The following is a 40,503-nucleotide window of genomic DNA, read 5'->3' as shown; positions in this document are numbered from 1 at the left end:
CCGCCCGCCTGCCCCCCGGCCCCGAATGCGTGTGTCTTGGATGACAGCGAGCGACCTGGGGCTTATCCAAAGAGGTCCAGGCAGCGCGCACCCACACCACCGAAAGCGTCCATCGCATGAAGCTGTTGCTGGCAGGCCGACGAGGAGCAAGACAGCCACTGTTCGCCCCCCCGGAGGCGTCCCTGCCCTGGCTGCAGCGCGTGGAGACGTGGGTCCAGCAGGTGGCCGAAGGCGTGCTGGAGGGCAGCCTCATCGAGGACGGTCCCCAGGGCGCGCCCATGCTGCGCCTGCGCCTGCACCCGGCCGCGGCGGAGGTGCTGTTCCTGGCGGCGACGCAGGAGCGCATCGTCGTGTCCGCGGACACCAGCGCCGCGGGCCCCGGCTACCACCGCTACCTGGTGGACCTGCTCAAGGCCCTGGGCGACCACCACGGCATCGACTGGGCTCCGCCCGATGAAGACGTGGGCGTGGGCGACGCCACGGGCTACTTCCACTCCGGCGACGCGGGGCCGGTGGAGGAGCACTTCCTGGGCTGGCTCCAGCACTCGGTGGGGCAGGTGCTGCGCATGCGCAGCCTGGGCAGCTCCGGCTTCGCGCTGTCCATGCGCTTTGGCCACACCTTCCAGCACCCGGGCGCGCTGCTCACGCCGCTGGGGCCTCGCGACGAGCACTGGCTGCGCACCGTGCATGAGGAGCCGCGCCAGGGCATGGACGTGTTCCCCTGGTGGAACCCCGGCGTGGACGCGCGCGAGCGCTTCACGCGCGCCCTGTGCCGCCTGTGGACGGACGTCGTGTGGCGCCCGCCGCTCCTGGAAGAGGAGCGCCAGCGCCTGCGCGACGTGGCGCGGCTCCTGGAGCAGGCGTGGCGCCAGGACCCCTCGCTCCCCTATCCGTGGCGCGAGTGGCAGGAGGTGCTCGGCTACCTGGGCATGGGCGGGACGGTGGCGGAGGAGGTGCACCGCCGCGCGCTGGAGTCGCCCGGCGTGGGGCCGTCCATCGGCTACCGGCGCGGCTCCGTGCAGGTGGTGCTGCCTGAAGGCTGGGAGATTCGCATCCCCGGCTCCCTGGCGGAGGCGCGCCTGCAGGACGGCAGCTGGGTGGCCCGCGACCATCGGCGCACCGTGCGCGTGGTGCCCCTGGAGGACTCCGCGGAGGAGCAGCTGGCGCCCACCAGCCCGGAGCGCAAGGCCCTGGAGCTGGAGCATCACGGCGCCCGCGTCAGCGGCCGCGCGTCCCTGCACGTGGGCCCCGGCGAGTGCCGGCTGACGGCCCTGTGCCGCTCCGGCAACCGCCGCGCCCTCTGCGTCGTCAGCTTCGATGATCCGGACGAGCAGGACTGGGCCCTGGGCACCTGGCGTTCGCTGGATCACGCCGTCGCCGCCTGACGCAGGAGATTGTTTCAGCACCAACCCCTTGCCAAAGCGCTGCCCGGTGGACAGTCAGCGCACCCGGACGTCTTGCCGCACAGCGCAGTCGCACCCACCTTCCGCGGGCACCTTCCCCACGGAATCGAGTGAGACGCATGAGCAGCAAGCGGGAGATCTGGCCGGGCAAGCCCTGGCCGCGTGGCGCGACGTTCGACGGTTCAGGCACCAACTTCGCGGTCTACTCACAGGTGGCCACGCGCGTGGAGGTGTGTCTCTTCGACCGGGCGGACCCCACGAAGGAGATTGAGCGCTTCGACCTGCCGATGAGCACCGAGTTCGTCTGGCACGGCTACGTGCCGGACCTGGAGCCCGGGACGCTGTACGGCCTGCGCGTGCACGGGCCCTACGAGCCGGAGAAGGGGCACCGCTGCAACCCGCACAAGCTGCTGGTCGACCCCTACGCCAAGGCGCTGTACGGCGAGGTGGACTGGAAGCAGCCGGTGTTCGGCTACCCCCTGGACCATCCGAAGAAGGACCTGATGCGCGACGAGCGCGACAGCGCGGCCGGCATGCCCAAGGGCGTGGTGGTGAGCGACTTCTTCGACTGGGGCAATGACCGGCGCCTGGACATCCCCTGGCGCAAGACGGTCATCTACGAAGCGCACGTGCGCGGCCTCACCATGCGCCACCCGGGCGTGCCGGAGCACCAGCGCGGCACGTACGCGGGCCTGGGCTCGCCGGCCATCATCGAGCACCTGCAGAAGCTGGGCGTCACCGCGGTGGAGCTGTTGCCGGTGCAGGCGTTCGCGGACGACTCGTTCCTCAACGACAAGGGCCTGTCGAACTACTGGGGCTACAGCACGCTGAACTACTTCTCCCCGGAGCAGCGCTACGCCAGCCGCAAGACGCCGGGCGGCGCGGTGGCGGAATTCAAGGCCATGGTGAAGGCGCTGCACGCGGCGGGCATCGAGGTGCTCCTCGACGTCGTGTACAACCACACGTGCGAGGGCAACCACCTGGGGCCCACGCTGTCGTTCAAGGGCATCGACAACGCGTCGTACTACTGGACCATGCCGGAGGCGCGGCACTACCTGGACTTCACCGGGTGCGGCAACAGCCTCAACGCCTCCAACCCGCAGACGGCGCGCTTCATCGTGGACTCCTTGCGCTACTGGGTGGAGGAGATGCACGTGGACGGGTTCCGCTTCGACCTGGCCACGGTGCTGGGACGCAGCGGCAAGGGCGGCTACGACCCGAACGCGCCCATCTTCCAGATCATCAACCAGGACCCGGTGCTCTCCCGCGTGAAGCTCATCGCGGAGCCGTGGGACGTGGGGCTGGGCGGCTACCAGGTGGGCGGCTTCCCGTCGCCGTGGCACGAGTGGAACGGCAAGTACCGGGACGCGCTGCGCAAGTACTGGAAGGGCGACGAGAACCAGGCCGCGGAGGTGGGCTACCGGCTCACGGGCAGCGCGGACCTGTTCGCGGCGGCGCGCCGGCGTCCGCAGGCGTCCATCAACTTCGTCACCGCGCACGACGGCTTCACGCTGCACGACCTGGTCACGTACAGCAGCAAGCACAACGAGGCCAACGGCGAGCACAACCGCGACGGCGCGGATGACAACCAGGCGTGGAACTGCGGCGTGGAGGGAGAGACGGACGACACCGACATCATCTCCCTGCGCGAGCGGCAGAAGCGCAACCTCCTGGCGTCGCTCTTCCTGTCCACCGGCGTGCCCATGATTGTCGCGGGCGACGAGATGGGCCGGACGCAGAAGGGCAACAACAACGCCTACTGCCAGGACAACGAGCTGTCGTGGGTGGACTGGAACCTGGACACGACGCGCCTGGACCTCCTGGAGTTCACGCGCAAGCTCATCCACTTCCGCCACGGGCAGCCGGTGCTGCAGCGCCGCCGCTTCTTCCAGGGCGAGCACCTGTGGGAGTCCGAGCACAAGGACCTGGCGTGGTTCCGGCCGGACGGCTCGGAGATGGGGCCGGAGGACTGGCAGAAGCCCTTCGTGCGCTCGCTGGCGTTCCTCTTGGGGGGCGACGCCATCCCCACGCCGGACGAGCGCGGCCAGCGCGTCAGCGGCGACTCGCTGCTGGTGCTGCTCAACGCGCACCACGACACGGTGACCTTCACGGTGCCGCCGCCGGGTGAAGGCGGCGCGTGGCGGCTGGAGCTGTACACGGCGGACGACCAGCGCGGCGACGAGGAGATGAAGCCCGGGAAGTTCGAGATGGCCGGGCGGTCGCTGGCGGTGTTCCGCAAGCCTGGACCGGGGTCCAACGGCGTCGCGTGATATTGCGTGCGCACCTTGTGTTCGAGGAGCGCACGACATGACGGAGGCAGGGGACAGCGGCAGGAGTGAAGAGGCCGCTGTCGCGCGGGTGTACGGGGAGATCGCCTCCGCCTACGAGGTGCTCTACCCGTCCCTGCACCGCTACGGCGACCGGGTGGAGCGCTTCCTCGCGGACGCGCTGAAGCCCGGGATGCGCGTGCTGGACGTGGGCTGCGGCCCGGCGCTGCACACGCGCGGGCTGGACGCGTCCGTGGACGTGGTGGGCCTGGACCTGGCGCCGGAGATGCTGGAGCTGGCGAAGCGCGCGAGGCCGTCCGGCGCGTGGCGCGTGCACAGCTACATGGATCCGGTGCCGGAGGACCTGGGCACGTTCGACGTCGCGCTGGCCATTGGCTGCCTGGACTTCTGTGACGACCTGCCGCGCGTGCTGGGGCACGTGGGCCGGGTGCTGAAGCCGGGCGGGCGGATGTTGTTCACGGTGCTGGAGCGCAGGCCCGGGCTGGAGGCGCACGAGGAGCGCATGCGCCGGGTGCGCACGGCGGACACGGACGTGACGCTGCACCTGTGGAGCGCGGAGGAGACAGCGCGCGCGGTGGAGGCCGCGGGCCTGCGGGTGCGCGACTACGCGCACGGGCCCGGCTGGGAGCTGATGGCCGAGGAGCGCGTGATGTGGTTCGGCTGGTGGGACGTGACGCGCGGCTGAAGGCGCATCCGCTAGGGGCAATGCGGCCAGAGGCACCCGACCTCGATGTCCACGCGCGTCACCCGTCCCTCATACACGGTCATGAACGGGTCCTGCCCCCAGCACACGTTGACGCCGTTGCTGTCATAGGCATGGACCTGCACCCACCAGGCCTGCGACGCATAGACGTCGATGAAGGTCGTCCCCTGGATGACGCCATCCCGCACGTTGAGCGGCAGGGGCCCGATACTCGGGACCGGCCGGCTCGGATCTCCCGCATTCATGGTCACCGTCGCCGTCGCCACCGGGCAGGGGTCCTCTCCCATGGAGATATTCAGCTCCACGGACCCCATGGGCCAGCCGGCGTCTTCGACTCCGGCGTCCATGCCCACGGCGCCTTCCTCCCCACAGGCCCCGAACAGCGCACAGCACATGCCCAGCAACACGGCCCGCTTCATGGGTCCTCCCAGGTGGCGCATCTAACGCGCGGTCCTTGGACACATGAGCCCAAGCACTTGAGACATGCGCCGTCAGGATTCGCGCCCGCTCGCGTCCAGAGGCCCCGTCGGCAGCTTCAGGGGGCGCACGGGGTTGTCCCGAGGCGTCCGGTTCCATGCGGGGGCGCTCTGCGCCGGGGCATGGGATTCGGACGTTCCTCACGGCCATCACTTCCGGGTGTTCCCGCCGCAATCGAAGGCCGCACCGGTCGCACGCCATACCGTGAGGCGCGCATGGCTGCCCTTTGCTGGGCAAAAACCCGAACTAGCTCAACGGTAGAGCACGAGATTCATAATCTCGGTGTCGAAGGTTCGAATCCTTCGTTCGCCTGGGACCCCGTCGTTTTTCGCTGGTGCCAACGCGAGTCCACCGCGTCCACCTCCCCACGCCGCACACGGGCCGGTCGCCAGGGCCTCCGGAGGAAGTCTCTCCGGCCGCCGTCCGTGACCGGCATCCGGTGCGGAGGTTCGGGAGGCTGAACGCGGATCCGGACGGTCTGTTCGCGCGACGCGCCCGTGGGGCGGCGGGGTCCTTTTCTCCAGCAGCCGGGCCGCTCTCCTTTTCTTGTCGTCGAGGTGAAGTGTCATGGGCATCGGTCGGGTGGAAGTGGCGCAGAACGAGCGGCTGTTCGTCGTGGTGAACGGGAAGGCGGAGCAGTACCTGGGGCCGGGCCGGCACTGGGTGGTGCGGCCGTTCCAGAACGTCCGCTTCGAGCGCGTGCCGCTGGAGCCGCCCGTCACCCGGCTGGATGAAGCGAAGCTCGCGCTGGTGCCGGAGAAGGACCTCCAGGTGGTGGAGCTGGGCGCGGACGAGCGCGCGGTGGTGTTCCATCACGGCCAGCCGGTGCGGTGGCTGGGCCGGGGTCAGCACCAGGTGTGGACGGCGCAGCGGCTGCCCGGTCGTACCGGTCGGCCCGAGTCGCCCACGGTACGAGTCGAGCGCGTGGACGTGTCCGGAGTGGCGACGGAGCCCCCGCGGGACGAGGTGCGCGCGCTGATTCCGCCCAGTGACTACGTGGAGACCACGGCCACGGAGGGCACGGTGGCGCTGCGCTACGTGGACGGCGTGCTGGATGCAGTGCTGCCTCCGGGCCGGCACGCGGCGTGGACGGTCGCGCACAAGGTGCAGTTCGCGGTCATCGACCTGCGCGAGAAGCTGCTCCACGTCACCGGCCAGGAGGTGATGACCAAGGACCGCGTGACGCTGCGCCTCAACCTGTCCGCGGCATACCGGGTGGTGGACGCGCGGCGGCTGGCGGTGGTGGCGCGAGCGCCGGATGAAATCCTCTACCTGGCCATGCAGCTCGCTGCGCGCGAGGCCGTGTCCACGCGCACGCTGGATGAACTGCTGGCGGCGCGAGAGGCCGTGTCCACGGAGCTGTACGCGCAGGTGAAGTCGGGGGCGGAGGGCGTGGGCCTGGAGCTGCTGCGCTTCGGCATCAAGGACGTGGTGCTGCCGAAGGAGATGAAGGACCTGCTCAACCGGGTCATCCAGGCGCAGAAGGAGGCGGAGGCGAACGTCATCCTGCGGAGAGAGGAGACGGCGGCGACGCGCTCCATGGCGCAGACGGCGAAGGTGCTCGCGGAGAACCCGCTGCTCGTGCGCCTCAAGGAGCTGGAGGCGTACAAGGACCTGGCCGCGAAGGTGGGTCAGGTGCACCTCGTGCTCGGCGAGGGCGCGGTGCCCACGCTGCAGCTCAAGGGCGGCTGACACACGGCTGTGTGGCTTCACGGCCACACGACCTGCCTTCCCAGAGGGGAACCAGGGTTGGCCCGGGGGCTGCAATGTCCCCGGGCACACCCTGAAACCAAGGTTCCCGACCATGCGAGTCCTGCTCGCCGCGCTCTTCGTCTGTCTTCTGGCCACCCCGGCCGCTGCCCAGCAACCCTGTCCCCCGGCTGCTTCGCCCACCGCGGGCGTCGCCCAGGGCACCCTCGTGGCGCGCTTCCGCGCGCAGCCCGACACCGCGTGCCCGGACACCGAGCCGCGCACCTTCAGCCTCAAGCACACGCAAGTCGACGCGGAGATCAGCGGCTTCCTCGCGTCCGTCACCGTGACGCAGGTGTTCGAGAACCCCTACGCCTCGCCCCTCGAAGCGCTCTACGTCTTCCCGCTGCCGGAGCTGGCCGCCGTGGACGGCATGGAGATGCACATCGGCGAGCGCGTCATCACCGGCGTCATCCAGACCCGTGAGCAGGCCCGCGATACCTACGAGCGCGCCAAGGCCGAGGGCAAGACGGCCGCGCTGCTCGACCAGGAGCGCCCCAACATCTTCACCCAGTCCGTCGCCAACATCCTCCCCGGTGAGACCATCCGCGTGCGCATCCACTACGTGGAGCGCCTCACCTACGACGCCGGCACCTACCGCTTCAGCTTCCCCATGGTCGTCGGCCCCCGCTTCATCGGCGGCGAGCCGCTGCCCACGCGCCAGGGCGAAGGCGTGGAGCCCGACACCACCCGCGTCCCCGACGCGAGCCGCATCTCGCCCCCGGTGAACCTCGACACGCGCAGCGGCCATGACATCCAGCTCACCGTGCGCCTGGACGCGGGCGTCCCCGTCCACTCGCTGCGCTCCACCACCCACCGCGTGGACGTGAAGCGCGACGGCCCCTCCCGCGCCACCGTCAGCCTGGGCCGCGATGACCGCATCCCCAACAAGGACTTCATCCTGGAGTACGTCGTCGCCGACGCGCTCATCCGCCCCGCCGTCCTCATGCACCGCGACCCCGGCGCGGACCACGGCTACTTCCTGGTGATGCTCAACCCGCAGCTGTCCCCCACCCAGCGCGAAATCGTCCCGCGCGAGCTCTACATGGTGCTCGACACGTCCTGCTCGCAGTCCGGCCTGGCGATTGAAAAGTCCAAGGCCATCACGAAGGAAGTCCTCACCCACCTGATGCCGGAGGACACCTTCCAGGTCCTCAACTTCGACACGCAGGTGACCAAGTTCGCGCCCACCGCCGTCCCCGCCTCGCCGGAGAACATCCAGAGCGCCCTGCCCTACGTCGCCAACTTCTGGGGCGGTGGCGGCACCGACGTGCGCATCGCCGCCCAGGAGGCCATGGTCCCCCCGAACGACCCTGCCCGCCTGCGCATGGTGCTCTTCATGACGGACGGCTTCATCGGCAGTGACGACAGCGTGCTCGCCACCATCCAGTCCCACCTGCGCGAGGAGACGCGCATCTTCTCCGCCGGCGTGGGCTCCAGCACCAACCGCTACCTCGTCACCAAGATGGGCGAAGTGGGCCGCGGCGCCTCCACCCTCGTCAACCTCAACCGCCCCGAGGAAGACGTCGCCCGCGAGTTCGAGCGGCGCATGCGCGGCCCCGTCCTCACCTCCGTCAACGTGGACACCGACGGCCTGCCCGTCAGCGACGTGTACCCGAAGTCCGTGCCGGACCTCTTCGCCGGCCAGCCGCTGTTCCTTGTTGGCAAGTTCACCGGCACCGGTGACGGCGTCCTGCGCATCTCCGGCCGCGTTCGTGGCCAGGTCCGCCACTTCGACGTGCCCGTGCACTTCCCCGAGGTCGCCCCGGAGCACGACTCGCTCAAGAGCCTCTGGGCCCGCCAGCGCATCGAGGAGCTCACCGTGGAGGGCTACCGCGGCGAGACGCCCGAAATCATCCAGGGCATCACCGACACCGCGCTCCAGTACCACCTGATGAGCCGCTACACGTCCTTCGTCGCGGTGGAGCAGGTGGCCCGCACGAACCCCGACGGCCAGACGGTCCGCGAGATGGTCCCCGTGCAGCTGCCCGATGGCATGGTCGCGGGCGCCCTCAGCCGCGAGGAGATTCCGCCCGGCGACCCCATCATCTCCGTGCGCGCCCCGCGCAACGCCCGCCGCGTCACCGCGTACTTCCCCTTCGGCCTGGTGAAGCCGCTCACGTTCGACAACCTCACCCGTTCCTGGCGCGGCCGGTTCCTCGTGCCGCTGGGCGTCGCGGATGGCTACTACACCGTGTTCATCATCGCGGAGCTGGCGGACGGCCGCGTGGAGCGCAACGAGGTTCGCTACCGACTGGACTCCAAGGGCAACGACTTCGACGTCGTCCTCTCACAGAAGGAGCTCGCTCCCGGTGACACGCTGACGCTGGACGTGGACGCGGTGGAGGCCACGCAGGAGGTCAGCGTGTACGGCGACCTCTTCGGCGAGGATCAGCAGCTGCTCGATTCGACGGACGGCCTGCGCTTCACCCAGAAGCTGGTCATCCCGGAGGGCACGCCCGCCGGTTCCTACGAGCTGGTGTTCGTCGCCCGCGACGCCGCCGGCAACCGCTTCGAACGCCGGGAGACGCTGCGCGTCATCCACGCCCGGCAGGACTGACCCGCGAATCAATCTCGGGTACCCTGGCGGTCCGCTTTGGCCCCGCGCCTTCACTGGCGCGGGGCTGTTTCATTTCGCACCCGGCCGCGAGGAGTCCTTCGATGTCGTCGTCCCTGCACTACACGCCCAACCTCCGCGATATTGAGTTCAACCTCTTCGAGTTCCTGGACATCGGCCACACGTCGCTGGGCAAGGCGCCCTTCGGGGACCTGGACGAGACGGCGGCCCGGCAGACGCTGCAGACGTTCGCGCAGCTGTGCACGCAGGAGCTGGCGAAGAGCTTCGACGAGTCCGAGCACAACCCGCCGAAGCTGGAGAACGGCGAGGTGAAGCTGCCCCCCGGCCTCAAGGCCGCGATGGGCGCGTACTACGACGCGGGCATGCACCTGTTGGAGACGCCCCCGCACCTGGGCGGCCTGGGCGCGCCGCCGTCGCTGGGCTGGGCCGCGTTCGAGCTGCTGCTGGGGAGCAACCCCGCGCTGGCGTTCTTCACGCTGGGCAACCTGCTGGCGCGCGTCATCGACAAGCTGGGCACGGACTCGCAGAAGAAGCGCTTCCTGCCGCACATCCTGGACAAGCGCTGGAGCGGGTCCATGGTGCTGACGGAGCCGGACGCGGGCAGCGACGTGGGCGCCGCGCGCACCAAGGCCCGTCACGTGGACGGCGACGTCTGGGAGATTGAAGGCGTCAAGCGCTTCATCACCAACGGCGAGTCGGACATCGCGGAGAACATCATCCACATGGTGCTCGCGCGTCCGGAAGGCGCGGCGCCGGGCACCAAGGGCCTGTCGCTGTTCGTGGTGCCCAAGTACTGGGTGAACGAGGACGGCAGCCTGGGTGAGCACAACAACGTCGTGTGCACCAAGCTGGAGAAGAAGATGGGCCTGAAGGGGTCCGTCACGTGCGAGCTGACGTTCGGCGACGGCAAGCCCACGCGCGGCCTGCTGCTGGGTGAGGTCCACGACGGCATCCGGCAGATGTTCCACATCATCGAGAACGCGCGCATGGCGGTGGGCCTCAAGTCCATGGCCGCGCTGTCCGCGGGCTACTTCCGCGCGCTGTCGTTCGCGAAGGACCGCGTGCAGGGCAGCGACCTGGGCAAGGCGCGCGACAAGACGGCGCCGCGCGTGAACATCCTCCAGCACCCGGACGTGCGCCGCATGCTGATGGCGCAGAAGGCCCACGCGGAGGGCCTGCGCGCGCTGGCCCTGTTCACCGCGTCCGTGCAGGACCAGGTGGAGCTGCAGGGCGGCCATCGCTCCACCGCGGCGGGCGAGGCGGACGTGCTCAACGACATGCTGCTGCCGCTGGTGAAGGGGTACAGCTCGGAGAAGGCGTATGAGCTGTTGTCCCTGTCGCTGCAGGTGCACGGCGGCTCGGGCTTCCTGACGGACTACCCCGTCGAGCAGTACATCCGGGACCAGAAGATCGACTCGCTCTACGAGGGCACCACGCACATCCAGGCGCTGGACCTGCTGATGCGCAAGGTGGCGCGCGATGGCGGCGCGACGCTGATGGGCCTCCTGGAGCGCGTGCGCGCGACGGCGGACGGCGACGAGGGCGGCCCGGAGCTGAAGACGGAGCGCGCCGCGCTGGGCGAGGCGGTGGGTCAGTTGCAGACGCTGCTCGGCACGCTGATGGGCAAGCTGGGCGAGTCCGTCTACCACGTGGGCTTCCAGGGCAACCGCGTGCTGTTCGCGGTGGCGGAGGTCATCATCGGCTGGCTGCTGGTGCGTCACGCGGCCGTGGCGCTGGAGCGGATGAAGTCGAACCCCGGTGACAAGGCGTTCTACGGCGGCAAGGTGGCCAGCGCCCGCTGGTACTGCCACGAGGTGCTGCCCGGCATCGCGCACGCCGCGCGCATGGTGGAGAACGGCAACCTGGACCTGATGGACGTGCCGGAAGAGTCGTTCTAGCGGAGCGTCCGAGCCCATGGGCGGCGCGCTTTCCGGAGCGCGCCGCGTTGGCGCTCAGGGCGTCAGGTCGGTGGAGGAGAAGGTGTAGGGTCCCACGCACAAGGAGAAGCGGGGCCCCGTGATGAAGAACAGCTCGACCGTGTGACGGCCGCTCTGCATCACCTGGAGGTTGAAGAGGTCGCCCGCCTGGAACAGCACCTCGCCCCCGGGGCCGCGCACTCGCATGCCGCAGTTGTTGTAGTCGTCAGCCCTGCAAAGCAATTGGTAGGTGTGGCCCGCGACGAGGTCCAGCGCGATGACGTCGACATCGCCGTAGGGCTCGATGTTCCCCGAGACTCTGTTGCCGACGGACCACCGGGCGGCTTCCGCGAGGGTGTCCCCGAAGTCGTCCGGTCCCCGGTCCACCAGCGAGTAATCGTAGGAGCGGTGAATCGTGGGGGCGAACAAGCCCTTCACGCGGGCGTACGCGGTGCCATCCTGCGTGGCGAGCACGGACGCCCGGTAGTACCCGGGCGACCCTGAGCCCGCCGAGCCCGGCAACGTGCGCCCGTCCGCGTCCAGGAGTTCGACCACGCAGGTCGGGTCGGTGCCTTCGTAGCCTTCATCCAGGAAGCGACGGCAGCTGAACCGGTAGATGCGACCAGCCGTGACGCGGAACGAGAACACGTCCACGTCGTCCACGGTGTCCAGCACCGCGCTCTTCACCTCGTTGAGCGCCATGAACTCCAAGGGGGTCGCGGCATCGATGGAGTCCCCATGGTCATCCCCGTGGCGCAGGTTCCGCTTGCAGGTCATGTCCGCCTGGACGTAGCCGTAGGGACATTCGCACACGGCCTCTCCGGAGGATGCATCGCAGCGGCCCGGACCGCAGTAGACGGCATCGCACGGGTCAACCGGTGCGCAGGCACAGAGGACGAGGGCGAGCCCCATCGCCAGGGAAGAAGCAGAACGCAGCATGACCCCTCCGCGCGCCCATTCTTCGTGAAAGGGCGACCAGGTCAACAGGTGCGGCTCGGGAGACACACACCGGCTGGCCCGGGGTTCGCAATAGGGGTGGCGCATGATGCTCTCCACCCTCACCGCGCTGACCCTGGCCGCCACCGTCACCAACACCGAGACCGTGCATGACCTGGAGCCCTTTGGCGGCCACGTCGTCGCGTGCACCGAAGGCGGCCTGGAGCTGTTCACGCCCACGGGCCGTCCGGTGCGCGTGCTCACGGTGGAGGACGGGCTGCCCAGCCACTTCTGCCGCGCGCTGGAGTCCACGGGCGACCGGCTCTTCGTCGCCACGGATGAAGGGCTGGTGTCGCTGGACGCCCGCTTCCACGTGACGCCCGTGCTGGACGTGCGCTGGCAGGCCCTGCCTCCCGCCGAAGACGCGAGCACGCCGGACTACGTGAGCCGGCTGGAGTCACTGGCCGCGGTGCTGACGCCGGGCGCGACGTACACGGCGTTCTCACCGCGCTTCGCGGGCACGGCGGAGGGGCGCCTGTTCGAGCTGGGCACCCAGCGCGCGTGGTCCCTGCCGGGGCCGGTGCGCTTCATCTCCGACACTCGCGACGGCGTGGACGTGGGCACCACCGAGGGCGCGTTCTCCATCAGCGCCAGCGGCCGGCTCTCCGCGCTGCGCGACGTGCCCACCGGGCCGCTGTCGTTCGCGGTGACGGAGCAGGGCGTGCGCATCGTGGGCAGCCACGGCGAGGTGCACGCGTGGGAGACGGAGTCCGTGCCGCTCCAGGCCGCGAGCGTCCCCAAGGACGCCACCGTGTTGCGCGAGGGCTGGGCGGGCACTCGGACCTCCGGCGTGTTCTTCCAGGGGAAGAAGGGGTGGCAACGGGCCACGCCCACCGGGCAGATCTGCGGCAATCACATCACCGCGCTGGCCCGGCATCAGGGGCGGCTCGTGGTGGGCACGTTCGACCGGGGCGCGTGCTGGCAGCGCGAGGACGGCCGGTGGCAGACCGTCCGCACGCCCTCGCTCCCCAGCAACCAGGTGCTGGGCATCACCAGTGACGGTGCGAACCTCTACGTCGCGACCACGTATGGCCTGGGCTTCCACGACGGGAAGGCGTGGACGCAGGTGGCGTATGGGGCTCGCAACCCGGTGGCGCTGGGCAAGCTGTCCGTGCTCAACGTGTCCCGGATGGATGACGGCGTCGCGCTGGTGGACGGCCGGGGCGTGTCCCTGGTCACTCCCGGCACCGCGCCCCTGTCCCTCGTGAAGCGGGTGCCGCTGCCCACGGAGTGGAGCAAGCATCCTTCCGTCGGTGAGGCCTCGGGCCACTTCCTGTGGATGGGCAGCGAGGACCGGGGCCTGCTGCGCTGGGACGGCGCGAAGTGGCAGCGCTTCCACGACGGCCGCGACCTCACCGACAACTGGATCACCGCGCTGTCCACCGACTCGGAGGGACGCGCCGTCGCGGGCACCTGCCAGGATGGCTTCAACTACTTCGACGGCGCGAAGTGGACGCGCGTGCGCACCGCGTCTGGCCTGCCCTCCCCGGCCATCGTCTCCGCCGCGCTCGTGCCCGGCGGAGCGCTGGTGGGCACGCTGCTCGGAGCGTCGTACTTCGACGCGAGCACCGGAGCCGTGCATGCCCTGCCCCGGCTGGCGGATCCGCGCGTCTACGCCGTGCTCCCGGAGGGCGACTCCGCCCTCTTCGGCACCGAGGGCGGACTGTCGAGCGCTCCGTGGAAGCCCGTCTCCGTCCCGGCCCTCAGCCAGCGCTAGGACTTCGGCGCCTTGCCTCGCGCGGCCAGCTCGCGCTCCACGTACAGCCGCAGGATGTGCATGAAGTCCTGCGCGTTCGTCACCACGCCGAAGGCCTGGTGCGTGCCCCGGTCCTTCAGCTTGCTCACCACGAACTCGGACGAGTCCACGCAGATGGTGGGCAGCTCCCTCAAGGAGCCGTCCTTCTCCGTCACGAACGCGGGCAGCATGTTCCCCGTCGCGATGGCATGCAGCGCCGTGGCCACCAGCACCGCCATCGTCGCCTTCACCGCATGCCTGCGCATCGCGTCCTGCGCCGCCAGGTTGTCCGTCACCACGTCCGGCAGCGGCCCGTCATCCCGGATGGAGCCCGTCAGCACGAACGGCACCCCGTGCTTCACGCACGCGTGCATGATGCCGTTGGTGATGATGCCCGCCTCCACCGCCTTCGCGATGGAGCCCGCCTGCCGCACCTTGTTGATGGCGCGCATGTGCAGCCCGTGCCCGCCCGACGTCGCCTCGCCCGCGCCGCTCATGCCCAGCGTCGTGCCGTAGATGGACGCCTCGATGTCGTGCACCGCCACCGCGTTGCCCGCGAGCAGCGCCCCCACGAAGCCGTTCTCCACGAACCACGTCATGTCCGCGCGCGCCCGCGAGTGCACCAGCGCCGGCCCCGTCACCCAGATGGGATAGCCCCCGCGCTCGCGCTCCTCCACCAGCAGCCGCGCCATGTGCGCGTAGTCGATGGGCTTCTCGCGAGACACCTCGCTCGTCATGAACTTGAACTCGCCCTCCCCGCCCTCCGCCAGGTAGGCCATGTTCACGTAGACGCCCTCGCTGCCGTCCTCCGCCTTGCCCACCACCACGCGCTCGCCCGCGCGCACCCGGCGGCCCTCGCGCACCCAGAGCTCCCCCTGCGCGTCCTGCACCAGCGCGCCGTCCATGCGCGGCTCGCGCGGCATCCGCCACCGCCCGTCCACCCGCACGTACGTGGGCAGGTTCGTCGTCGTGAAGAAGCCCTCCGGCAGCACGCCGTCCGCCGGTGCCGGGGTGAAGCGCGCGTCCGGGAAGCTGGCGAACCGCGCCGCCGTGAAGTCGGGATGAGCAATGGTCGTCACCCCGCCACCATGCGCGGCCCCTCCCACCCGTTCAAGCACCACGCCCCGGGCCGCTAAATCCCTGAAAATTGCGCACCGCGCCAAGAGGCCCCGGGCGGGCCCTGCCGCCGGTGCGACGCTCCCGGGCACCGGGATTCCGCTCCGGGTGTGTCCTCTCGCCTCCATGTGCGCGCTTGAAGTGAAAAGCGGGCGAGGGACGCAACACCCGTTCTTGAACGGCGAGAATGGAAACAATCGCAGCCGGTGACCTCGGTCACTGCTCCCCTCTAGGAGCCCCCCATGAGCTACCGCATCCAGTCTGGTGACACCCTCTCCGCCCTGGCCCAGCGCTACGGAACGTCCGTGGACTCGCTGATGAAGGCCAACCCGCAGATCACCAACAAGGACCTCATCTACGCGGGCAAGACGCTGAACATCCCCGGCTCGCGCGACAGCTTCGAGTCCGGCAGCCAGGGCGTGCGCGGCGGCGGCAGCAGCGCCGGCGCCAACAACAGCGGCGCGGGCGACGTGTCGGCGCCTCCGGGTGGCGCGGGCCCGGCCACGCGCGGCCCCGGTGGCAGCCCGTTCGACATCGCGGTGGCGCAGCTGGGCAAGAACGCCGGCTCGCTGAAGCTCGAGGGCAGCGGCGTGGGCGCGGACATGGAGGACTGGGTCCCCAACAACGTCAACTGCGCCAACTTCGTCTCCGCGTGCCTGGAGCAGGCCGGGCAGATCAAGGACAGCCAGCACAGCGCCTCCGTGATGACGCTCCAGGCGAACCTGGACCGCGACCCGAACTTCCAGCGCGTCAGCCTGAAGGACGCCAAGCCCGGCGACGTCGTCTCCATGAAGGTGGGCAGCGGCCAGCACGTGGTGATGTTCGCGGGCTGGAAGGACGGCAAGGCCCAGTTCATCGGCTCCAACAACATCAACTCGGACGGCTCGCAGCGCATCAGCTACACGTCCATGAACTACCCCATCATGTCCGTGCACCAGTACCGGGGCTGAACAGACCCTGGAGCCGGAGCCCCGACGGGGCCTCGCCCTTCCCACGCCGGGAAGGGGGAGGCCCCTTCTGTTTTTCCGGGGGCATGGGCCTGGCCGCCTGCCCTCGAAGGCACCCGGAGTGGCGCGGGCTGCACATTGCCAATGGCCTACCGTCCAGGGTTGGACGTTCCCTGGACACAGGGCCTTTGCGGACGGGGGCGGACGGGGGGAGGCTCCCGGTTGCCATGCGAAGCCTCATCCTCCTCGTGGAAGACCATGTCGACAGCCGTGAGATGCTGGAGGAGTTCCTCACGCTGGAAGGGTTCGCCGTGGAGGTCGCCGGCAACGGCCTGCACGCCTGGGAGCGCCTGCGCAAGGGCCCCACGCCGGACGTGATGCTGCTGGATTTGATGATGCCGGTGATGAGCGGCTGGGAGCTGATGGAGCGCGTGCAGAAGGAGCCGCGCCTGAAGAACCTGCCCGTCATCGTCGTGTCGGGCGCGGGCGCCACCCGCCCCGTGCCGCAGGGCATCCGGGCGTCCATCCCCAAGCCGTTGGACCTGGACGACCTGATGCGCGCGCTGGAGCCGTTCCGCTCCTCCGCGCAGTCGCAGTTAGCCGCCGGTTACTGAGCCGCGCCCGAAGCCGGGGCAGGCCGCGCCGGCTCGCGCGGCAGCGTCACGCGGAAGACGGTGCCCTCGGACGCGCGCGAGCGCACCTCGATGCGGCCCCCGTGGCCCTTCACCACCTGTTCGACGATGTAGAGCCCCAGCCCCAGGCCGCCGTGCGTGTTGCCGCCCGCGCCTCGCCGGAAGGGGTCGAACAGGCGCGGCAGCAGGTCCGGCGGGATGGGGTCTCCGCCGTTCTGCACCTCCAGCACCACGTGCTGGTCCGCGTCCGACAGCGTGAAGCGCACCGGTGAGTCCAGCGGGCTGTACTGGAGCGCGTTGCCGCCCAGGTTGCTCACCACCTGGAGCAGCCGGTCCGCGTCCCAGGAGCCGTCGTAGCGGCCCGGGCCCACCGTCAGGGTCAGCGTGCGCTCCGGCCACGCCGCCTCCAGCTCCTCCACCGCCTGGCGCACCACCATGCGCACGTCGCCGGGCACCCGCTCAATGGGGATGCCGCCGCCCAGCCGGCTGCGGGTGAAGTCGAGCAGCTCCGAAATCATCCGCGCCATGCGCTCGCTGGAGCGCGCGATGCGGGACACCGCCTTGCGGTCGCGCTCCTGGAGCGCGTCGCCGTGCAAGAGCTTGGTGACGGACAGCTGGATGGCGTTGAGGGGGTTTCTCAGGTCGTGGCTGACGATGGCGATGAGCCGCTCGCCGAACTGCGCCGCCTCCCGGGCCGCCTCTTCCGCGCGGCGGCGCTCGGTGACGTCCACCAGCGTGACGACGCCCGCGACAATCTGGTCGTCCCGGTCGCGCACGGGCGCGCTGGAGCCCAACAGGTGCGCGGTGGTGCCGTCCGGCCGGCGCACCTGCAGCGGCTCCGCCTGGCGCGTCTCACCGGTGCGCAGCGCGCGCGCCATGGGCCACGCGTCGTCCGACAGCGGCTCGTTGTCCGCGGTGAACATCTGGTGGGCCGCTTCATAGTCCGCGAGGCTGGCCGAGGGCCGGAACGGCTGGCCCAACAGCGACTCCAGCGCGCGGTTGCCCAGCAGCAGCCGGCCGCTGGGCGCTTCCGCGATGAGCACGCCCGCGGGCAGCTGGTCCAGCACCGCCGCCAGCCGCGCGCGCTCCGCTTCAATGGTGGCCAGCAGGCGCTGCCGCTCGGCCTCCGCCTGACGGCGCTGGGTGATGTCCAGCACCGTGGCGGCGCGGCCCACGCGGCGGCCCGTCGCGTCCCGCAGGGACGTCACGTGCACGAACGCGGGGAAGCGGCTGCCGTCGCGGCGCAGGTGCAGCGCTTCGTATTCGTGGAACGGCTTGGAGCTGGCGGCGGCCATGTGCCGGGGCAGCGCGCCCCGGGACTCGGGGGCCACCAGGTCCTCCAGCCGCAGGCCCTTGAGCGACTCCACGGGCTGGCCGTGCATGCGCGCGAGCGCGGGGTTCGCGGCCACGAACGCGCTGTCATCCGCGCCCATCACCGCCACGCCCACGCCCAGGTGCGTGAAGATGTCCTCCCAGCGCCGGGGGCCGGCCGCGTCCGGGGCCCCGCCCTGCTCACGCGCCGCCTCCGCCGCCTCGCGCGACGCGAGCATCCGCGCCTGCACGTGCGCCTCCAGCGCCGCGGCCTCCACCGCGTCCACGGCGTCGTGGAAGCGCTCCACCTGGGCGGGGTCCTCGCCGCCCTGCTCGCGCCACATCCGCAGCACCGTGTCGCGCAGGCGCCGGAAGTTCGTCGTCGTGGGGTGCCCGTTGGAGCCCTGCACCAGCAGCGACAGCTCGCGCGCCACGGCGTCGGAGACGCGCGCGTCCGGGTTCGTCATCCGGGCCGCCACCGCGGACAAACCATGGGAGAAGGTGTCGCCGGTGCCGGGGGCTTCGTGGAGCCATGCGTCCTGCAGGACGTCGCGGGACTGGAAGAGGAAGTCGGCCAGGGGCAGGGACACGGTGCGCGGCTCGTGGGGCAAGGGGACCCGGAGGGTCGGCCAGGACGGAAGCGTTCCTCCGCTTTAGGCCCCCGCTCCCGATGCGACAAGGACCGTCTGGTGGCCTGTCAGGAGGAAGGCGAACGGACCAGCACCAGCGGTGACAGGGCCGTCCACCGCAGGAGCCCCGCGCCCGGCTCCACCCGGTAGCGGACCTGGAAGCCGCAGGCGAGCACCACGGCCCCCTCCCGCCTCGTCCCCGGAAGGGACAGCATCCTGCTCGCGAGGGCCCCCAGCTCCGATTGCAGGGCCTGACGCACCGCGGGCGTACACGCCGTGAGCGCTCGCACCACCGGCGGTTCCAGCTGGCAGCGGTAGGCCATGTGCGCCGCCCAGGGTGTTCATCTACAGCCCAACTGCAAGATGACAGTGGGGCGGTGATTGGAGGGGTCAGCGGCCGGGCGTTGAGGGAAGACAGTCCCCGGGACGCACTGTCGGGCAGGCGACGCTGTGGAGCCCGACAGCCCCAGGGCCGCTTCAAGACCCCGAGGGAAAGCGGGTCGAATCGGGGAATGGCCCTGGGAGTCCATCACCTGTTGCTCGTCGAGGACGACCGGTCCTGGCGGGAGGGTGTGGACCGGGCGGCGCGGGAAGCGGGCTTCGTGGTGTCGTCCGTGGCGGACGGCGCGGAGGCGCTGGACTGGCTGCGTCATCGCCCGCGCGCGCAGCACCCGGACCTCATCCTGTTGGATCTGGTGTTGCCCCGGGTGGATGGCTGGGAGGTCTACGGCCAGCTGCGCACGGACGCGCGGCTGCGGCACCTGGCGGTGATGATGATGTCCTCGGCGGGCGGGACGCCGGAGGTGCCGCTGCACGGGGTGGTGGGCTTCCTGCACAAGCCGCCCGAGCCGGATGCCCTGGTGCGGGCCCTGTCCGAGCGGCTGCGCGAATTGCCCGGACGCCCGACGGAGCCGCCGCGCCTGCCGTACACGCTGCGGCTATCGGATGAATCGCTCTACGCGCTGCATGCCCTGCCGGCCCCGGTGCGTCACGCGGTGCGCGTGCACCTGTTGCGGGCCGCGGAGCTGTCCGCGACGGAGCTGCCGCTGGCGTCGTCGTGGCTGATGGCGCTGCACAGCGAGCAGCCCTCGCTGCTGGTGACGGTGGAGGGCGTGCGCGTGGTGCTGGAGGTGGATGACACCGCCTGCGCGCTGACGGCGAACATCGTCATCGTGCCCAGCCACCTGCGCTGCGCCTGAGGCGAAGACTCAGACCACCGGCACGCGGTGGACCTCACCGGAGTGCAGGTCCAGCCACACCACGCGGCCGAACAGGTCGTGGACGACGCACCAGTCCTCCGTGAGGCGGACGACCTGGGGTGGCGTGCCGGAGAACTCCACCGTGGCACGGGCGTGGTTGGCGCTGTCTCGCAGGACAGCCGTGTGCAGTTCGTCCTTCTGGAAGCGCGTCACGCGCCAGGAGTTCGTGCGCACTTCGCCCACGCGATTCGAGTCATGAAAGGTCGGGAGGTGGAAGCGCCGGGTGACGACGGGGGCCAGGTAGGGCCAGGGGCCGAGGTCGAGCTCCTCGGAGACGACGATGCGTCCGACCATCGCCTCACCGTCGGGCGTGAGCGCGAGCGAGGCCGGTGACTCCCGCAGCGATTTGATGTCCTCGCGCCCGCGCAGGACAGGGCCGCCTGGCAGTTCGTAGCACCAGCGCTCCACCCGCTCGAAGACCTGGGCCGGGGTGAGGTGCAGGACAAGGAAGGACAGGTGCTTCGCGTCCACGGCCATCAGGAGCACGGTGCCGCCCACGTCCGGCACGCGCCACAGCGAGCGCGGCTCGGCGGCGAGCGTGTCCACCATGCTCACGGTGTTGCGCGCGGCGGTGAACCACCGCTCGCCATCGTAGGTGGACGCCCACGCTTCCAGCTCCAGGTCGCACCAGTGCGAAGCCCGGCGCTCCATCAAATCCAGACGCGACACACGCCAGGGGTCGCCCCGGCGCGCGAGCGCGAGGGCGCGGTTGCCCTGTTCGGACAGCACCAGGGAGAACGCCGGCACGTCGAAGCCCGCGAGCGTGCGTCCGTCCGGGCCCACCAGCCGCGCGCCCGCCTCTCCCAGCGCGAGCAGCACGCGCCGGCCCGGCAGCACCACGGCGTCATGCACGGCATGGGCGCCCGCGTGGCTGCGGTCCATCCACACGCGCACGTTCGGCAGGTCGGGCGACGCGGCCCAGGACTCCCGGGTGGAGGGGCGCGGTGTCGGCAGGTCCGTGCGCAGCGCGGCCAGTGCCGGATCCTTGAGCGCGTGGAGCTGCTGGAGGAGCTTCGCGTTGGACGGGAGCCCTTCCACCGCCTCGTCACGCATCAGCGCGCGCACGGTGGGGACCAGGAGCGCGCTCCGGGCATCGGAGGTGCTCTCGCGCAGCAGCTCGGTGGCGAAGGACAGGCGCTCCGGAGCGCGCAGGGGCGTGTCGTCCGACAGCAGGGTCTGGATGTCCTTTCGCGCGGCACCGAAGCCGTCCGGAAACCCGAGGGCCAGGCGCGCCAGGAGCTTCGCGCCGCCCATGCCACCGGCCTGGATGCCCCGCTCCACCCAGGCGCGCGCCACGTGCCGCGCGGAGGCCACCGGCCATGCCGTGTCCACCGCGCGAGGCCAATCTCCGGCCTCCGCGAGCGATTCCGCCCACAAGAGGCGCAGGGCCTGGGCCTGCGTGGGATGGGTCTTCTCCAGGCGCAGCACGGCGTCCGCGAACACACCCGAGCGCCGCGCGATGGCCACCGCGCGCTCCACGTCCTTCGCGAGGAACCACTGGCGCACCACGAGGCCCGGCGCGAGGTTGCGGCCCTCGGCGAGCTCCGCCGCGAGCAGGAAGCGGCCGTGGCGCTCCAGGAAGGACACGGCTTCTTCCGCCGCGTCCAGCAGCTCCGCGAGGACGAAGGCGGCCTCGTCGATGCGGCCTTCGCGCTCCAGGCGGCGGAAGGTCTCGCGGTAGCGCTCGCGCAGCGCATCGAACACGGCGGGACCGCCGCCGAAGGTTTGCGCGGCGCCACCGCGTCCACGGGGCTGGATGCGCAGCGTCTCACGAGGACCGGGGACCCCGAGCGCGAGCTTCGCGCGGGCATCCAGGTCCTTGCCCAGGGGGATGGCGTGGCGCAGGGCTTCGTCGAGGTTGCCCTCTTCGAAGAGCTCGAAGAGGTGGCGCAGGTAGTCGCCCTTGCGTTGGCCCACGAGCTGCCCCAGGAGCGTGTTGCGGAGCATCCACTCCTTGAGCTGTTCGAGAGCACCCGGGCCTTGGGGTTCGGCGGGCTGTGCGCTGGTGCCCGAGGTGGATGCAGCGTTCGTGGTCACGGAGAACATGCTCCGCACCCAGTCGAGCCATCCCGCGCGGCGTGGGGCCAACGTGCTTCCCGGTGCGCCTTCCGTCTGTGGGCGGAAGGCCCGACGCAGCCGCGCGAAGAAGCCCTCGCGCACCGCAGGGACCTCCCGCCCCGCCATGCGCGCCAGCATGCGCTCCGCTTCGGGCGCGAATGCGGGCACGCCGGGCCCGAAGCGCTCACGCGTGGGTGGAGGCACGGGCTCCAACGCGACCTTCACGGGTGGCGGCGGCGCGCCCAGCCCCTTCACGCTCACGTGCCTCCACTCCGACACGTCCAGCCATGCGCCCGGATCCACCTGACGCAATTCCCAGGGCCCGTACATCCGCGCGATGCCCGCGTGCACCAGCACGACGGCGTCCACCGGGGGCGCCAATCGCTCGCGCTCCTTCGGGCTCAGCGGCGCGCTGGTGAGCACTCCGGACTCCAGCACCAGTGGCAACCCGGGCGCGGACTCCACGGCGCACAGGCCGGGCGTGGCCAGCTTCAACAGGTGGCCTCCCGCCAGCGCCCAGACCGTGGCGCCGGGCCTCCAGGCTTCCAGCACGCGGCGGCGCGCCTCGGCCTCGCCCAGGATCGCCGGGTGGAACCAGTACGCCGCCACCTTCACCGTGCCCCGGTGGACCTGGACCCGAGGACGCACGGCCTCCAGCGCGGGGCTCACGGCGTGGCCTCCGGCACGGAGCGGTACAACACCGTCTGCTCCATCAGGTCCCACAACACGAACTCTCCCGCCCGCGTCAGCCATCCGAACACCGGCTGCCCATGGCTCGCCGAGGCCTGCACCACGGGGCCGCTGGCCACCGCGAGCGTCCGGGGTGCCTGCCCCGAGAAGAAGTGGAAGGAGCGTTGATCCGGATGCAACGCGACCAGGCCGGGCGGGGACGGCGCGGGCGGCTGCACCACGCCCACCACGCGGAAGCCTTCCGGCACGGGGACGACCGTCACGCCCGTGGCCAGGAACAGCTTCCACTCCAGTTCCTTGTCACGCACCGCCAGCAGCCCTGCCTCGGGATGCGCCTCCGACGGCGAATAGCCGAAGTGCGCCTCCCCGTGCCGCGCGTTGATGGGGACGAAGCGGGCCGGCTCCTCGCCCAGCACCTTGAGCCGCGAGATGATTGCCCGCCCCTTGCCCAAGCTCTGGGGCCGCAGCACGCAGAGCGGGCGCGAGCGCACCTCCGCCATGGCGGAGACCGCCTCCTCCTCCTGGATCAGCGCCGAGGTCCCCCCAGGCGACGGAGGCACCAGCGAGAACAACCGTCCCAGGCCGTCCCGCAGCCACACGCGTTCCCACCCGCGCGGATCCACCCAGCTCATGAGGCTCGACGGGGGCGCACCCTCCTCGATGGCGGGCTGTGGGTGGTTCTCCACCGCGTGGTAGCGCGCCCTCCGAAGGCCTTCCGGCGTGCGCACCTGTCCGTGCATCACGTAGCTGTCCCTGTGCCTCGCGAGGACGAGCAATCCACCCGAGGACCGCCATCCCGCGGCGACCACCTGCTGTCCGGGATGCACGAAGATGCGCCGGGGCTTGGGCACGGTGGCGCGCGGAGAGTGCGGCACCGCCAGGGCCTCGACGCCGCCATTCGCGGAGAACAGCAGCACGCGCCGGCCGTCCCCGGCGAAGGCAAACTTCACGATCCGCTGGCCCGCGCCACGCGTCTGCCATTCGGAGGACGCCCGGCTGGAGGCGAAGGGATTGCGCAGCAGGCGCAGACAGTCGTCCGGCGGTGGGAGCTCCAGCACCACCGAGCGCTGCTCCCGGCTCGCGGGCCGCACGTCCACGGCAAGCCGGTGTGCACCGGGCTCCATCGGCTCGGAGACCTCCACGCGGGACATCCCCGCCGCGCCCTCCAGGCAGCCCAGTCGCGAGGAGCCCACGAGCCACACGTCCTCGGGCGCCTGGGAAAGCTCCAGGGCGTCGCGCCACGCGGCCAGGTGGAGCGCGGACGCGGGCGCGTTGGAGCGGGCTTCAAGCCACGCGAGCAAAGACGTGCCGCCCAGCCCCTCATGGGTGGCGCGAGCAGGGCCGGTCTGGAGCGCGCCCCAGGTGAACGCCGCGCCCACGGCCTCCGCGCGGCGCGCGAGCACGACCAGCAACGCGAGGTGCGCGATGCGCGGCAGGCCCAGTTGATCCGGTCCCACGTCCAGCAGCACCACGGTGCGCCGGGCTCCTTGCGGCTGACGGAACGCGGGCTTGAGGAACGACAGCTCGCCGAACGCCGCGCGGCGCACCAGCTCCTCCGGTGCCTCCAGGGCCCAGAGCCATTCACTGACGAGCAGCCGGTCGAAGGGCCCCCGGCGCGCGAGCCCGTCATAGCCCTGGGGTTCACCACCGTCGGCATCACCGCGAGGCCGCAGCGTCCCGACGGCCGCGGACAGCCGCGCCACGTGCTGTCCCAGGTGCCGCGCCAGGTCCTCCGGGAAGAGCGCCAGCTGCGCCGCCCAGGGGCGCAGCGAGGGAGGCAACGCGTTCACGACGCCGCCTCCGGCGGGGTCAACCACGCCATCAGCGAAGCGCGCGCGACAGGCTGGGCCGCCGCGACGGAGACGAGCACGCCAGTCCCCGGCAGCACCGCGAGCGGCGCATGGCCCCGCCCCGCGAGCAGCGCGCGCTCCAGCAGCGAAGGCGCCACATCCGGCTCCAGCGCGCAGGGAAGGAGCAGCGCGGGGGCCAGCGGATCACGTCCCAGGTACACCGCGCCATCCACCCACGGCAGTGAATCCGATGCGCCCAGCAACACGAGCACGTCCGGACCCGCGACACCGGTCCACGACGCGAGCACGGCGTCCCCGGCCCGCGAAGCACGCTGTCCCAGCGCGAGCGCCACGGGCCCGACGCCAGCCACGGCCACGGGCTCCAGGGGAAGGGCCCGAGGCCGCCAGCGCACGGGAAGCCCCGCGACGGCCGGTTCCGGAGGCGGCCTCATGACACCGTTGCTCACCCCCGCACTCTAACCCCAACAAAGCATCGCGCTGTACAGCGCACGAGGACCCCGCCCATGCTCCCGGGCATGAGCACGACCCGGATCCGCCAACACGTGAAGGCCCCCCGCTCGAGCGTCTACCGGGCCCTGCTTGACGCCCGAGCGGTCCAGACGTGGATGGTGCCCGAAGGCATGACGAGCCAGGTGCACGTCTTCGAGCCGCGCGAGGGAGGCGCGTTCCGCATCTCACTCACGTACGACGCGCTCACGGAGACCGGCAAGACGACCGCGCACACCGACACGCATCACGGCCGCTTCGTGAAGCTCGTGCCGGACGAACAGGTCATCGAAACCACCGAGTTCGAAACGGCCAACCCTTCGCTTCAAGGCGAGATGCGCATCACGTTCACGCTCAGCGACGCACAGGACGGAGGCACGGACCTCGACGCCGTGCACGAAGGCCTCCCACCCGGAGTGCCGCCCGAGGACAACGAGCTGGGCTGGAAGATGTCCCTCGCGAAGCTCGCGAAGTACGTCGAGCAGACGCCCTCCGTGTAACGGCCGGGCGAACCGCTGAAGCGATGGAGGCTACAATGCAGCGTCGTGGACGCCTGAAACGCTGGGTGATGGGGCTCGGCGTGCTCGCCGCATCGCCTTCCCAGCTTGCATCCGCGGATCCGCCCTTGACGAAAGCGCCTGGGTGCACCGCCCGAGGATGGCCCGCGACAGTTCCCTGCGGGACCACCGCATGCTTCGTTTCGAGCTGCGGCGAGGGCAAATGTCCCTACTGCTTCGTCAAGGGCATGGAGAATCTCGCCATCAAGGGTTGGGCCGTCTACACATGCATGAACGGTGAAGCCGTCAGCGGGAAGGCCCTGCTGTTTCACACGTTGCCCTTCAACGCGCGGGTGGGACCCTTCTGTGGCTGAAACCTCCTGGGAACAGCAGGCAGCCCTGGTCGCGGAAGCACTCAACCTGCTGACCGTCCTGGCCGCGCCTCGCCTTTATGCTGGATGGTCCACGCAGGCCCCTCCAGCCGCTCTGCGGGAGGCGCTGGACACGCGGCTTCTCGCGCTCGCGGCATTCTGCGAGCAAGCCTCGGGAAGCCCCGACGCGGAGCGGTTTCGAGCCGCGGCGCCGCAGGTACGAGCACTCGCGGACAAGGTGCTCCGGATGCCGTCAGGCAGTCTTTCAACAACAGACTGGCTGCACCCATCCCGCGAGTGCCTGGACGCCCTCGGGTTCCACGCGCCGCCCGAAGGTTGGGACGCCTTCGAGGGATGGCCTGAATGACGTGCATCCCCTCACCGTGACGGTATCTCCCGCGCCGCGACCTTCGGCAGGGCGCGGTACTCCTCCGTCAGTACGAACCCGTCCCCCATGTTGGTGACGCGGGTGAGCGCGTAGAAGTCCTGGAAGCGGTACTCCGCGCTCGCCTGCCTCAAGAGCCCTTGCCGCAGTTCCTCCACACTGCCCTCCCCGTCCCGCTTCACCGGTGGCCCCGCCAGCGTCACGAGCATCGCGTTCGCCGCGCGGAACGTCGCGCTGATGGGCGCTGGATCCACCGCCCGGCTCACGGCAGTCACGGACACCAGCCGGTCGTCCGCGCCGAACGTCACCCACAGGCTTCCCGCTTCAACCCCGGGAACAGCGCCGCCGGCACCTCTTCACGACCCCAGCGCGGGCCGGGCCTGCGCGGGGCTCTCTCCCCGGTGGGCGGCCGCGAAACGCTCTCTCGCGGCCTCCTTCTGCTCGGGGCTCTGCTTCGCGTCGTATCCCAGCGGACATCCCGCGGCGGACGCGGCCTGGGGCATGGACCTCCCCATCCACTTCAACAGCGGCCTGTCCGTGAGCGCCGGCATGTTCTGCGGGCCCGCGTACGTCTTGCCATCCGTGTACTGGATGGATTCCGGCCCGCCATGGGCATAGACGAGGAACGCCGCCAGCTTGCCCTCGAACGTGGCCGCGTCGTCCGCGTACGCCGGGCCCTTGCTGGCGTCACCGATATGGGTGAAGGACTCGCCCAGGTTCGCCGTGCCGCAGATGCCCTTCAGCTCCGTGAGCGTCTTCGCGATGATGGACTTGTTTTGTTGTCGTCATCGTCGCCACAGCCCGCCAGCAGGGCCGCCGAGGCAATGGCCAACGCCGCGAAGGTGTTTCGCATGAGGTGTCCTCCCGTGGATGGAATGCCTCCGGCACGCCACACCGAAGGCGGCCGTCCCGCTGGCAGCCACCCATACGGAGCCCCGCATGCGTTGGATTCCGCCGGATTTCCGGAAAGGACTCCTGGACCGCCTCACGCCGCGCGAGTGCTCGCCTCTTCCAGCACCGCCGCCACCGCGCCGCGCAGCTCACGCAGCGCCTGCGGCAGCGCCTCCGGCGCGAAGCCCGCGTCCATCTCGCGCGCCACGCCCTCCAGCTTGAGCCGCCACGCGGCCACGCCTTCCGCGTCCACGGGCCGTGACTCCAGCAGCGCGTGTCCCGCCTGCGCGATGCGCCGGGCACGGGCCAGCGGTCCCGCGCTCGCCTCCAGCGCCGCGGCCGGCAGCGCCGGGTTCTCCGACGCGGACAACACGTCGCGCAGCACGTCGCGCGCCAGCGCCTGCGACTCCTTCGTGGGCACCGCGTAGACCAACGGCCACAGGTCCGCCACGCCCGGCGTCGCGCGCCCCGCCAGCGCCGCCGCGGCCGCCACCAGCCGCTGCACCTTCACCGCGCGCCGGTCCGACAGCGCGATGCCCGCCGCCCTCAATGTCCGCAGCGCCTGCGCCAGGTGCGGCCGCACCGGCCCCAGGTCCGCGCGCCGCGCCGCCTGCGCCACCACGTCCAGCGACTGGAGCGACGCCACGCGCGGCGCCACGTCCCCCCACAGCGACGCGCCCCCCTCCAGCAGCTCCTCCAGCCGGGGGTCCGGCACCGGCTCCACGAAGATGCGCGCGAGGAACCGGTCCGCGAACGCCGCCAGCGCGTCGTCCTCCGGCAGCGCGTTGGACGCGCCCACGCACACCCGCAGCGGACACTGCATGCGCGTGTGGCCGCGCCGGAAGGTGCGCTCGTTGAGCAGGCCCAGCAGCGTGTTGAGGATGGCGGTGGAGCCCAGGAACACCTCGTCCAGGAAGGCCACCTCCGCCTCCGGCAGCATGCCCGCCGTCTCCGTCTCCACCAGCCCCTCGCGCAGCTTGCGCAGGTCCACCGGCCCGAAGATTTCGGACGGCTCCGTGAAGCGCCCCAGCAGGTACTCGAAGTACGAACCGCCCAGTCCGCGCGCCGTCCTGCGCACCGCCTCGCTCTTCGCCGTGCCCGGCGGGCCCACCACCAGCAGGTGCTCGCCCGCCACCGCCGACAGCGCCACCAGCTCCACCATCGCCTCGCGCTCCACCAGGCCCCGGCTCGCGCCGGTGAGCGCGTCGCGGACCTCGGCCGCCGCGACCTCGAAAGAAACGGACATGCCCACAAGCCTAGCCCCGCCCCCGGTCCGGCATACAGTGGCGGCATGGATACGAAGTGGAAGTGGCTGGCCCTGGCGGGCGTCCTGTGCGCCGGGCCCGCGGGCGCGGACGGGTGGCACGGCTATGCCTCCCTGGGCGCCGGCATCACCCTGGATCATTTCAGCGACTGGCGCGCCAAGGGCCCCGCCCTCCAGGCCTGGCTCGCCGTGGAGACGCCCCCCGGCCTGTCCCTGGGCGTCGTCTTCGAGACCACCCAGACCTGGGGCCAGCAGTTCGCCGAGGCCCGGAACCCGTCCGAGATGAGCCGCGTGCAGCTGGACTACACGGCCGTGGGCCTGGAGGCCCGCCTGCGCTTCCTGGGCGACAAGCCGGTGACGCCGTGGCTGGGCGCGCGCCTGGCCAAGAGCTGGTCGCAGCCCTTCACCCCGGACAGCCTGGGCCAGCTGCGCCGCGAGGACTTCGACGTCACCAGCATGGCCTTCCGTGTCGGCCTGGACGGCTGGATTTCCGACCGGTGGGGCATCTCCGTCGCCACCGCCATCCAGTTCTGCGACGTGAAGTTCACCAAGGCCACGGACGACACCAGCGCCAGCGCGGGGGTGAGCGTGGACATGTGCGCCAAACCGCTCCAGACCATCGTCGCCGGCCCCGTGCTGCGCTTCTAGCGCGGGTACAGTGCGCGCCCATGAACGCGCCGCCGCCCCCCACCTCCGGCCCCCGCTGGCTCTACCTGCACGGCTTCGCCTCCGGCCCGCTCTCCGCCAAGGGCGTCTGGCTGGACGCGTACTGGGCGAAGCAGGGCATCCCGCTGGAGCGCCTCAACCTGCGCGTGCCGTCGCTGGAGTTCCTGAGCCTGCACACCATGCTGGACACCGTGCGGGACGCGCTGGGCACCCCGCACGACCGCGCCGTCCTCATCGGCTCCAGCATGGGCGGGTATGTCGCCGCGCGCACCGCGGAGGCCGACCCGCGCGTGAGCGCGCTGGTGCTCCTGGCCCCCGCCTTCCACTACGTGGAGCAGCTCCAGCGCCGCATGGGCCCCCAGGCCTGGGCGGAGTGGAAGCGCACGGGCTCCCTGGAGACGGACGACCACGCGGAGAAGCGCCGCACGCGCGTGCACCACGGCATCATGGAGGAGGGCCAGCTGATGGACGCGAAGCGCGGCCCCTGGCCCGACGTGCGCGTGCCCACGCTCATCATCCACGGCCGCCAGGACGACACCTGTGACGTGCGCTATTCGCGCGAATGGTCCAAAGGCAAACGCCACGTCCGCCTGGTGGAGGTGGACGATGGCCACGAGCTGACGGCCTCGCTGGAGCTCATCGCGCGGGAGGCGGATGCCTTCCTCGCCCCATGGCGGGGTGTGGAGCAATCCCGGCAGGTGTTCACTGGCGGCTGACCCGAGCACGTCCCGTGTGGCCGCCTCGCTTGCGCCGCGAACGCGCCGGTTAAGGTGGCGGCCATGAACCGCGAATACCACCGCTGGCACAGCCCGCGGCTGAACCGGGACATGGAAGTGCTGCTGTACGGGCACTCGGGCGAACCCGTCATCCTGGTACCCACCAGCAAGGGCCGCTTCTTCCAGGCCGAGGACTTCGGCCTCATCGCCGCCATCACGGATGGCATCAACGCGGGCCGCTACATCGTGGCGTGCGTGGACTCGGTGGATGAAGAGTCCTGGTACAACAAGGACGTCGCCCCCGCCGTGCGCGTGGCCCGCCATGCCCAGTGGGAGGACTACGTGCTGAATGAGGTGGTGCCGCTCGTGCGCGGCCGCGCCTCCGGGGGACGCCTCACGCTCGCCGGGTGCAGCCTGGGCGGCTTCCACACGTACAACGTGGGCCTGCGCCACCCGGACGTCTTCCAGCGCCTCATCTCCATGGGCGGCAAGTTCGAGACGGAGGACTTCCTGGATGGCCACCACGACGAACAGGTGTACTTCCACACCGCGCCGCAGTGGCTGCCCAACCTTCACGACACCGGCCGCCTGTCCGCCCTGCGCCGCGTGGAGATGACCCTGGCCGTGGGCGAGCACGACTTCTGCCGCCCCTCCAACGAGAACCTCTCCAAGGTCCTCTGGCAGAAGGACATCCGCAACGACCTGTCCATCTGGGACGGCGGCACCCACGACTGGCCCGTGTGGCGGCAGATGATCCGCCAGTACCTGCCGGCCTGAAGTCCCCGGTGCACACCGGACATGACAAAGCCTCCGGTCGGAAGGACCCGGAGGCTTTTCGAGAAGCGCCGTGAGGACGGCGGGCTACTCGATGGGCACGAACACCTTGAAGCCGGTGCGGCCGCTGTTCGTCGTGTTGCGCTCGATGAAGTCGCTGGCGGACGAGTGGCCGTCGCCCAGCGTCACCGCCGTGTGGCCGTAGATGCTGCCCAGGCGCGAGGAGGTGCTCTCCCACGTCAGCACGAGGCCCGGAATCTTCAGCGCGTCCTCCAGGGACATGTCCACCTGGCGGAACTTGTCGCGCGGCAGGTTGTTGTCGATCTGGTTGCCGTTGCCCGACACGCCGATGCCCAGCGCGTTGCGGATGGCCCGGCTCACGCCCGTGGCGCACAGGCCCTGGCTGTTGTAGCCGCCCATGCCCATGGCCGCCGCGCGCGCCGCCTCCGCCAGCCGGCGACCCTTCTCGGTCCCGCCGGTGGGGGCCACGCCCGTCGGGCCGCCCACGTCCGCGCCGCCGCCCACACCGCGCCCGCCGCCACCGCCGCGGATGCCCTGACGGCCACCACCCGCGTCAAAGCTGTCACGCCCGGAGTGCCCGATGCGCAGCGTCCGGCCGGAGATGATGAGGTCGGGGTTCGCGATGTTGTTGTCGCGCGCCAGCTTCTGCACGGAGGTGCCGAAACGAGCGGCCAGGCCAGAGAGGGTGTCGCCAGGGCGGATGCGGTAGTTGGACATGTAAGCTCCTGGCCCAATTGTCGGATCTTCCCGGTTGGGGTTGCGTCCGATTCCCAGATTCTTGGACTTTTCGCCCTCACTGCAACTTTGCATCCCGGTAAACGCTCAGCCCTCCAGGGGCCGGAGGGTGCCGGCGCTGACGCGCCAGAAGCGCCACAGCACGGCGGCGGCCACGGTGATGAGCCCGGCGCACAGGCCCCACCAGATGCCCAGCACCCCCATGCCCAGGTGGAAGGCCAGGAACAGGGTCAGCGGCAGGCCCACGGCGTAGTGGCCCAGGATGTTGGCGATGAAGGTGAAGCGCGTCTGGCCGGCGCCGCGCAGCACGCCCGCGCCCACGCCCTGCACGCCGTCGAAGACCTGGAAGATGGCGCTCACCATCAAGAGGGGCAGCAGCAGCGGCAGCACCTCCTCCGGCGCCCCGGCCAGCTTCGCCAGGCCCCGGGGGAAGAGCGCGAACACGAGCCCGCTCAGCGACATGGCCACCGCGGCCAGGGCGAAGGCCATCAGCCCGCTTCTGCGGGCCTGCGGCGTGTCGTGCGCGCCCACGGCCCAGCCCACCCGCACGCTGCCCGCGTTGCCGATGCCCAGCGCCATGGTGAAGGTGAGGCTGGCGAAGGAGAGGGCAATCTGGTGCGCGCTCACGCTCACCGTCCCCAGCTTCGCGGCCAGCACGCCCGCCAGCGCGAAGATGCCCACCTCCGCCCCGATGTGCAGGCCAATGGGCAGCCCCACCCGGAAGGCCCGGAGCTGGTCCGCCTTCACCGGCCTGCGCGACGGCGTGCCCGGCACCGGGATGGCCTGCACCGCCCGCGCGACGATGAGCACCTCCAGCGCCGTGCACAACAGCGTGGACAGCGCCGCGCCCGCCGCGCCCATGGCCGGCACATGGGTGAGCGGCCCCGCCCAGGCGGGGAGGGACGCGCCGCCGAAGACGAACAGCGGCACCAGCATCACGTTGACCAGGTTGGCCAGCACGGCGGACACCACCAGCGGCCGGGGCATCCCGATGGCCTGCAGGTACGCGCGCACCGTGAGGAAGATGAGCATCAGGGGCAGGCTGGGCGCGCGGAAGTGAAGGAAGGCGCGCACCTGGACGATCTGCTCCTCCGCCACGCCCACCCAGGGCAGGCCCGCGGGGGCGGTGATGAGCACCGCCCACAGCACCACGCCCACGAAGGCGGACAGCCACACGCCCTGCCACAGCACGTCCCGCGCGCGGCGCGGGTTGCCGGCGCCAATGGCCTGGGACACCAGCGGGTCCACGCCCATCATCAGCCCCATCCCGAAGCTGCTGACGGCGAAGAAGAGGGCGTGACTCAGGCCCACCGCCGCCAGGGCGGACGTGCCGGCCCGGCCGACGATGAAGGTGTCCGTCACGCTCATCAGGGACTGGCCCGCCTGCGCGATGCACAGGGGAATCGCCAGCCGCAGCAGGGCGCGCAACTCCCCCCGCGCGCCCTTGGCTGGGGGGGAGGATGACACGGAGGGCTCGGCGGCTTCGGGCGGCATGACGGGCCTATAAGGAAGGGATTGCGTGGGTGCAAGCGACGCAATCCCCGGCCCCGTCTGACCGCCTGCCCCGCCGTATCAGGGCGTGCTGACGGGGAACGGCACCGTGACGAGCGGCGTCTGGAGGCTGTCCACCCTGGACACGCGCACCCCCGCGTCGCTGATGGCGTAGACGTAGTCATCCGCCATCACGCTGCGGCGCACGTCCGGCGTGTAGTAGTAGGTCCACTGCGGCATGCTCACGGTGCGGAACAGGTCCGACATGGGCACCGAGCCCACCGGCGAGATGCCCGCCGCCAGGTCCACGCGGAACACGCGCAGCTCCGTGCGGAAGTTCTGCCAGTAGTTCTCATACGACGTGTAGTACCGCGAGTAGTCCGTGAACGGGATGGCCACCAGCCCCTTGGCCGCGAAGTAGTTGAAGGCCTTGTGCTCGTACAGGGCCTCGCTCCAGCCGTAGGCCTCGCCCACCAGCTGCGTGGCGACCTCCTTCGGGTTCGCCAGGTCGCCCACGTCGAAGAGGGACAGCTTCAGCGCGCTGGTGCCGCAGCAGCCACCGCCGGGGGGCGGCTCCGTGTGGATGCCCAGGGTCAGCAGGTGGTGGTCGCCCACCGGGTGCATGTACGTGGAGAAGCCGGGCACCTTCAGCTCGCCCACCTTGCGCGGGTGCGCGGGGTCGCTCAGGTCGAAGGTGAAGAGCGGATCCACCTGGAGGAACGTCACCACGTAGCCGCGGTTGCCCACGAAGCGCGCGCTGAAGATGCGCTCGCCCTCGGCCAGGTCCTCGCTGCGGCCCAGCTCCGCCAGGCGCCCGTTCTTCACGCCCAGCGTCGTCACGCGGCTGGCCGTGGTGGTGCGGCCCCACCACCAGTCCTCGTGCTCCGGCTCCGGGATGCGCGTCGTCACCGTGGTGGCCATGCGCAGCACGCCCTCGTGCTCGTCCAGGGCGAACTGGTTGATGGGCATGCCCTCCACCGTGCCGGAGCCCACGTACACCGCGCGGCCCGGCTGGCGCAGGTCGAACTTGTGCAGGTAGGTGAAGTCCTTCTGCCCGGGCTCCGCCCACCACCAGTAATGCGCGTGCGTCAGGTACAGCGACTCCTTGGACGCGTAGATGGTGCCCGGCTCCGCCACCAGGCTGGTGCGTCCCGGCGCCGCCGTGCGCGCGTCCAGGTCCAGCGACGCCACCGTCACGAAGCCCAGGGCGGACGGCGCGTTGCTCCGGTAGAAGTCACCGCAGGACGTGGGCAGCGACGTCTGCACGCCCTGCGCGTCCACGTGCCGGCCCGCGGGCAGCCACTTGTCCAGCGTGTTCGCGCGGATGCTCTTCTCGTTGCTCTTGATGAGCGCGTCGATGGCCTGGGTGAGCTTCCCCTCGTCCTTGTAGAGGTCCTCCGAGTAGTCCACCCAGAACTTCACGTCCTCCGGCCAGCGGAACGAATCCGACAGCACCAGCCGCACGTTGCTGTCCACGCGGCGCGCCTGGTTGAAGACGCCGGGCAGGTAGACCTGATCCACCACCGTGGGGTGCGCCACGTCGGACACGTCCACCGTCGTCACCTTGGTGCTGTCCGCGTTGAAGTACCCGCAGCCAAAGCCGTAGCAGGCCATGTCCATCATGGGGACCATGCCGCCGTACATGCCCCCGGGCTTCGCCGGGTTGCCCGACAGGGACTGGTCCACCTGCGAGATGATGACCAGCCGGTCGTGCTCATCGAGCAGCATCTCCCGGGGCCAGCCCTCCACCTCCAGCGTCGCCGCCAGCGTGAGCTGCTCCGCGGGCCACGAGCGGTGCGCGAACAGCCGGTTGCCCGACAGCACGAAGATGCGCGTGCCGTCGTTCTGCACGAAGTCGGACTCGTGCACGCCCTCCACCTGGTTGTTGGTGCCGGTGGAGTCCTTGGGCGCGCTGCCACCCGACGCCCCGTTGCCGCTGCCCGCGGACGCGTTGTCCTCCGTGGGCATGGGGCCAAAGACGCCGCCGCCGCGGCCCCGGCCGTAGCGCTCCCAATAGCCGGGCTTCTGCTGCTCCAGGCTCGCGCGCATCTGCTTCGTCGCGGAGTCCTCGATGTAGCGCTCCAGCGCCTGGCAGTCGTTGAACGTCTCCAGCTTCAGCGACTGCTGCACGGGTTCGTTCTCCAACCCGTCCGGGGTCTTGCCCCCACCGTCACCACACCCCACCGCCAGGAGCGTGAGCCCCACCGTTCCGAAAAGACTGATGCGCATGCGTGATGCCTCCCTCGAAAGCCTCGCGGGGCGCTGCGCTCTGCCACGCGCATGCCAGGGCTGTATCACGTCCGCACTGTCTGTGATTGCGGGGGGTTGCGCCGCTCAAGGGGGCGCCCGGCGCTCTCAGAAACCTGAGGCGCGCACGGCCCCGGCGGGGGGAAAACCGAGGGTCTGGGGCACGAAGCGCACGAAGCGCTGCTGCAGCTGCGCGTCCATGCCCTCCAGCCGCAGGCCCATGCCGGTCTGCGAGCGGAACGCGCTGCCCATCCCGGGCGGGTTGCACCACGCCACCACCGCCTGCGCCTCGCAGGGCGTGCGCTGGCCGGCCATCACCAGCCGCAGGGACAGCCGCGAGCCCTCGCGCGCGGGCGTCAGCGTGCGCACGAAGAGGCCCTGGGGGCTGGCGTCGTGGCTGAAGCCGCTGAGCGTGGGGCCGCCAGGCGTGTTGAACTCCACCACGGTGAAGAAGGGAACGCGCTCCGCGGCCCTCAGGGGCACGGTGCCGGGCGACAGGCGCGCCATCACCATCGCCAGCAGCTCGTCCGCGCCCAGCTGCCGCTTGAGGAGCAGCGGCGCGCCGCACAGCTCCTGCGCGCGCTCCAGCACGTCCGGCGCCTCCTCCACGCGCGACATCAGGACCAGCGGCTTGCGAGGGAACTGCTCGCGAAGGCGCGTGGCCAGGGCCAGGGCCTCGCGCGGCAGCCGCGACACGTCCACCACGAAGCCGTCCAGCCGGTCTCCGTACGCCACGGCCTGCGCGGCCGCGTCGTCCAGGTCCTTGGCGTAGAGCACGTGCAGCCCCTCGTGCTCCAGCGCTCCGCCCAGGAAGGTGTGCAGGAAGCGGCCGCCCTCCACCAGCAGCACGCCCCTGCCGCGCGGCGGGCCCGTCCAGGCGCGCTCGCGCGACAGCCGCACCGCGGCCACCTTCGCCGCCAGCGCCTCCTGGCTCACCGGCTTGGGCAGGAAGTCGTCCGCGCCCGCGCGCCCGCAGTGCATGACCTCATGCGGTTCATCCGCCGCGGTGAACATCACCACCGGCACGTTGCGGCCCGCCGGGTGCGCCTTGACCATGCGGCAGGCTTCGTCCCCCTGGAGCTTCTCCAGGTGCAGGTCCATCAGGATGAGCGCCGGCGTGCGCTGCGCCAGCTCCGTCAGGCACGCCTCCGCCCCCTCCAGCCCCACCGCGTCGCAGCCCATGCGCGACAGGTGCAGCCGCATCACGTCCCGCGCCGTCCGCGAGTCGTCCACCACGAAGACCAGGTCTCTCGGGCGGGGAGAAAAGCCGGGGGTCATCATGACTCCCGGAGATACGCGGACTCCGCGAAAGGCACCACGCACGCGGCGCCACAACGTGCGCTGGTGGACGCCTCGTCCGTGTGCCGCGGGACGTCAGCCGCGGGGCTCGGCGCGGCCGGACAACAGCTTCGTGAGCTGACGGGCAATGAGGGCGCACTGCGCGGCGTCACCGGCGGCCAGCGCGTCCTTGCCGCCCACCAGCAGCTGCTGCACGGTGCCCACGGCCGTCTCGGCCTCCGGGCTGGGGTTCTCCCGGGCGCTCTGCTGGAGCAGGCGCGCCAGCTTCTCCCCGCGCTCCAGCAGCTTGCGGAAGGTCTCCTCCGCCTTGCGCGCGTCCACCACGCCCTGCGCCTGGGCGTAATTGGACTGCTCCTGGCCCAGCTTCTCCGCCTCGCCCTGCGGCAGGCCGGCCCGGGCCTCCAGGCGCACCAGATCCATGTTGCCGGAGGTCAGGTCGGTGGCCTTCACCGCGAGGATGCCCTCGCCGGACAGCTCGAAGACGACCTCCAGGGGCGTCTCCCCGCGGTTGGCGACGTGCAGGTTCTTGAGCACCACCTCGCCCAGCTTGTGGTTCTCGTCCTGGAACTCGCTCTCGCCCTGGTACACGGGGATGCGCGCCTCGGACTGGCCGGAGGTGCCGGGGAAGAAGATGTCCCGGGCCACCACGGGCACGCCCGTGTTCTTGGGGATGAGCCGCTTCACGCGCCCGCCCATCACGCCCACGCCCAGGCTCTGGCTGGCCACGTCCAACAGCAGCGCCTGGCCCGCCTGGCGCACCAGTTCGTCCGCCTGCACCGCGGCGCCCAGCGCCACGGCCTCGTCCGGGTGCACGTCCGTGGAGGGCGCGCGGCCGAAGAAGTCCGCCACCAGCCGGCGCACCAGCGGCACGCGCGTCATCCCGCCCACCAGCAGCACCACGTCCACGGAGCGCGGATCCATCCGCGCCTCCGCCATCACGCTCTTGCAGACGTCCAGGCAGCGGCGCGACAGCGGCTCCGACAGCGTTTCGAAGAAGCTGCGCGTGAGCGCGGTGTTGATCTCCGTGAAGCGCTTCACGCCCGCGGTGTGGTCCCCCAGGCCGGACACGGAGATGGTGGCCTCTTCGTTGTCGGTGAGCTCGCGCTTGGCCGCCTCCGCCGCCACCTTCAGGCGCCTGAGCGACTGCGCGTCCTTGGAGACCGCCTCCTGGAAGGAGTCCTCCACCTGCGCCAGCAGCCACTGGACGATGCGCTGATCGAAGTCCTCGCCGCCCAGCGCGTGGTCGCCGCCGGTGGCCTTCACCTCGAAGACGCCCGCCTTCACGTCCAGGATGGACACGTCGAAGGTGCCGCCGCCCAGGTCGAACACCAGCGCGCTGCCCTCGAAGCCGCGCGACAGGCCGTACGCCAGCGCCGCTGCGGTGGGCTCGTTGACCAGCCGCACCACCTCCAGCCCCGCGATGGCCGCCGCTTCCCGCGTGGCCTGACGCTGGTTGTCGTCGAAGTTGGCGGGGACGGTGATGACGCACTTGCGCACGTCCCGCCCGAAGTGCGCCTGCGCGTCCAGGCGCAGCTCGCCCAGGATGAAGGCGGACACCTGCGTGGCGGGCAGCACGCGGCCGGACAGCTTCACGCGCACGTCGCCCGTGGGGCCGGCCACCAGGGGATACGGCACCACCGCCTTCGCCTGCTGCACCAGCTCCGGCGTGTAGCGGCGCCCCAGGAAGCGCTTGGTGGCCCACACCACCGCGTCCGGGTGCTCCTCCCCCAGGGCCTGGGCCGCCTGCCCCACCAGGCGGTCGCCCGCCCGGGTGAGGCCTACCACCGAGGGCGTGAGGCGTCCTCCCGAGCGCGAGGGGATGAGGCGCGGACGTCCGTCTTCCACGGTCGCCACGACGCTGTTGGTGGTGCCCAGGTCGATGCCAATGACAGGTTCTTGCATGGCGAGGGTGGGGCCCACGCTATGGGTAAGCGCCCACTTCCGCCAAGTCCTGTCGCACCCAGGGCGTCCGTTGCCGGGCGCCGGCCTGCCTCCAAGGACCTCCGGAGGCCCCGGACGGCCACGGCGATCCAGCGCGGCGCCGGCATCATTGCCGCCAGGAACGCCCCATGCTAAGGGCGCCAGCGTCATGGTGAACGTCTCCATCGCCCGCCGCTACGCCCGCGCCATCCTCGACGTCGCAGCGGAAGGCAACCGCACCGACGCCGTCGCCGAGCAGCTCAACGCCTTCGCCGCCGTCGTGGGCCAGAGCCCCGAACTGTCGGACGTGCTGCTCAACCCCGCCTACAGCCGCGCCCAGCGCAGCCGCGTGGTGGAGGCCCTGCTCCAGGCCATGCCCTCCCCCGCGGAGCCCGCGCTGGCCAACGCGGTGCGCCTGCTGGTGGACCGCAACCGCCTGGGCTACCTGCCCGACATCGCCCGGCTCTACCGCGACATGGCGGACGCCCGCGCGGGTCGCGTCCGGGGCCAGGTCACCAGCGCCGTGCCGCTCTCCGCGGACGCCGTCGCCCAGCTCCAGCAGTCGCTGCAGCAGCTGACCCAGCGCAGCGTCGTGCTGGAGACCAGGGTGGACCCGGCCCTGCTCGGCGGCGTGGCCGCCCAGGTCGGTGGCACCCTCTACGACGGCACCCTGCGCACCCAGCTGGAGCAGCTGCGCCGCGAGCTGAAGTAGCTTCGAGCCTGGGCCTCACTCCCGGTGCGGCCAACGCGCCGGGTTGTCCGGGTTGCCCCGCAGTCCTAGCCAAACCTGTATTTCCCGTTGGCTCCGGGAATGGGTATACTTCTCACTAACGCGGACAAGCCCGCGTTTTCCGAGACGACCCGCCCATGCCGCAGCCAGTGTTCCAACGGCTTCCCGGAGCCCTTCCGTCCCCGGGGGTTCCCGAGGAGACCCTGCCCTTCCTGGGCGCGTTGCTCAACGCGCCGGGTTGGGGGGTGGCGCTGGTGGACGGAGACTCCCGCCTCGTCTGGATGAACGACCTCTTGGGGGCGCTGTGCGGCCGCCCGTCCGGGCTGTGCGTGGGGCGCTACCTGTCGGAGGCGTGGCCGGGCCTGGCGCCCCCCCTGTCACCGCTGCTCGCGCGGGCGCTGTCCGGTGAGCGCGTGGCGGAGGAGCTGGTGTCGGGCCGCTTCGGCGAGGTGGGCACGCTGCGCCACCTGACCGTGAGCGCGATGCCGGCGGGTTCGGCGGGGGTGCTGCTGCTCGTGCGGGACAGCTCCGCGCGCCTTCGCGAGGAGGCGGCGCTCCGGGCGAGCGAGGAGCACATGCGCTCCATCGTGGAGATCTCCTGCGACGGGTACTTCTTCCACGACCGCGGTCAGTTCCTGGAGATCAGCCCCGGGCTGGGGCGGCTCTTGGGCTATTACGAGACGGCGGAGCTGATCGGCCGGAACATCCTGGACTGCGTGGCGCCGGAGTTCCGCGCCCCCGCCCGGGACGTGATGGAGCGCGGCGTGGAGGCCCCGTACGAGCTGGCCGTGCTCCACCGCGACGGCCGCCGCATCCCCGTGGAGGTGATGGGCCGGTCCGCCACCTTCCAGGGCCGCGCGGTGCGCATGGGCGCGGTGTGGGACGTGAGCATCCGCAAGGCCGCCGAGGAGCGCCTGATGCGGATGGAGCACTTCCGCGACCAGTTCCTGGACGCGGCGGGGGACGGCTTCAAGGGCCCACTCCAGACGCTCCAGTGCGACGTGCTGGCCCTCCAGCACGCTCCGGCGATGCCGGAGGCCCTGACCGAACAGGTAGGGCGCGTGGGCCACGGCGTGCGCCGCGTGGAGCGGCTGATCCGCCAGCTCCTGGATTTCACCCGCGCCCGGCTGTCCAACGGCCTGCCGGTGCACCCCGCCCCCGTCCACCTGGGGCAGCTGGCGGAGCGCGTGATGGCGGACCGGCAGCGCGCCCACCCGGGCCGCGACCTGCGGCTGGTCACCAGCGGCGACCTGAAGGGCACCTGGGACAGCGAGCGGCTCTTCCAGCTGATGGACTCCCTGGTGGGCAACGCCCTGCACCACGGCCCGGTGTCCTCTTCCGTGGTGCTCCAACTGACGGGGCGCTTCGACGGCGTGACGGTGCAGGTGCACGACCCGGACTGCCGGGTGCCGCCGGAGTACCAGGGCACCCTCTTCGAGCCGTTCAAGCACCGCGCCCTGTGCTCCGCGGACGACGGGCTGGGGCTGTCGCTCTTCATCGTGCGGCAGATCGCCCTGGCCCACGGGGGGCGCATCTCCGTGGAGTCGGGCGCGGCGGACGGCACCCGCTTCGTCGTGTGGCTGCCCCGCGAGGACGGCCCCTCCGTCTCCGGCGGCTGAGGCCCCGAGGCGAAGGCCTCCCCTGCTTCCAGGCGTCCGGGCCCCCTCATGTCCGGGGGGCCGGCTTACGTGCGCGATAAAGGGGCGCGGGGG

33 protein-coding genes and 1 tRNA gene are annotated in these 40,503 nt (G+C 71.1%); 18 read left to right on the top strand and 16 right to left on the bottom strand.

From position 1 onward, the window contains the following. Nucleotides 1-116 precede the first annotated feature (116 nt). The 3 genes from D7X96_RS25110 (at nt 117) to D7X96_RS25100 (ending at nt 4,376) form a co-directional block, all read left to right on the top strand. Entirely contained in the window at nt 117-1,385 is a 1,269-nt protein-coding gene (locus D7X96_RS25110; protein WP_120548422.1) for a hypothetical protein, read from the top strand. A gap of 137 nt (nt 1,386-1,522) precedes the next feature. Then, nucleotides 1,523-3,673, top strand: a complete 2,151-nt coding sequence (gene glgX, locus D7X96_RS25105; RefSeq protein ID WP_121770904.1) for a glycogen debranching protein GlgX — start codon at nt 1,523-1,525, stop codon at nt 3,671-3,673. A 37-nt stretch (nt 3,674-3,710) separates the two neighbouring features. Then, a complete protein-coding gene (locus D7X96_RS25100; RefSeq protein WP_120548420.1) occupies nt 3,711-4,376 on the top strand; it encodes a class I SAM-dependent methyltransferase in 666 nt (221 codons plus the stop codon). Between the two features lie 11 nt (nt 4,377-4,387). On the opposite strand, the gene D7X96_RS25095 is transcribed toward D7X96_RS25100, so the two are convergent. Then, entirely contained in the window at nt 4,388-4,813 is a 426-nt protein-coding gene (locus D7X96_RS25095; RefSeq protein WP_121770903.1) for a hypothetical protein, read from the bottom strand. A 300-nt stretch (nt 4,814-5,113) separates the two neighbouring features. On the opposite strand from D7X96_RS25095, the gene D7X96_RS25090 reads away from it, so the two are divergent. The 4 genes from D7X96_RS25090 to D7X96_RS25075 all read left to right on the top strand — a co-directional run bounded on the left by D7X96_RS25090 (nt 5,114) and on the right by D7X96_RS25075 (nt 11,096). Beyond that, nucleotides 5,114-5,183: transfer RNA gene (locus tag D7X96_RS25090), tRNA-Met, on the top strand. A gap of 255 nt (nt 5,184-5,438) precedes the next feature. Further along, nucleotides 5,439-6,563, top strand: a complete 1,125-nt coding sequence (locus tag D7X96_RS25085) for a slipin family protein (protein ID WP_121770902.1) — start codon at nt 5,439-5,441, stop codon at nt 6,561-6,563. Between the two features lie 112 nt (nt 6,564-6,675). Next, nucleotides 6,676-9,180 carry a VIT domain-containing protein gene (locus D7X96_RS25080; RefSeq protein ID WP_121770901.1) on the top strand — a complete coding sequence of 835 codons (2,505 nt, stop codon included), beginning with the start codon at nt 6,676-6,678 and terminating at the stop codon, nt 9,178-9,180. 101 nt (nt 9,181-9,281) lie between these two features. Further along, entirely contained in the window at nt 9,282-11,096 is a 1,815-nt protein-coding gene (locus D7X96_RS25075) for an acyl-CoA dehydrogenase (protein ID WP_120548414.1), read from the top strand. A 54-nt stretch (nt 11,097-11,150) separates the two neighbouring features. Here the strand turns inward: D7X96_RS25075 and D7X96_RS25070 are convergent, their stop codons facing one another. Continuing rightward, nucleotides 11,151-12,053, bottom strand: coding sequence for a hypothetical protein (locus D7X96_RS25070; protein WP_147468392.1), 903 nt, complete (start codon nt 12,051-12,053; stop codon nt 11,151-11,153). Nucleotides 12,054-12,156: 103 nt separating this feature from the next. On the opposite strand from D7X96_RS25070, the gene D7X96_RS25065 reads away from it, so the two are divergent. Continuing rightward, complete coding sequence (locus D7X96_RS25065) at nt 12,157-13,827, top strand: ligand-binding sensor domain-containing protein (RefSeq protein ID WP_121770899.1); 1,671 nt, start codon at nt 12,157-12,159, stop codon at nt 13,825-13,827. On the opposite strand, the gene D7X96_RS25060 is transcribed toward D7X96_RS25065, so the two are convergent. Beyond that, a complete protein-coding gene (locus tag D7X96_RS25060; RefSeq protein ID WP_120548411.1) occupies nt 13,824-14,924 on the bottom strand; it encodes a putative NPN-dependent ornithine cyclodeaminase in 1,101 nt (366 codons plus the stop codon). The two genes, D7X96_RS25065 and D7X96_RS25060, sit on opposite strands and share 4 nt — an antisense overlap. Nucleotides 14,925-15,203: 279 nt before the next feature. Here D7X96_RS25060 and D7X96_RS25055 point away from each other — a divergent pair, with 279 nt between their 5' ends. Together D7X96_RS25055 and D7X96_RS25050 are read left to right on the top strand one after the other, a co-directional pair. After that, nucleotides 15,204-15,911: a LysM peptidoglycan-binding domain-containing protein gene (locus D7X96_RS25055; protein ID WP_120548410.1), complete on the top strand. Its 708-nt coding sequence runs from the start codon at nt 15,204-15,206 to the stop codon at nt 15,909-15,911. Nucleotides 15,912-16,135: 224 nt separating this feature from the next. After that, nucleotides 16,136-16,522 (top strand): response regulator, encoded by a 387-nt coding sequence (locus D7X96_RS25050; protein WP_120548409.1) that lies wholly within the window; start codon nt 16,136-16,138, stop codon nt 16,520-16,522. Here D7X96_RS25050 and D7X96_RS25045 read toward each other — a convergent pair. Beyond that, nucleotides 16,516-18,441: a sensor histidine kinase gene (locus D7X96_RS25045; protein WP_244219708.1), complete on the bottom strand. Its 1,926-nt coding sequence runs from the start codon at nt 18,439-18,441 to the stop codon at nt 16,516-16,518. The two genes, D7X96_RS25050 and D7X96_RS25045, sit on opposite strands and share 7 nt — an antisense overlap. Before the next feature lie 107 nt (nt 18,442-18,548). Next, nucleotides 18,549-18,803: a hypothetical protein gene (locus D7X96_RS25040; RefSeq protein WP_120548407.1), complete on the bottom strand. Its 255-nt coding sequence runs from the start codon at nt 18,801-18,803 to the stop codon at nt 18,549-18,551. 189 nt (nt 18,804-18,992) lie between these two features. Here D7X96_RS25040 and D7X96_RS25035 point away from each other — a divergent pair, with 189 nt between their 5' ends. Further along, nucleotides 18,993-19,679 carry a response regulator gene (locus D7X96_RS25035; protein ID WP_121770898.1) on the top strand — a complete coding sequence of 229 codons (687 nt, stop codon included), beginning with the start codon at nt 18,993-18,995 and terminating at the stop codon, nt 19,677-19,679. A 9-nt stretch (nt 19,680-19,688) separates the two neighbouring features. Here D7X96_RS25035 and D7X96_RS25030 read toward each other — a convergent pair whose 3' ends face one another. From D7X96_RS25030 to D7X96_RS25020, 3 genes are read right to left on the bottom strand one after another with little or no spacing between them, the layout of a single operon-like run. After that, a complete protein-coding gene (locus D7X96_RS25030; RefSeq protein ID WP_121770897.1) occupies nt 19,689-22,466 on the bottom strand; it encodes a bpX6 domain-containing protein in 2,778 nt (925 codons plus the stop codon). Continuing rightward, nucleotides 22,463-24,277 carry an LpqB family beta-propeller domain-containing protein gene (locus D7X96_RS25025; protein WP_121770907.1) on the bottom strand — a complete coding sequence of 605 codons (1,815 nt, stop codon included), beginning with the start codon at nt 24,275-24,277 and terminating at the stop codon, nt 22,463-22,465. Before D7X96_RS25025 ends, D7X96_RS25030 begins: the two co-directional genes overlap by 4 nt. Then, nucleotides 24,274-24,729, bottom strand: coding sequence for a bpX5 domain-containing protein (locus D7X96_RS25020; RefSeq protein WP_120548403.1), 456 nt, complete (start codon nt 24,727-24,729; stop codon nt 24,274-24,276). The genes D7X96_RS25025 and D7X96_RS25020 overlap by 4 nt, the downstream gene beginning before the upstream one ends. 84 nt (nt 24,730-24,813) lie before the next feature. On the opposite strand from D7X96_RS25020, the gene D7X96_RS25015 reads away from it, so the two are divergent. Together D7X96_RS25015 and D7X96_RS39640 are read left to right on the top strand one after the other, a co-directional pair. Beyond that, on the top strand, nt 24,814-25,284 hold the full coding sequence (locus D7X96_RS25015; RefSeq protein WP_167510876.1) for an SRPBCC family protein: 471 nt from the start codon (nt 24,814-24,816) through the stop codon (nt 25,282-25,284). Nucleotides 25,285-25,647: 363 nt separating this feature from the next. Then, nucleotides 25,648-26,019 (top strand): hypothetical protein, encoded by a 372-nt coding sequence (locus D7X96_RS39640; protein ID WP_147468391.1) that lies wholly within the window; start codon nt 25,648-25,650, stop codon nt 26,017-26,019. An 11-nt stretch (nt 26,020-26,030) separates the two neighbouring features. Here D7X96_RS39640 and D7X96_RS25010 read toward each other — a convergent pair whose 3' ends face one another. The 3 genes from D7X96_RS25010 to D7X96_RS25000 form a co-directional block, all read right to left on the bottom strand. Continuing rightward, nucleotides 26,031-26,345 (bottom strand): hypothetical protein, encoded by a 315-nt coding sequence (locus D7X96_RS25010; RefSeq protein WP_121770895.1) that lies wholly within the window; start codon nt 26,343-26,345, stop codon nt 26,031-26,033. Nucleotides 26,346-26,393: 48 nt separating this feature from the next. Continuing rightward, complete coding sequence (locus tag D7X96_RS40055; protein ID WP_158626628.1) at nt 26,394-26,540, bottom strand: hypothetical protein; 147 nt, start codon at nt 26,538-26,540, stop codon at nt 26,394-26,396. A gap of 482 nt (nt 26,541-27,022) precedes the next feature. After that, nucleotides 27,023-28,174: an AAA family ATPase gene (locus D7X96_RS25000; protein WP_121770906.1), complete on the bottom strand. Its 1,152-nt coding sequence runs from the start codon at nt 28,172-28,174 to the stop codon at nt 27,023-27,025. 45 nt (nt 28,175-28,219) lie between these two features. On the opposite strand from D7X96_RS25000, the gene D7X96_RS24995 reads away from it, so the two are divergent. From D7X96_RS24995 to D7X96_RS24985, 3 genes are all read left to right on the top strand, one after another. Then, nucleotides 28,220-28,840, top strand: a complete 621-nt coding sequence (locus D7X96_RS24995; protein WP_120548399.1) for a hypothetical protein — start codon at nt 28,220-28,222, stop codon at nt 28,838-28,840. Nucleotides 28,841-28,860: 20 nt separating this feature from the next. Then, nucleotides 28,861-29,574 carry a YqiA/YcfP family alpha/beta fold hydrolase gene (locus tag D7X96_RS24990; RefSeq protein ID WP_120548398.1) on the top strand — a complete coding sequence of 238 codons (714 nt, stop codon included), beginning with the start codon at nt 28,861-28,863 and terminating at the stop codon, nt 29,572-29,574. A 63-nt stretch (nt 29,575-29,637) separates the two neighbouring features. Then, a complete protein-coding gene (locus D7X96_RS24985; RefSeq protein WP_121770893.1) occupies nt 29,638-30,351 on the top strand; it encodes an esterase family protein in 714 nt (237 codons plus the stop codon). Between the two features lie 84 nt (nt 30,352-30,435). Here the strand turns inward: D7X96_RS24985 and D7X96_RS24980 are convergent, their stop codons facing one another. The 5 genes from D7X96_RS24980 to D7X96_RS24960 all read right to left on the bottom strand — a co-directional run bounded on the left by D7X96_RS24980 (nt 30,436) and on the right by D7X96_RS24960 (nt 38,043). After that, on the bottom strand, nt 30,436-31,086 hold the full coding sequence (locus D7X96_RS24980; RefSeq protein WP_199746936.1) for a LysM peptidoglycan-binding domain-containing protein: 651 nt from the start codon (nt 31,084-31,086) through the stop codon (nt 30,436-30,438). Between the two features lie 105 nt (nt 31,087-31,191). Continuing rightward, nucleotides 31,192-32,598, bottom strand: a complete 1,407-nt coding sequence (locus D7X96_RS24975) for an MATE family efflux transporter (protein ID WP_121723116.1) — start codon at nt 32,596-32,598, stop codon at nt 31,192-31,194. A gap of 78 nt (nt 32,599-32,676) precedes the next feature. Further along, nucleotides 32,677-34,824: a beta-propeller domain-containing protein gene (locus D7X96_RS24970; protein WP_121723115.1), complete on the bottom strand. Its 2,148-nt coding sequence runs from the start codon at nt 34,822-34,824 to the stop codon at nt 32,677-32,679. A 126-nt stretch (nt 34,825-34,950) separates the two neighbouring features. Further along, nucleotides 34,951-36,123 (bottom strand): TIGR02266 family protein, encoded by a 1,173-nt coding sequence (locus D7X96_RS24965; RefSeq protein WP_233609805.1) that lies wholly within the window; start codon nt 36,121-36,123, stop codon nt 34,951-34,953. 93 nt (nt 36,124-36,216) lie between these two features. Beyond that, complete coding sequence (locus D7X96_RS24960; protein WP_121770905.1) at nt 36,217-38,043, bottom strand: Hsp70 family protein; 1,827 nt, start codon at nt 38,041-38,043, stop codon at nt 36,217-36,219. Nucleotides 38,044-38,230: 187 nt separating this feature from the next. On the opposite strand from D7X96_RS24960, the gene atpH reads away from it, so the two are divergent. Continuing rightward, nucleotides 38,231-38,773, top strand: a complete 543-nt coding sequence (gene atpH, locus D7X96_RS24955) for an ATP synthase F1 subunit delta (RefSeq protein ID WP_120548394.1) — start codon at nt 38,231-38,233, stop codon at nt 38,771-38,773. A gap of 155 nt (nt 38,774-38,928) precedes the next feature. Next, nucleotides 38,929-40,410 carry a PAS domain-containing sensor histidine kinase gene (locus D7X96_RS24950; protein ID WP_120548393.1) on the top strand — a complete coding sequence of 494 codons (1,482 nt, stop codon included), beginning with the start codon at nt 38,929-38,931 and terminating at the stop codon, nt 40,408-40,410. The last annotated feature ends 93 nt before the right edge of the window (nt 40,411-40,503 follow it).

This window comes from Corallococcus interemptor (assembly GCF_003668875.1).
GTDB lineage: Bacteria > Myxococcota > Myxococcia > Myxococcales > Myxococcaceae > Corallococcus > Corallococcus interemptor.
This window is presented reverse-complemented; position numbering and strand designations above follow the sequence as displayed.

Coding starts and splice junctions, on each gene's coding strand:
- D7X96_RS25110 (WP_120548422.1), top strand. CDS start 117: ATGAAGCTGTTGCTGGCAGGCCGACGAGGAGCAAGACAGCCACTGTTC.
- glgX (WP_121770904.1), top strand. CDS start 1,523: ATGAGCAGCAAGCGGGAGATCTGGCCGGGCAAGCCCTGGCCGCGTGGC.
- D7X96_RS25100 (WP_120548420.1), top strand. CDS start 3,711: ATGACGGAGGCAGGGGACAGCGGCAGGAGTGAAGAGGCCGCTGTCGCG.
- D7X96_RS25095 (WP_121770903.1), bottom strand. CDS start 4,813: ATGAAGCGGGCCGTGTTGCTGGGCATGTGCTGTGCGCTGTTCGGGGCC.
- D7X96_RS25085 (WP_121770902.1), top strand. CDS start 5,439: ATGGGCATCGGTCGGGTGGAAGTGGCGCAGAACGAGCGGCTGTTCGTC.
- D7X96_RS25080 (WP_121770901.1), top strand. CDS start 6,676: ATGCGAGTCCTGCTCGCCGCGCTCTTCGTCTGTCTTCTGGCCACCCCG.
- D7X96_RS25075 (WP_120548414.1), top strand. CDS start 9,282: ATGTCGTCGTCCCTGCACTACACGCCCAACCTCCGCGATATTGAGTTC.
- D7X96_RS25070 (WP_147468392.1), bottom strand. CDS start 12,053: ATGCTGCGTTCTGCTTCTTCCCTGGCGATGGGGCTCGCCCTCGTCCTC.
- D7X96_RS25065 (WP_121770899.1), top strand. CDS start 12,157: ATGATGCTCTCCACCCTCACCGCGCTGACCCTGGCCGCCACCGTCACC.
- D7X96_RS25055 (WP_120548410.1), top strand. CDS start 15,204: ATGAGCTACCGCATCCAGTCTGGTGACACCCTCTCCGCCCTGGCCCAG.
- D7X96_RS25050 (WP_120548409.1), top strand. CDS start 16,136: ATGCGAAGCCTCATCCTCCTCGTGGAAGACCATGTCGACAGCCGTGAG.
- D7X96_RS25040 (WP_120548407.1), bottom strand. CDS start 18,803: ATGGCCTACCGCTGCCAGCTGGAACCGCCGGTGGTGCGAGCGCTCACG.
- D7X96_RS25035 (WP_121770898.1), top strand. CDS start 18,993: ATGGCCCTGGGAGTCCATCACCTGTTGCTCGTCGAGGACGACCGGTCC.
- D7X96_RS25020 (WP_120548403.1), bottom strand. CDS start 24,729: ATGAGGCCGCCTCCGGAACCGGCCGTCGCGGGGCTTCCCGTGCGCTGG.
- D7X96_RS25015 (WP_167510876.1), top strand. CDS start 24,814: ATGAGCACGACCCGGATCCGCCAACACGTGAAGGCCCCCCGCTCGAGC.
- D7X96_RS40055 (WP_158626628.1), bottom strand. CDS start 26,540: ATGCCCCAGGCCGCGTCCGCCGCGGGATGTCCGCTGGGATACGACGCG.
- D7X96_RS25000 (WP_121770906.1), bottom strand. CDS start 28,174: ATGTCCGTTTCTTTCGAGGTCGCGGCGGCCGAGGTCCGCGACGCGCTC.
- D7X96_RS24995 (WP_120548399.1), top strand. CDS start 28,220: ATGGATACGAAGTGGAAGTGGCTGGCCCTGGCGGGCGTCCTGTGCGCC.
- D7X96_RS24990 (WP_120548398.1), top strand. CDS start 28,861: ATGAACGCGCCGCCGCCCCCCACCTCCGGCCCCCGCTGGCTCTACCTG.
- D7X96_RS24985 (WP_121770893.1), top strand. CDS start 29,638: ATGAACCGCGAATACCACCGCTGGCACAGCCCGCGGCTGAACCGGGAC.
- D7X96_RS24980 (WP_199746936.1), bottom strand. CDS start 31,086: ATGTCCAACTACCGCATCCGCCCTGGCGACACCCTCTCTGGCCTGGCC.
- D7X96_RS24975 (WP_121723116.1), bottom strand. CDS start 32,598: ATGCCGCCCGAAGCCGCCGAGCCCTCCGTGTCATCCTCCCCCCCAGCC.
- D7X96_RS24970 (WP_121723115.1), bottom strand. CDS start 34,824: ATGCGCATCAGTCTTTTCGGAACGGTGGGGCTCACGCTCCTGGCGGTG.
- D7X96_RS24965 (WP_233609805.1), bottom strand. CDS start 36,123: ATGATGACCCCCGGCTTTTCTCCCCGCCCGAGAGACCTGGTCTTCGTG.
- D7X96_RS24960 (WP_121770905.1), bottom strand. CDS start 38,043: ATGCAAGAACCTGTCATTGGCATCGACCTGGGCACCACCAACAGCGTC.
- atpH (WP_120548394.1), top strand. CDS start 38,231: ATGGTGAACGTCTCCATCGCCCGCCGCTACGCCCGCGCCATCCTCGAC.
- D7X96_RS24950 (WP_120548393.1), top strand. CDS start 38,929: ATGCCGCAGCCAGTGTTCCAACGGCTTCCCGGAGCCCTTCCGTCCCCG.